Source organism: Ostreiculturibacter nitratireducens (assembly GCF_032670585.1).
GTDB classification, from domain to species: Bacteria; Pseudomonadota; Alphaproteobacteria; order Rhodobacterales; family Rhodobacteraceae; genus Ostreiculturibacter; species Ostreiculturibacter nitratireducens.
The window spans coordinates 844,797-899,073 of the sequence record NZ_JAVQHL010000002.1 but is presented as its reverse complement, the minus strand read 5'-3'; the positions used below and the strand labels follow the sequence as shown (position 1 = coordinate 899,073).

The following is a 54,277-nucleotide window of genomic DNA, read 5'->3' as shown; positions in this document are numbered from 1 at the left end:
ACCGGCAGCCGGAGAAGAAGGCCCAGCGCGATCAGCGCCAGCGCCACCAGAAGAACCGTCATGACCGCCCCGTGGAGCCGAAGCCCCCCTCGCCCCGGTCCGTATCCGAAAGCCCCTCGGCCACCTCGAACCGCGCCTGAACGACCGGCGCGACGATCATCTGCGCGATGCGGTCGCCGTGCCCGATCTGGAAGGGCTCGTGCCCGTAGTTGATGAGAAGCACGCCGAGAGGCCCCCGATAATCGCTGTCGATGGTGCCGGGCGTGTTCGGGAGGCTGATCCCGTGCTTCAGGGCGAGCCCGGAGCGCGGGCGGATCTGCACCTCGAAACCCGGCGGGATCTCGATCCGGATGCCGGTGGGGACGACCGCTCGCTCCATCGGCTCCAGCACGATCCCCTCTCCTCGCACGCCGGGCGGGAGGTTGGCGCGAACGTCCGCACCCGCCGCACCCGCTGTCGCGTAGGACGGCAGGGGCAGCGACCGGTCGGCCCAGTCTTCCCAGAGAATCTGGATCACCGGAACCATCTCGCGCCCCCTTTTGCCCCGCGGCAGGTCCTGCCGTCAGGCGCCCCCGAATGCCAGCCGTTCATGCCAAAGCCTCCGCGATTCGGGTCGCGATGCGTCGAGCCACCTCGTCCTTGGCCATGCGGGGCCATTCCTCGGCCCCCGATTCGGTGATCAGCGTGACCGCGTTTTCGGAGCCGCCCATGATCCCGGTCCCGGGCGAAACGTCGTTCGCCACGATCCAGTCGCAGCCCTTGCGCGCCCGTTTGGCCGTTGCATGGGCCACGACATCGTCCGTTTCGGCGGCGAAGCCGACCACGAGCCCGGGTCGCCGCTCCTTGATCGCGCTCACGGTGGCGAGGATGTCGGGGTTCTCCGCGAACTCGAGCGAGGGCGCCTTGCCGGAACCGTCCTTCTTGAGCTTCGAACCAGCGGCATTGGCTACGCGCCAGTCCGCCACCGCCGCCGCGAAAACCGCCGCGTCCGCCGGCAGGGCAGCCACGACCGCCGCAAGCATCTCCCGCGCCGTCTCGACCTTCACCACCGTCACGCCCTCTGGAGGCGGAACGCTTGCCGGCCCCGTGACGAATGTCACCCGGGCGCCCAGATCCCTCAGCGCCGTTGCAAGCGCGGTGCCCTGCGCGCCGGAAGACCGGTTGGCGATGTAGCGCACCGGGTCTATCGGCTCATGGGTCGGCCCCGAGGTCACGAGGACGTGCCGGCCCGTGAGAGGCCCTTCGCCCAGTGCCGCCTCGACCGCGGCCACGATCTCGAGCGGCTCCGCCATCCGACCGAAGCCGAACTCTCCGCAGGCCATCTCGCCCTCGTTCGGCCCCACGGTCAGGACCCCGTCGCCAAGGAGCACCGACTGGTTCCGCCGCGTCGCGGGATGTTCCCACATCCGCACGTTCATCGCCGGCGCGATCAGCACCCGCTTGTCGGTCGCCATGAGAAGGGTGGAGGCGAGGTCGTCGGCGTGCCCCCCAGCCATCTTCGCCATCATGTCCGCCGTGCAGGGCGCAACGACGACGAGGTCGGCCGCGCGGCTCAACTCGATATGGCCCATCTCGGCCTCGTCGGTGAGGTCGAAGAGATGGCGAAACACCTTCTCGCCCGCCAGGGCCCCCACCGTCAGCGGCGTCACGAATTCCTCGCCCGCCCGCGTCAGGACCGGCGTGACCGAGGCGCCGCGCTCCTTCAGCCGCCGGATCAGGTCCAGCGCCTTGTAGGCCGCGATCCCGCCGCCGATGATCAACAATATGCGCTTGCCCGCCAGCATGGCCCCTCCGGCTCCTTCATGGAAGGATTAGGGTCCGGAAGGGCGCGTGGCAAGGCGCCTGACCCCGGCGGGCGGCGCCACGCCCGACCAGCGGGGTCCCTGGACTGATGCAAATCAATGCGCCTGACGGCCAGGCCCGGCATTGTCGATCCCGGAGGATTGCATGAACCTCAAGAAGAAACGCCGCGAACTCCAGGGCCTCGTCGGAGCCATCGGCCTCGTCGCCGGGCTCGGCGGGTATGTCGGCGGGCTCTCCTCCGGCAGGATCGCGACCTTCGCGATGCTCGCGGTCTGGATCGTTGGCTCGACCCTCGTGATCGTCCTCACCGACCCGCCCGAAAGGCGCTAGAGCAGCGCCTCGGCCAGCAGGTCGAAGACGAGCCGCACGCGCCGGCTCGTCGCCAGTTCCCGGTGCGACACGAGCCACATGGGCACGACGATCGGCCTGAGCGCCGCCAGCACCTGGCGCACCGAAGGCTCCGCTTCGCCGATCTCTTCGGGCATCACCCCGATCCCGAGCCCACCCTTCACCATCTCCCACTGCACGAGATGGTTTTCCGACAGGATGGGGAAGTTCTCCGGCCCCAGTTCAAGCCCGAGCCCGTTTAGCGCGCGGATCAGCGCATCCGTCGTGTCGAAGCCGATGAACTCGGCGCGCGACAGATCCTCCGGGCCTTTCGGTTCCCCGAGCCGCTCGAGATAGGCATCGGACGCGTAGAGCCGCGCCTTCACATCGCGCAGCTTCCGCGCGATGAGCCCCGGCTGCGTCGGCCGGAAGCTTCGGACGGCGATGTCCGCCTCGCGCCGCCTCAGATCCTGTGTCGCGTTCGAGGCGATGACCTCCACCACGATCCCAGGGGCCTGCGCCCGCAGCTTCGCGACGATCCCGGGAAGAAGGAAAGCCGCCACGGCCTCGCTCGCGGCAACCGTGACAATCCCCTCGACGGACCGCGACTGCCCCGACGCAGCGAGGGAAATGCGCCCGGCCGCTTCCCCCATCGCGCGGGCATGCTCCAGAAGCTCGACGCCCCCGGGCGTGAGTTCGAGCCCGCGGCCCGCGCGTTCGAAAAGAGCGACGCCCAGTTCCTCCTCCAGCGCCGCGACCTGACGCCCGAGCGTTGGCTGGGTCATGCCGAGCGCGCGCGCCGCCGCCGACAGCGAGCCCTCCTCCGCCGTAACGAGGAAAGCCCGCGCCCGGTTCCAGTCGAAAGTCACCGCCCGCCAATCCATGCATTAATGCATATCAGAAGAACAGATTAAGGCAATTCTATTGCTAACTCGCATGGATCATTCTCTCGGGCGAACCAAGGAAAGGGACATGGCCATGACTGACACGCGCCCCACACCCAACCTCGCCCGCGTCGCCGGCGCTCTCTACCTCGTCATTATCGTCGCGGGTGTCTGGAGCGAAGGCTTCGCCCGCGCCTCCCTCGTCGTTCCCGGCGACGCATCCGCGACGGCGGCGAACATCCGCGCTGCAACGGGCCTGTTCCAGGCGAGCTTCGCCGCGGATGTCCTGATGACGGTCAGCGACGCGGCCCTGGCCATCCTTCTGTTCCTGATCTTCCGCCCGGTCAGCGAGACCCTCGCGTTCCTCGCGGCGGCCTTCCGCCTGATCCAGACCGCGATCCTCGGCGCGAACCTGATGAACCAGCACGAGGCGCTATTGATCCTCGATGCGCCCACCTCCGCTTTCGCACCCGGACAGCAGGACGCCCTCGCGCTGCTCTCACTTCAAGCGCAGAGCCACGGCTACGACCTCGGCCTCGTCTTCTTCGGGATCAACTGCCTTGTGACCGGCGTTCTGATCTACCGCTCGGGCTTCCTTCCCCGCGCGATCGGCCTGGCCATCGGGGCCTCCGGCCCGGTCTACCTGACCGGCAGCGTGCTCACCTTCCTCGCGCCAGACGCCTCGGGGGCCTTCGCCCCGGCCTACGCGCTGCCTCTGCTCGCGGAAAGCGCCTTCTGCCTCTGGCTCCTGTTGCGTGCGCGGAACCTCGGACCCCGCGCGGCGTGACCGTTCGGCAAAACGCGCGTAACGTATGAGCAAGCCAGACGGCCGGACAGAAAGGGGACCAGCATGCTTGCGACGAACGTTCTCGAGACCATCGGCCACACGCCCTTGGTCCGGCTGAAATCTTTCGAACCCGAAGACGGGGCCGAGATCTGGATCAAGCTGGAGGGCGGAAACCCGACCGGATCATACAAGGACCGCATGGCCATCTCGGTCCTCGGCCGCGCCCTCGAACGCGGCGACGTTCGCCCCGGAGACCGCATCGTGGAATACACGGGCGGCAGCACCGGCACGGCGCTCGCCTTCGTCGCGTCCGTTCTGGGCCTGAAGTTCACCGCGGTCTTCTCGGACGCATTCTCCGACAGCAAGCGCAAGGCGATGGAGGCATTCGGGGCCGAGGTTCTGGTCGAGGGAAGCGACGGAGGGGCAATCACGCCCGAACTGATCCAGCGCATGAAGAAGCGCGCGCTTGCCCTCGCCGGAGAGCCGGGCAGCTATTACGCCGACCAGTTCGGATCGCCCGATGTCAGGCAGGGTTACGAGCCGATGGGGCAAGAGATAGCTGCCGACCTCGACGGCGGGATCGACGTCCTCGTTTCTGCTGTGGGAACGGGCGCCGCGCTTATGGGGATGGCCGATGCACTGCGGAAAGAGGGGCTCGAGCCGCATGTCATCGCGCTCGAGCCGTTGCAGTCGCCGCTGCTCACGACCGGCAAGGGCGGCCCGCACCGGGTGGAAGGCGTCGGTGTCGGGTTCGAGCCTCCATTCCTGGACCGAAGCCTGCTGCACGACATCAGGGCGATCGACCAGGATCTCGGCTTTGGCATGTGCCGGCGACTTGCGAGCGAGGTCGGCATCTTCTGCGGAGGATCGACCGGGCTCAACGTCGTCGCCGCGATCGAGCTGGCCCGGGAGGCCGGGAAAGGGAAGCGGGTTGTGACGATCGGCTGCGACAACGGGTCGAAATACCTCGGAGGCCACATCTATCGCTGATGGCCAAGCCGCCTCTCTGGGAACGGTGCGCCGCTTCCGTTTCTTCAGTGCAGAAGCGCCCTGACCTCGCGTGACCGCCCCTCCAGCTGCTTGCGCAACTTCTGGAAGGCAGCCGCTTCCAGCTGACGGACGCGTTCCTTCGAAAGCCCGAGTTCCTGCCCGAGCGACTCGAGCGTCCGCGTCTCCTCCCGAAGCTTCCTTTCAGTCACGATGAATCTTTCGCGGTCCGTCAGCGCCTCCATCGCCTCGACGAGCCAGCCGCGAAGGGTCTCCGTATCGTGCTCCGCCTCGACCTTCTCGGCCGCCTGCTCGCCCTCGTCCTCGAGCGCCTCGATCCATTCGCGACCCTCATCCTCTGCCGACTGCGTCGCGTTCAGGGAGTAGTCCGAGCCGGCAAGGCGCCCCTCCATCATCTCGACATCGGCAAGCGGAACGCCAACCTCGCGCGCGATCCTTTCACGCAACTGGTGCCCGTCGAGCGTCTCGCCCGCAGCGTCGGCCTCCCGTTCCAGCCGGGCCTGGACCCGACGAAGGTTGAAGAACAGCGCCTTCTGGGCGGAGGTGGACCCCGTCCGCACCATCGACCAGTTGCGCATCACGTAGTCCTGGATCGATGCCTTGATCCACCACACCGCGTAGGTGGAAAACCGCACACCCCGGTCGGGATCGAACTTGTCGGCGGCTTTCATCAGCCCGAGGCCGGCCTCTTGGATCAGGTCGTTCATCGGCGCGCCGTAGCGGCGAAACTTGGCCGCCATCGAGATCGCGAGCCGCATATAGGCGGTCACGAGACGGTGCAGCGCCGCTTCGTCTCGTCGGTCCCGCCAGGCGTAGGCAAGTTCAAGTTCGGTTTCCGCGTCCAGCAGTTCTGCGCGCATCGCCTGCCGGGGCAGGGTGTTTTCAGAAAATCCATCGAGTGCCATTCCAACCCCCCAGTTTCTCTGGCTCAGGACAAGGCTCTCTGCCCTTTCAGTATCTTCGATACGGCTGGCAATTGCACCCGGATCACGGAAAAGTTCATTTTCTTCCAAGGCTTCCGACCGCCGGACGCGCGGCATCATCGCTTTCGGTGATGTATCGCCGAACGAAACATCATGTGCGCAACAGTTGTTGCGCGGCTAAGTTTTCTTGCGAAACCTCAAGGAGTTGCGCCCATGTATGACCTCGCGATCGGCGACCGCACCTATTCCAGTTGGTCGCTGCGTGGCTGGCTTCTGTTCGTCAAGTTCGGGATCCCTGTGCGGGTGCGCACAGGAAGGCTTTATTCGCCTGACTTTTCGCGACTGATGGCAGAGTTCGCTCCGGCGCGGATGGTGCCGGCCATGCGTGTGCCCGAGGGTTACGTGGTGGCCGAGACGCTCGCCATCGCCGAGACGCTGGCGGAGCGTCACCCGGAGGCGGGGCTCTGGCCGGAAGACGCGGAGGCGCGGGCTTCGGCGCGGTGGCTTTGCTCCGAGATGCATGCGGGATTCACGAACCTTCGGAACGACTGCGCGATGAACCTGGCCAAAAGCTATTCGGAAAGTGCGCCCCGGCCGGAGGTCCTGGCCGATGTCGCTCGGATTGAGGCGCTGTGGACCCATGCCCGCGCGCGGCACGGGGCGGACGGCCCGTGGCTCTTCGGCCGGTACACGGCGGCGGACGCCTTCTTCGCCCCTGTGGCGGCCCGGATCGCGGGATACAACCTTCCCGTCGAAGCACAGGCGGCGGCCTATGTCTCCGCACATCTGGCCGATCCGGCCTTCCGGCGCTGGCGGGCCATGGGCTGGGCGGAGCATTTCGAGCAATCCTTCTACCGCAAACCCTACCCCGAGCGTCCCTGGCCCGGTCCTGAAGCGATGGCAGCGCGGGCGTGCGACGGCCCGTCCGTCAACGCGGAATGTCCCTATTCCGGCAAGCCCGTCACGCATTTTCTCGAGGCCGGTGGCCGGGTCTTTGGGTTCTGCAACGCCTTCTGCCGCGACAAGACGCTGGCCGACCCGGAGGCCTGGCCTCAGTTCATGGTAATTTACCGTTCCTAAACCATTGGCCCGTTACCCGTTAACCAAGGTGAACGGGAGACTTGGATGGTGGCGCGGGCCTATACCGTGGCCTTCGAAGGCGTTGAGGCGCGGATCGTCGAGGTGCAGTGCGCGGTGACGGCCGGACTCCCGGCCTTCACCATCGTGGGGCTGCCGGACAAGGCCGTCAGCGAAGCGAAGGAACGCGTGCGCTCTGCCCTGACGGCGATGGCGATCGCGCTGCCGTCGAAGCGGATCACGGTGAACCTGTCCCCGGCCGACCTGCCGAAAGAGGGGTCGCACTTCGATCTGCCGGTTGCGCTCGCCCTCCTCGCGGCGCTCGACATCGTGCCGCGCGAGGACGTGGAGGCAACCGTCGCATTGGGGGAGCTGTCGCTCGACGGTCGCCTTGTTCCGGTGATCGGTGCCCTTCCCGCCGCCATGGCGGCGGCGGAGGAGGAGCGTCAGCTTCTGTGTCCGGCAGCCTGCGGGGCAGAGGCGGCCTGGGTCGGCGCGACGCCGGTTTTCGCCGCGGCGACGCTCGCGGATGTGATCCGGCATTACACGGGCCAGTCGCCGCTCTCCCCGGCCCTGCCCGGAGAGGTGACACGTGACCCACAGTCGCGCGACCTGCGCGACGTCAAGGGCCAGGAACGCGCGAAGCGGGCGCTCGAGATCGCGGCCGCCGGCCGACACCATTTCCTGATGGTCGGCACACCGGGGTCCGGCAAGTCCATGCTCGCCGCCCGGATGCCGGGGATCCTGCCGCCCCTGTCGGCGGTCGAGGCGCTGGAAACCTCGATGATCCATTCACTCTCGGGACTTCTTGACGAAGGCGGCATCTCGCGCAGCCGGCCGTTCCGGGAACCTCACCACACCGCCTCGATGGCCGCGATCGTCGGGGGCGGGCGCGGCGCGAAGCCGGGGGAGATCAGCCTCGCCCACAACGGCGTACTGTTCATGGACGAATTCCCGGAATTCCCGCGCGCCGTGCTGGAGACGCTGCGCCAGCCGATCGAAACCGGAGAGGTCGTCGTTGCACGCGCCAACGCCCATGTGCGCTACCCTTGCCGGTTCCTGCTGGTGGCGGCGGCGAACCCCTGCAAATGCGGATACCTGACCGATCCCGCGAGGGCCTGCGCGCGGGTGCCCAACTGCGGGGAGGATTACCTCGGCCGCATCTCGGGCCCCTTGATGGACCGGTTCGACCTGCGGGTGGAGGTGCCGCCGGTCGCCTACACCGACCTCGATCTGCCCGAATCCGGCGATGCCTCGGCAACGGTCGCGGCGCGTGTCGCGGCGGCGCGCGCGGTACAGGCGGCCCGCTACCGCGACCACCCCACGGCGCGCGTCAACGCCGATGCCGAGGGCGCGGCGCTGGAGCAGATCGCGACGCCCGACCCCGAGGGCCGCGAACTCCTGATCCGGGTGGCGGAACGGTTCGGCCTGTCGGCGCGGGGGTATCACCGGGTGCTGCGGGTCGCGCGGACGATCGCTGACCTGGCCGGGTCGGAAAGTGTCCGGAAGCCCCACGTCGCGGAAGCGGTCAGCTATCGCCTCGTCACCGCGCGAGAGGCGTGAGACCGCGCAGGAACGCCGCGATCCGGTCGAGCGCCGGGGCGGCCTCGGGAATGTGGCCGTACAGGATCGGCCACACATGCGGCAAGGGAGGCCAGAGATCGACCGTCACGCGCGCGCCCTCCGCCTTCAGGCGCTCCGCCATCCGAAGCGTGTCGTCGCGGAGGATCTCGGACTCCGATGCCTGGAGGAAGACCGGGGGGCAGCCGGGGAACCGCGCGAACACGGGGGATATGCGCGGGTCCTCGGGCGCGAGAGAGCCGATGACCATATCGCGGATCTCCGCGACGCGCGCCGCCGGCAGTAGTGGGTCCTTGGCGGCGTTCGCCTGAAGGGAACGGCCGGACAGCGTGAGGTCGGTCCAGGGCGAAAACGCGAAGAGCCCGGCGGGCGGCGTGCCCTCCGCACAGAGCCGACCGAGGAGCGCGAGCGCAAGTCCTCCGCCCGCGCTGTCACCACCCAGCACGATGTCGCTCGGACGGTAGCCGATCGCGACCAGTCCCCGCCAGGCAGACAGGGCCGCGTCGAAAGCCGCCGGCGCGACGGCTTCCGGCACGAGCGGGTAATCGGGCGCGAAGACGCGCAACCCCGAGCGGCGGGATATCCTCGCGATCATTTCGCGATGGGTGCGCGGGCTTCCCGCGATGTAGGCGCCGCCGTGCAGATAGAGGATGACCCGGCGCGGCGCGACCCGACCGGAAGAAATCCAGAGCCCCGCGTTCGCTCCCGGCGGCGCGGGAAGGTAGAGCGCATTCGGCGCGGGGCGGAAGATGAATCGGGCAGCCAGTTCGAAGCTCGAACGCGCAAAGCCCGGATCCTGAATTCGGGCGAGGAGCGGCTTCGCCAACCTCCGAAGGGCAATGGTCGTTGCCGCCGCGCGCAGGCTCACCCCTCACCCGCCCGCTTGGCTTCGATCACTTCCCAGATCTTTCCGGCGGCATTGACGCCATCGAAGCGTTCGAGTTCCTGGATGCCCGTGGGCGAGGTCACGTTGATCTCGGTCAGCCAGTCGCCGATCACGTCGATGCCGACGAAGATCTGGCCCTTTTCCCGCAGCAGCGGGCCGATACGGGCGCAGATTTCTTGGTCACGGTCGGTGAGGCCGATCTTCTCGGGTCGCCCTCCGACGTGAAGGTTCGACCGCGTTTCCCCGATGGCCGGCACCCGGTTGATCGCGCCGACCGGCTCGCCGTTGACGAGGATGATGCGCTTGTCGCCCTTTTCGACCGCGGGAATGAATTTCTGCGCGATCAGCGGCTCACGGCTCATGCCGGTGAAGAGTTCGTGGAGAGAAGCGAGGTTGCGGTCCGAGGGATCGAGGCGGAACACGCCCGCGCCGCCGTTCCCGTAGAGAGGCTTCAGGATGATGTCGCCGTGAAGGGCCTTGAAGGCCCGGATCGTCAGGAGATCCCTCGCGATGAGCGTCGGCGGGGTCAGGTCGGGGAAATTCAGGACGAGAAGTTTCTCGGGGTAGTTCCGGACCCAGAACGGGTCGTTGACGACAAGCGTCTTCGGGTGGATGCGCTCCAGCAGGTGCGTCGTCGTGATGTAGCCCATGTCGAAGGGCGGGTCCTGCCGCAGCCAGACGACGTCCCACTCCGCGAGGTCGACCTCGGCTTCTTCGCCGAGCGTGAAGTGATTGCCGTACTCGCGGCGGACCGTCAGCGGCTTGCCACGAGCGAGCACCCGGCCCTCGCGGAAGAAAAGCTGGTCCGGCGTGTAGAAGAAGAGTTCGTGCCCCCGCGCCTGCGCCTCGAGCGCAATGCGGAAGGTGCTGTCGGCGTCGATGTTGATCGCGCCGATCGGGTCCATCTGGAAAGCGACTTTCAGGCCCATGCATGCCCCCTGTTTTCGCCTTGATGGCGCAGGGGCGCGGCGGATGCAATCGGCGCGGCGTTCAGAACTGGCCGAAGGCGTTCTCGACGATGTCGATCCTTCCGGCCGCATCGACCAGCGCCACGTCGAAGCGCACCTCGGTCGCCTGCCCGCGCGGCTCCCTCGCGATGAACTCGCTGGCGGTGGCGCAGATGCGTTCCATCTGCCTGCGCGAAAGCCGCTCGGCGGCCCCTGCGAAGGTGCGGCTCTTCTTCACCTCGACGAAGACTATCGAATCGCCATCCCTCACCACGATGTCGATTTCTCCGCCCGAGCCGCGCCAGCGTCGGGCCGCTATTGCGCACCCAATGCGTTCGTATCGCGCGGCGACCTGGTCTTCCGCGGCGAGGCCGGCGCGATAACCGACTTCGCCTGTCATTCCTCGGCCGAGAGCTTGAGAGCTGTCTGGTAGACCTCGCGCCTTGGCAGGCCCAGGGCTGCGGCCACTTCGGACGCGGCATCCTTCACCGACATCGATTTCAGCGCCTTCCTCAGAGCTTCCTCCACACTTTCGGCGTCGGCCTTCCGGCCGCGCGCCCGGTCCACGAGTACCACGATCTCGCCCTTGACCGCGCGGTCGGCGAAAGCCGCCGCGAGTTCGTCCAGCGTCGCGCGGGTGACCTCCTCGAATCGTTTCGTCAATTCGCGGCAGACGGCGGCCTGACGGTCGCCCCCCAGACTTGCCGCGAGATCCGTCAACAAACTGCTAACGCGTTTGGGGCTCTCGTAGAGAATGAGCGTCGCGGGAACCTCGCCGATTTCCGCCAGCCACCTTGCGCGGGCACCCGCCGCGGGGGGCGGGAAACCGGCGAAAAGGAAACGGTCGGAAGGAAGGCCTGACACGGTGAGGGCTGCCAGCGCGGCCGATGGGCCGGGGGCGGCGATGACCTTGTGTCCTTCCTCGATGGCGGCACGGCCCAGTTGATAGCCAGGGTCCGCGACAAGGGGCGTTCCCGCCTCCGACGCGTAGGCGAGCGACTTGCCCTCCGCCAGCAGCCGCAGGAGCCGTGGCCGCACCGCTTCGCCGTTGTGGTCGTGGTAGGCGATGAGAGGCCGGTCCCCGAGCGCGATCCCGTGGATGTCCATGAGGTGCCGCAGGCTTCGCGTGTCCTCGGCGGCAAGGACGTCCGCCGAGGCGAGGATGTCCAGCGCGCGAAGGGTGATGTCGCGTGCCGCGCCGATCGGCGTCGCCACGAAATAAAGGCCTGGGGCCAGGGCCGAAACGATGGGCTTCGCTTCGCCGATCGTGCTGTTCATGCGTGTCTGCCAAGTTTACTTACGACCGCGAAGCGCTTAGGGTCGCTGACGATTTGCCGCCGTGCGCCCGCCGCCCGTAGCCAGGGAAGAGGATACCCGGATGTTTGCCGTTTTGCAGTTCGCCCGCAACCCGCTGCCGAAGATTCTCGTACTGCTGTCCGCTGTCTGGCTCGCCGCCTGCGTGCCGGCGGGGAACAACGGCCCCGCGATCAACACGCGCGCTCCGGTTCCGGTCGCGCTTCTCCTGCCCGGCGGTTCGGGCAATTCCGGCGACGAGGTGATCGCCCGCGCGCTGCGGCAAGCGGCGGAGATGGCGATTTCGGATCTCGACGGGGTCCAGATCGACCTGCGCGTCTACAACACGGGTGCAAGCCCCGCCATGGCGGCGCAGACGGCCGTGAGGGCCGTCGACGAGGGCGCCAAGATCATCCTCGGCCCGGTCTTCGCCGAAGCCGCGAACGCCGTCGGCATCGCGGTCGCGAGCAGGAACGTCAACGTCCTGTCCTTCTCGAACAACGCCGACATCGCCGGGGGCAACGTCTTCGTTCTGGGACCGACGTTCGAGAATACGGCCAATCGGCTGGTTTCCTACGCGGCGCGGCAGGGAAAGCGAAACATCCTCGTCGTGCATGATGCCACCACGGCTGGCGAAGTCGGCCGCCGTGCGATCGAAACCGCGGTATCGCGTTCACCCGCGCGCCTTGCGGGCGCCGTTGCCTACCAGTTCTCGCAAGAAGGCGTGGTGTCGGCGGTTCCGAACATCGCCACGCAGGTCCGGAGCAGCGGCGCCGACGCCCTCTTCCTGACGGCCGACACGGCCGGTGCGCTGCCGCTCCTTGCGCAGATGCTTCCGGAGGCTGGGGTGAACCCCGACTCCGTGAAGTATATCGGCCTGACCCGCTGGGACATTCCGCCGGCCACGCTGTCGCTGCCGGGTGTGCAGGGCGGTTGGTTCGCGCTGCCCGATCCCGGGCTCAACGGCCAGTTCCAGACCCGGTTCCAGGCCACATATGGCGAGCCGCCGCACCCGATCGCCGGCCTCGCATATGACGGCATCGCGGCGATCGGCGCGCTGGTCAAGGCCGGGAAGCCGGACGCCCTGACACGGTCCGCGCTGACGCAAGGCTCCGGCTTCGTGGGCGTCAACGGCGTGTTCCGCCTCCTGCCCGACGGCACGAATGAGCGTGGCCTTGCCGTCGCGCAGATCCGCAACAACCAGGTGTTCGTGATTGACCCCGCCCCGAGAAACTTTGGCGGCGCCGGGTTCTGATCCCGCCGCGATGGACCTGCCGCTGACCGAAGGATTGGATGGCCGGCTTCGGGCAGCTCTCGAAGGGCTGTCCGATACCAAGGACGTCCGCGCCGCCGCCGTCCGCGTGCTGGCAGACCACCGCCGCGAGGGTCTGGCCCGTATCGAGGTCGCTTTCCTGAAGCACCCGCGAAGCGCCCGCGAAACCGTGGAGGCGATTGCCGCCCTGACGGACGAGGTCGTCACCGGCGCGTTCACCGTCGCCACGAGCGATCTCCACCCACTGCCGACGCCGACGGAGGCGGAACGACTCAGCGTTCTTGCCGTCGGCGGTTATGGTCGGGCGGAGATGGCGCCACAATCGGACGTGGACCTGCTGTTCCTCACGCCCTGGAAGATCACGCCCTGGGCCGAGAGCGTCATCGAATCGATGCTCTACATCCTGTGGGACCTGAAGCTGAAGGTCGGGCATTCGAGCCGGACCGTTGGCGACTGCCTCAGGCTCGGCCGAGAGGACATGACGATCCGCACCGCGCTTCTGGAACACCGCTTCGTCGCCGGGGACGCGGAGCTTGCGAGCGAGTTGCGCGGCCGCCTCCGTTCCGAGCTTTTCAAGGGCACCGGCCCGGAATTCATCGAAGCGAAGCTCTCGGAGCGGGCCGAACGGCACAAGCGCCAAGGCGGACAGCGCTACGTCCTCGAACCCAACGTCAAGGAGGGCAAGGGCGGCCTTCGGGACCTCCAGACGCTCTACTGGATCGCGAAATACATCCACGGCGTGAAGCGCGCCGCCGAACTCGTGGGCATCGGCGTCTTCACGCAGGAGGAACATCAGAGCTTCCACCAGGCAGAGGATTTCCTCTGGGCGGTGCGCTGCCATCTGCACCTGATCACCGGGCGCCCAATGGATCAGCTGACCTTCGACATGCAGGTCGAGGTGGCGGCGCGGATGGGCTACGTCGACAAGGGCGGTCGCCGCGCGGTCGAGCATTTCATGCAGGACTATTTCCGGCATGCGACGCACGTCGGGGAACTCACCCGCATCTTCCTGACCGCGCTCGAAGCGCGCCACCTGATGCGCGAGACGATGCTGCAGCGAATCCTGCGCCGCCGCTCCCGCGTCCGGCCAGGCTACCGGATCGAGCAGAACCGCCTGACGGTCGAGAATGGGGCGGAGTTCCTCACGGACAAGCTCAACATCCTGCGGATCTTCGAAGAGGGCCTGCGGACCGGCCTTCTCATCCACCCCGACGTGATGCGGCTCATCGCTGCGAACCTCGACGTCATCGACGACGACATGCGCGAGAACAGCGAGGCCGTGCGGATCTTCCTCGACCTGCTTCTGAAGCACGGGAACCCGGAACGCGCGCTGCGCCGGATGAACGAACTCGGGGTGCTTTCGGCATTCCTGCCGGAATTCGAGCCCGTCGTCGCGATGATGCAGTTCAACGTCTACCACCACTACACGGTGGACGAGCACATCATCCAATGCATCTCCGTCCTCGCCCAGATCGAGCGCGGCGAACTGGTGGAAGAACTACCCATCGCCAGTCGCATCCTGGAAGAGGGCGTGAACCGCAAGGTCATCTACGTCGCGCTTCTGCTGCACGACATCGGCAAGGGCCGACCGGAGGATCATTCCGTCCTGGGCTCGCAGATCGCGCGGCGGGTGGCGCCGCGCCTCGGGCTGACCGCCGAGGAATGCGAGACCGTCGAATGGCTGGTGCGTTACCACCTGCTGATGTCCGACATGGCCCAGAAACGGGACCTGTCCGACCCGCGGACGCTCAGGGACTTCGCCAAGGCGGTGAAGACGAAAAAGCGGCTCGACCTGCTGACCGTGCTCACGGTCTGCGACATCCGCGGCGTGGGTCCTGGGACATGGAACAACTGGAAGGCCATGCTGCTGCGCCGCCTCTACACGGAGACGGCAGAGGCGCTCGAGGCGGGGCTCGAAAGCATCAACCGGGAGAAGCGGGAGAACGAGGCGAAGCGGGCCTTCCGCGAGGCCATCGCGGACTGGGACCCGAAGGATCTCCGCCGCGAGACAGCGCGGCACTACGCGCCCTACTGGCAGGGTCTGTCGACCGAAACGCAGGTCGTCTTCGCCCATCTCCTGCGTGACCTTCCCGACGACGAGATCCGCATCGACATCAAGCCGGACCTCGACCGCGACGCGACGCGCGCCTGCTTCGCGCTGGCGGACCACCCGGGCATCTTCTCGCGCCTCGCCGGCGCCCTCGCGCTTGTCGGCGCGAACGTCGTGGACGCGCGCACCTATACCTCGAAGGACGGCTACGCCACCGCGGTGTTCTGGATCCAGGACGCCGACGGCCACCCCTACGAATCCGACCGGATCCCGAAGCTGCGCTCGATGATCGGCAAGACGCTGAAGGGCGAGGTAGTTGCCCGCGAGGCGCTCAAGGACCGAGACAAGATCAAGAAGCGGGAACGACAGTTCACCTTCCCTACATCGATCACCTTCGACAACGAGGGCTCGGAGATCTACACGATCATCGAGGTCGATACCCGTGACCGTCCGGCGCTGCTTTACGACCTCACCCGGACGCTCGCCAACAACAACATCTACATCGCCTCGGCCGTGATCGCGACCTTCGGGGCGCAGGTCGTGGACACGTTCTACGTCAAGGACATGTTCGGCCTGAAACTGCACGCGAAATCGCGGCAGGAGGCGCTGGAGAAGAAACTGCGCCAAGCGATCGCCGAAGGGGCAGAGAGGGCAAGGGCCTGAGATGCAGCCGATCCGTCTGATACGCGGGTTCCTCACCGTGGGGGCCTGGACGCTGGCGAGTCGGATCGCGGGTTTCATCCGCGACGTCCTCATCGCCGCCTACCTCGGCACGGGGCCGGTGGCGGAGGCGTTCCTCGTGGCCTTCTCGCTGCCGAACATGTTCCGCCGCTTCTTCGCCGAAGGGGCCTTCAACACCGCCTTCGTTCCGCTTTTCGCCAAGAAGCTCGAAGCCGAAGAGGATGCGAAGGGCTTCGCCGAGGATGCGTTTTCGGGGCTCGCCTCGACGGTGCTCGTCTTCTCGGTGGTCGCGATGGTGGCCATGCCCTGGCTCGTCCTCGCCATGGCTGCGGGCTTCGCCGGCGACGAAAGGCTGCCGCTCGCGGTCCTCTATGGCCGCATCTGCTTTCCCTACATCCTGTTCATCTCGCTGACGGCGCTTCTGTCAGGTCTCCTGAACGCCGGCGGGCGGTTCGTCGCGGCGGCGGGCGCGCCGGTGCTTCTCAACGCGATCTTCATCGCGGCGATGGTGCTGGCGCAGCATCTCGGCTGGGACATGGGGCTGACGCTCGCCTGGGCGACGCCGCTGACCGGGGCGGCACAACTCGCGCTGGTCTGGTTCGCGGCGGCGCGGATGGGCTTCGCTCTGCGCCTGAAGCGCCCCCGCATGACGCCCGAGCTCCGCCGGCTTCTGAAGATCGCAGGGCCGGCGGTTCTGGCCGGCGGCGTGGTGCAGATCAACCTTCTTGTCGGCCGGCAGGTCGGCAGCTTCTTCGAGGGCGCGATCGCCTGGCTGAACTACGCGGACCGCCTTTATCAGCTTCCGCTCGGCGTGGTCGGCATCGCCATCGGGATCGTGCTCCTGCCCGACATATCGCGGCGACTGAAGGCCAACGACATCGGCGGCAGCCGCCACGCCCTGAGCCGCGCGACCGAGTTCGCTCTGTTCCTGACGGTGCCCGCCGCCGTCGCGCTCGTTGTGATCCCGGTTCCGCTGATCACCGTCCTCTTCGAGCGCGGCGCGTTCGGGCCTTCGGACACCCTGCCCACCGCCCTTACGCTCGCCGTCTACGGACTTGGCCTACCGGCCTTCGTCTTGCAGAAAGTTCTGCAACCCCTCTATTTCGCGCGGGAGGACACGGCGACGCCATTCCGTTTCGCGGTGCATTCGATGGTCGTGAACGCGGTCATCGCCATCGGTCTCGCCCCCTTCATAGGCTTCATCGCCGCCGCATGGGGCACGACGCTCGCCGGATGGGCGATGGTCGCGCAGCTCTGGTGGGGAACGCGGCACATGGGGGAAGCCGCGCGAACGGACGCGAGGCTTCACGGGCGCCTGCCCCGAATCGCCGGGGCTTCCGCCATCATGGGTCTCAGCCTCTGGTGGCTCACCTCGGCCTTCTCGGAGCCTCTCGCCCGTTCGGGCGACCGGGTCTGGGCGCTCGCCCTGCTGATCGTCGCGGGCTTCGTGGTCTATTTCGCCGCCGCCTACGCGCTCGGCGCTTTCCGGCTGGGTGACTTCCGTGCGGGCTTCCGGCGTCAGCGCTGACGGAGCCTCGCCACCACCGCCGTCCAGCCTCCGGGGCTGACGACGAAGGACAGCGCGAAACCCGCCACGAACCCGGCGAGGTCGGCGACCCAGTCGAGCCCGCCGCCGAACAGGAGACCGAAGACAAGCTTGATGCCCATCAGGAAGCCGATCAGCGTGAACGCGCGATAACGGTTCGCGTGCTCCGCCCCGAGCCGCGCCCACAGGATGAAGGTGAAGGCGCCTATCAGGCCATAGACGGCCGGATAGGCTCCGAACAACGGCACCCGAAGGTCGGGGATCGCGGAATAGGCAAGCGCGCCGACGATGGCCGACGTGAAGAAGACCGCGACGACGGCCCAGGCGCGGAAGACCTCGCCCACGAATTTGCCCAGGGCGAGGACGAAGACGCTGGCGAATACGGCGTGGGTCGTGCTGCCGTGCACGAAGAGATACGTCACGAACCGCGTCACGTGCTCTGCCGGCCACGCGCCGGTTTCGAGCATGTATTTCAGGATCTCCGGCGAGAAGGCGAAGCGCTGGAGCGCATCGAGCCGCCAGCCGACGGCGCCCGGTCCACCGACGAACCCCGACGCTCCCGCGGCGACGACGACCTCGACGGCCACCACCGGAATGAGCAGCGCCCAGACGACGGGAGGTATCTCGTTGAGCGGGGAGTTGTCGAAACCATCGCGCATCGCGCCTGCCTCTCGGTTGACCTTCCTTGCCTGCTTGCGATACGCGAGCGAGGCAGAATTTTCCAGACGGAGCCTTCTATGCAAGCCGCCGAAGTCAAAGCGGATCAGAACGCCGCCTTTGCCCCCCGGATCTTTTCCGGGATCCAGCCCTCTGGCGGGCTGACGCTCGGCAACTATCTCGGCGCGCTGAAGCGCTTCGTCGAAAAGCAGAACGAGGGGATCGAGACGATCTACTGCATCGTCGACCTCCACGCGATCACCGTCTGGCAGGACCCCGAGAAGCTTCGCCACGCCACACGCGAGGCGGCGGCGGCCTTCATCGCCGCGGGGATCGACCCGGTGCGCTCGGTCCTGTTCAACCAGAGCCAGGTCAGCGCCCATGCCGAGCTTGGCTGGATCTTCAACTGCGTCGCCCGGCTCGGCTGGATGAACCGGATGACACAGTTCAAGGACAAGGCCGGCAAGAACAGCGAAAACGCTTCGCTGGGCCTTTACGCCTATCCCTCGCTGATGGCGGCGGACATCCTTCTTTACCACGCGACGATGGTGCCCGTGGGCGAGGACCAGAAGCAGCACGTCGAACTGACCCGCGACATCGCGGCCAAGTTCAACCACGATTACAAGGTCGACTTCTTCCCGGTGCCGGAACCCGTGATCGAGGGGGCCGCTACGCGCGTGATGTCGCTGCGCGACGGGACCAAAAAGATGTCGAAGTCCGACCCGTCGGACCAGAGCCGGATCAACCTCACCGACAGCGCCGACGCGATCGCGCAGAAGATCCGGAAGGCGCGCACCGATCCGGAGCCGCTGCCCGACAACATCGACGGCCTGAAGGACCGGCCCGAGGCGCGCAACCTCGTCAACATCTACGCGGCGCTTTCGGGCGAAACCGCCGAGGCGGTCATCGCGCAGTTCGCGGGCCAGGGCTTCGGGGCGTTCAAGCCGGCGCTCGCGGACCTCGCCGTGGCGAAGCTAGAACCGATCACGACGGAGATGACCCGGCTCATGGCGGACCCGGCAGAGATCGACCGCATCCTCGGCGACGGCGCGCGGCGGGCGGACGAGATCGCCCAGCCGATCCTCGCGCGGACGCTCGACATAATGGGCATGATCCGCTCGCGCTGAAATGTCCCGCGGCCCGACCCGCGGGACACAAGTCAGCGCACGGTCAGATGAGCCGGACCTGAGTGCCAATCTTCGCCAGTGCGAAGAGTTCGGCGATGTCTTCGTTGTAGAGCCCTATACAGCCATCGGAGGAACGTCGCCCGATCTTGCGGGTGTCGTGCGTGCCATGGACACGGTAGTACTGCCAGGACAGGTAGAGAGCATGGGTCCCAAGTGGGTTGCGGGGTCCAGGTTCGACGACCGCGGGCAGTGTCGGGTCGCGCTCCCTCATCGACGGCGTAGGGCGCCACGTCGGTCCTACGACCTTCCGCACAACTTCCGTAATGCCACGGCGTGTCAGTTCCTCGGATATCGGCACTGATGACGGCCAGAGCCGGTAGATGCTGCCATCTTCCGACCAGAAGTGAACGGCCCGCGAGACGGTGTCCGCAAGGATCGCGCCATTCCGAAGGGACGGGAAGTGATCCCGCCAGTCGAGCGTCCGAAAGCTAGAGATGTTCTGGCGCGCGCCGGCCTCTTCCTGCGCGCGGTCGCTCGCATGCATGATCGTCGGCGCCGAAAACGCCGCGATTCCGGCGGCGGCGCCCAGGATGGTGCGGCGCCGGTTGATTGTGGTCATTTCTCGTTTCCCCGTTGCACTTCGTGTTCGCTCCGAGAGAATCCTGGGCCCGAACTCACATTTCAAATCACGAATGTGTTTTCTTGCGCGTCAAACGGCCCGATTGTCGCAAATCGGAATCATAGCCGCCCTATCCTGACGCCGTTCCGGTGCGCAGTCCCGTTCCGGAACGCGCACAGGGGCCGCCCTTCTTCCCTTCCCCAAGCGCCGCGCCTGGCTGCCCTGCCGGCTCGGCACGGTCCCCTGTCACTCGGTGGAAATGCAGGCAAGCATGCCTCCGCCAGCCCCCGGTTCCGCAACCGGGGGTCTTTTTTTCGCAGGCCCTTCCTCATTTCCCGAACGAAGGCCCCGCTCGCGTTGCGCGCCAAGCAGGCTGGACCCGCTGCTTCGCGGGTGATTAACTCCGCCTCGCGCAAGCTTGGAGGACAGAATGGCCACCGGGACCAACATCCGCACCTATTATGACGGGCGCTGGCATGACGGCGACGTGCCGATCATGCGCGCGGCCGATCATGGAAGCTGGCTCGGCACGACGGTATTCGACGGGGGTCGCTACTTCGAAGGGATCGCCCCGGACCTCGACAAGCACCTCGCTCGCGTCAACCGCTCGGCCGAGGCGCTGATGATCACGCCGACCGTATCGGCCGAGGACATGATCGAAATCGTCTGGGAAGGATTGCGCCGTTACCCAAAGGGAACCGCCGTCTACATCCGCCCGATGTACTGGGCGCTCGATGGCGACGAGCTTGGCGTGGTGCCGAAGCTCGACGCGACCGGTTTTGCCCTTTGCCTGGAAGAGATCCCGATGGCGCCGCCCGAGGCGTCCACGACGCTCACGACGACACGCTTCCGTCGCCCGGTCCTGGAGAACGCGGTGACGAACGCCAAGGCAGGGTGCCTTTATCCGAACAACGCGCGGATGCTGAGCGAGGCGCGCTCGAAAGGTTACGGCAACGCGCTGGTGGCGGACGCGATGGGCAACGTGGCGGAAAGTGCTACGGCCAATGTCTTCATGGTGAAGGACGGGGAAATCTTCACCCCGATCCCGAACGGCACGTTCCTCGCCGGGATCACGCGCTCGCGTCACATCGAGAACCTCCGTGCGGACGGTGCCAGGGTGCACGAGACGGTCCTCACCTTCGACGACTTCCGCAGCGCGGATGAGGTCTTCCTTTCGGGGAACATGTCCAAGGTCACCCCGGTCAAGGAATTCGACGGCACGCACTACCAGGTTGGGCCGGTGACGAAGCGCGTGCGGGAGCTGTATTGGGACTGGGCCCATTCGAAAGCCTGACCTCCGCACTTGCCAGCCATGCGCCGCTCGGCCATGATCCGCGTCCAGAACCGGGGGATGAAATGCGCAAGTTTCTGGTCGTGCTCGACGAAAGCCGGGAGTGCCTCAACGCGATGCGATTTGCAGCGCTCAGGGCCTCTCATACGGGGGCCGGGGTGACGATCCTGTCGGTGATCCCGCCCGAGGAATTCCAGCACTGGATCGGGGTCGCGGACATCATGCGCGCGGAGGCGCGGGAGCGGATCGAAGCGCATTTCGAAGTCTTCGCGAAATGGATGCGCGACAAGCAGGGAATCGATCCGGAACTGGTGATCCGCGAAGGCGAACCGGTGACGGAGATCTTCGCCCAGGTCCGCGAGGATCCCGAGATCGGCGTGCTGGTTCTGGGCGCGGGGACCGAAAAATCGGGGCCAGGGCCGCTGGTCACGCAACTGTCGCGGAATTCCGGCAGCCTGCCCATTCCGATCACGATCGTGCCGGGAGAGATGTCGAAGGAACGGCTCGAGGAAATCACCTGAGCCCTTTCCCGGCGTGTTCGCGCCGTTCTGGCCGGGGTGAGGCAAAGATGGGCGCCAAAATCTAGAATCGTTCTAATTCTTGACTTGGACGACCTCGGGGCGCATATCGAGGGACATAACGGAGACGTGCCCATGTTCATTCAGACCGAATCCACGCCCAACCCCGCAACGCTCAAGTTCCTGCCCGGGCAGGAAGTGCTGGCGGCGGGCACGGCGGACTTCCCCAATGCCGATGCTGCGGCGAATTCGCCGCTGGCGCAGCGCATCTTCGCCGTATCGGGCGTGACGGGGGTCTTCTTCGGCACCGATTTTGTCACGGTGACCAAGGCTGAGAGCATTGCCTGGGAACACCTCAAACCGGCGATCCTCGGCGCGATCATGGAGCATTTCCAGTCCGGCCAGCCGGTCATGGAAGGAGAAGCCTCTGCGGCTTCGGGTCATGCCGCGCATGACGGCCCCGATGCCGAGATCGTGAAACAGATCAAGGAACTCCTGGACACGCGGGTGCGCCCCGCAGTGGCGCAGGACGGGGGCGACATCACCTTCCACGGCTTCGACCGCGGCATCGTCTACCTGCACATGCAGGGCGCCTGCGCTGGTTGCCCCTCTTCGACGCTGACGCTGAAGATGGGGATCGAGAACCTGCTGCGCCACTACATCCCCGAGGTCATCGAGGTTCGGCCCGTCGCGGCCTGACGGACACGCGACGGAATGCTTGCGACCGGGCCGCTGATCCTTGGCTTCGACACGTCGGCCGCGCATTGCGCGGCCGCTTTGCTGTCCGCTGACACCATCCTCGCCCGTCGCGACGAGGAGATGGGCAAGGGCCAGGCGGAGCGGCTTTTCCCGATGCTGGAAGAAGTGCTGGCCGAGGCCGGTGCCGCCTGGAGCGATCTCGACGCACTCGGCGTCGGAACGGGTCCGGGGAATTTCACGGGCGTTCGCATAGCGGTGGCCGCGGCACGTGGCCTCGCCCTGTCCCTGCGCATTCCGGCCGTGGGCGTGACGACGCTGGAGGCCGCGGCCTTCGGGCTCGCGCGTCCGGTGACGGCGGTGCTCGACGCGCGTCGGGGCGATGTCTATGCGCAAAGTTTCGAAGGTGGCGCGCCGCGGCTGATGGCGGCCGAAGCGCTCGCGGCTGAGCTGGCGCCGGGCGCCGTTCTGGTGGGGTCGGCGGCAGGGCCAATCGCCGCGCTCTGCGACGGGCTCATCATGCAACCGGCGGTGCCGATCGCGGAAGCTGTCGCGCGGGTCGCCTGCGAGAAATTTTCCGGGCCAGTGCTGCCCCGACCCGCGCCGCTCTACCTCCGCGCCGCAGACGCCGCGCTGCCGTCGGAGCCACCGCCGGTGATCCTGCCGTGAGCCCGGAAGACCTGGCCGCGCTCCATTCCCGCTGCTTCACGGCACCGCGCCCCTGGGGCGCCGGGGAATTCGCCTCTCTCCTCTCCCAGCCTTCCGTGTTTCTCCTGGAGGAGGGGCAAGGTTTCATCCTCGGGCGCGTCGTCGCGGGCGAGGCCGAACTCCTGACGCTGGCGGTCGCGCCCGAGGCGCGCCGGCGCGGGCTTGGACGTGCGCTTCTGTCGCGGTTCGACGAAACGGCACGAACGCGCGGCGCCGAAGACGCCTTCCTCGAGGTGGCGGAGAACAACGCGGCGGCCCGCGCTCTCTACGCCGCTGCGGGGTGGAAACCGGCAGGGCGGCGTCGCGGTTACGTGACAGGCCTGGACGGGCGATCGGTGGATGCGCTCGTCCTCGGGAAGCGGATCGCGCCGGTGCCGTCGGAAACCTGACCGTTTGCGTGGCTTCCGGCCGCGCGGACAAAGGTTCCGGTTTCCGCGCCGGAATCTCTGTCCTATGGTCGGACCGTGATCGTGCCGGCGTGCCTCGCCGGTCGATTCCACCGCGCGCTGGAGGGGTACGCCATGTCGAGGAGCGCTGAGGAACTGGTTGCCGCCATCCGCGAGCGTGCGGGGGCAGAGCCGGTGCGCCTGGGCCTGGTCCTCGGATCCGGGCTCGGTCATCTCGTCGACGCGGTCGAGGGCGTGGCAACAGACTATGCCGATCTCCCGGGGTTCCCGCATGCGGGCGTGTCCGGGCACAAGGCGAAGCTTGTGATCGGCCAGCTCGAGGGCGTCCGCGTCGCGGTCTTCGGAGGGCGAGAGCATTACTACGAGAACGGACGATCGGATGCGATGCGGCTGCCGCTCGAGGTGTTGAAAGCCTTGGGGGCCGAGGGACTGATCCTGACCAACGCGGCCGGGTCGCTCGATCCGGCAAATCCGCCGGGCGCGCTGATGATGCTGTCCGACCACATCGACTTCTCCGGCCGCAACCCGCTGATCGGGGAACCTTCGGAGGCGCGCTTCGTGCCGATGACGGAGGCACACGACCCGAAGATGCGCGCAGCGCTTCGATCGGCGGCCCTATCCGAGGGCGTGGATCTGGCAGAGGGTGTCTATGCCTGGTTCTCGGGCCCCTCCTTCGAAACGCCTGCCGAGATCCGCGCGGCGCGAATCCTCGGTGCGGATGCGGTCGGAATGTCGACGGTTCCGGAGGTTATTCTCGCCCGCTTCCTGGGACTTAACGTCGCAGCCATCTCGGTAATCACAAACATGGCGGCCGGGATGTCGGACGAAAAACTGAGCCACGAGCATACTAAAGCCATGGCGCCGCTGGGTGCCGGCAAGCTTGAACGCGTTCTCCGACGATATTTGCGTGATCTGGACTGATCCTCGCTGTCGATCTGGCACCAGGGGCTCTGTCCCCGCCATTTGACACAAGCCCCGTTTGGGGGGCATGACTTGCAACACTTCCTTCAGTTGGCGCCTGCTTTTCATGCAGATTTACCTGCCCATCGCCGAGGTTTCCGTGAATGCCTACCTGCTGTTCGGGCTGGGCGGCATCGTCGGCGTCCTGTCGGGCATGTTCGGCGTCGGCGGCGGCTTCCTCATCACGCCGCTTCTCTTCTTCATCGGCATCCCTCCACCCGTCGCCGTTGCGACCGGCGCGAACCAGGTCGTGGCGGCCTCGGTTTCCGGGGTGCTTGCGCATGTGAAGCGCAAGACCGTCGATTTCCGGATGGGCACGGTATTGCTCGTCGGGGGCCTCTTCGGCTCCGCGTTGGGCATCTGGGCCTTCAACGCCCTTAAGGCCCTCGGCCAGATCGACCTCGTGGTGCAGCTGTCCTACGTGCTGTTCCTCGGCCTGATCGGGCTTCTGATGCTGCAAGAGAGCATCCGCGCGCTCGGGCGCGCCCGTCGGTCAACGAAGCCGGTGAAACGGCACACGCACATCTGGGTGCACAACCTTCCGCTCAAGGTGAAGTTCCGCGCCTCAGGTCTCTACATCAGCGTGGTCCCGCCGCTTTTCGTCGGCATGTTCGTAGGTGTTCTCGCCGCGATCATGGGCGTCGGCGGCGGGTTCATCATGGTGCCGGCCATGATCTACCTGCTCGGCATGCCGACGAAGGTGGTCGTGGGCACGTCCCTGTTCCAGATCACCTTCGTGACCGCCTTCACGACGCTGATGCACGCGACGACGAACCGGTCGGTGGACCTCATGCTGGCGCTGCTCCTGATCCTTGGCGGCGTGCTGGGCGCCCAGCTCGGCACCCGGATCGGGGCGAGACTCAAGGCAGAGCAGCTCCGGATCCTCCTCGCGCTTCTCGTGCTCGCTGTCTGCGGCAAGCTCGCACTGGACCTGTTGCTGACGCCCGACGAACTCTATTCGCTGAGCGAGGGGCGCGCGTGATGTTGCGTATTCTCCTCGCCCTCCTCTGCCTCGCCCTGCCCGCCCGGGCAGAGGAGATCGTTGCGGGGCTGAGCCAGGACAGGATCGCGATCACGGCAAGCTTCGACGGCTCGGAGATACTCGTCTACGGCGCGGTCAAGCGGGACCGTCCGGTGCCACCGGGTGGCCCGCTTCAGGCCATCGTCACCGTCGAAGGACCCGCGCACCCGGTCACGGTCCGCCGCAAATCGCGCGTTGCGGGGATCTGGGTCAACACGGAGTCGGTCGATGTGGACCTTGCGCCGTCCTTCTACGCGGTCGCTTCGACGGGGCCGCTCAGGGACGTGCTGAGCCAGGTCGACGACCTGCGCTATTCGGTTTCCGTCCCCCGCGCGATCCGTTCCGTGGGCGCGCCGATGCAGATTCAGGACGCGCAGAGATTCAGCGAAGCGTTGATCCGTATCCGCACGGAAGAGGGGCGTTACTCCGACAAGCCGGGGAAGGTGGATCTGTCGGAGGACACGCTGCTGTTCACACGGTTCGAGCTGCCCGCGAACCTGATCGAGGGCGACTACAAGACGCGTATTTTCCTGACGCGGGATCGCGCGGTCGTCGACCTTTACGAGGCGGTGATCCACGTGCAGAAGGTCGGGCTCGAACGCTGGCTCTACATGCTTTCGCAGAACCAGCCGCTCGTTTACGGTCTTCTTTCGATCTTCCTGGCCGTCGCCGCCGGCTATGCGGCCTCGGCGGTCTTCCGGTTCCTCAGAAGCTGAGGCTTCAGCCCCGGCCAACGAAGGGCATCTTCGTCGCCATGATCGTCATGTTGAGGACGTTGGCCGAGAGGGGCAGCGAGGCCATGTTGAATACGCCGTCGGCGGCGTCCCCGACCTCCATCACCGGGTTCGGCTCCGCGCCAGCCGCGATCAGGCGGGCGTTGAGCGCATCCACCATCTCGGTCCGCGCATTGCCGATGTCGATCTGGCCGCAGGCGATGTCGAAGGGGCGGCCGTCCAGTGCGAGCGTCTTCGTGAGCCCCGTGATGGCGTGCTTCGTCGTCGTGTAGCAGACGGATCTCTCGCGTGGGGTATGGGCCGAGATCGAGCCGTTGTTGATGATCCGGCCGCCCTGCGGGTTCTGGCGCCGCATGCGTGAAAAGGCCGCGCGCGCAGCGATGAACATTCCCGTCAGGTTCACATCCAGGACCGATTTCCAGTCGGCGAGCGAAACCTCGTCGATCGTGACCTGCGGGCCGAAGCTGCCGGCGTTGTTGAAGAGCGCGTCGATCCGGCCGAATCTCTGCACCGCGGCGTCGAAGGCGGCTTCAATGGCCGTTTCGTCGGTGACATCGCAGGGCAGCGCCAGCGCATCGGAGCGGCCGGCGGCAAGCTCTTCGAGCTTTTCGGCGCGGCGGGCGATCAGCGCGACATTCCATCCGCCCCTCAGAAAGCGCAACGCGGTTGCGCGCCCGATGCCGGAACTCGCGCCGGTGATCACGATCGTCTTGGCCATGTCAGAACGCCTTGAAGGTCATTGTCGTAAGCGTTCGGCTGATGCCGGGGATGTCGAAAAGCTTCTCGGTCAGATAGTGGCCGATATCGACGTCGTCGGGCACGTAGATCTTCGCGATCAGGTCGTATTCCCCCGAGGTCGAATAGAGTTCGGACACTATCTCGCGGTCATAGATCGCGTCGGCGACCTCGTATGTCTTGCCGGGCTGGCAACGGAACTGGACGAAAACGCAGCGCATCTGGGCCTCCCTTTTGGGGCAGAGCCTAAGCCGTGCTTGCGGCTTCGGCCAGAGGGATGACGCCCGCCCGCGATCACTCCTCGGATTCCAGCGCAAGGGCGCTTGCGGCCTTTGGCAGGTCTTCGGTGGTCAGGGGCGCCTGCGGCAGGGCGAGGCGGTTGCGTGTGACCCAGAGGAGGCGCTTTTCGGCCCGCGTGATGGCGACGTAGGCAAGGCGTTTCCACAGGGGAATGCCGGCCTCGGTCCGGCCAGAACGGTAGGCGGCATAAAGGTCCGGGGCGAAGACCTGCACGTCCTCCCACTGCGAGCCCTGCGCCTTGTGGATCGTCACCGCCGCGCCGTGCAGGAAGGCCGCGCCCATGCGCGCCGCGTAGGGGATGAAGGGCTCCTCGGTGTCGGGAAGCTCGATCTTGATGATCGAAGCGGCGGAGAGGCGGGGGTCCTCCGCTCCGATGACGTGGAGGCGTGAGAAGCCGGGCTTCTTTCCGGGACCGAGGTAGATGACCTGCGCGCCCTTGATGAGGCCGCGCGCCTCGAGATCTATGCGCTTCTTGCGGTGTTTCAGGGGGAGTTCGATGCCATCGCAGATCAAGGGTTCCCCCGGCAGGAGCGCGTCCTCGGGCGCGCCGTAGGCTGCGCGGAAGGCCTGTATCAGCCGGATGCGGGTGGCGTTGCGCCAGACGAGCACCGGGGAGCGGGCCATGAGCCCGGCCTCCGCGCGCTCGGCCCAGACCACGCGGGGGTCGCGCCGCGCGGCGTCCTCCACCATGCGCTCGAACCCCTCGAAAGTCAGGCTCTCGTCGGCGAGCGCATGGGCAAGGTCGAGGATCGGATTATCCTCGGCCTGCCGGTGAATGCGATGGAGGATGAGCTTGCGCCCCTCCGACAGCTTGTCGAAGACCATGTGGCCGTGTTCACCCACCGGGGCGAGCTGGGCCGGATCGCCGAAAAGCACGAGGGTTGGGAAGATCTCCCGCAGGTCGTCGAACTGGCGCTCGTCGAGCATCGAGGATTCGTCCACGAACCCGATGTCGAGAGGTTCCTCGCGCCGTTTCCAGCCGAGGATGAAATCAGAGCCCCGGAGCCCGGCCGCCGCGAGCGCTCCGGGGATGGATTTCACTTGGTCGTAGAAGGCCTTGGCCCGGTCGAGAGCGACGTCGCTCAAATCCTCGACCACCGGGCGGTCGCCCTGCCCCGCCAGCCACTCCGCGATCTTCTCGTATTCGGGATCGTAGACCGGAGTGTAGAGGATCCGGTGGATCGTCGTGGCCGGCACACCGCGGGAACGGAGCACCGACGCGGCCTTGTTCGTCGGGGCCAGGACTGCGAGCGTTCGGCGGTCCTTCCGGCGCCGGCCTTCATAGTCGCCCGAGATGACGTCCACCCCGGCCTCGTCCAGCGCCTTGGTGAGCGCGGCGAGCAGCATCGTCTTGCCCGATCCCGCCTTGCCGACTACGGCCATGACCGCGGGCTTGCCGGAGGCTTCCGGGGTAAGTTCGCCCTCGTCGATATCCACGCCCGCGCCGCGCAGCATGTCCGCGAGGCGGTCCCAGGCTTCGGCCTGGTCTTCCGAGAACTGGAGCGCAGGAAGCGACATGCGCGCGACCCTAGCGGCGGCGCCCGGGGGATGCCAGACGGATCAGCCGGCGGCGAGGAAGGAAATCAGACGACGAGAAGCCCGCGCGTCAGCGCGCAGGCAACCGCATGGGTCGTGTTCGCCGCGCCGAGCTTTCGGCGCGCGCTTTCGATGTAGACGCGGAGGGTGTGTTCGGAGATGCCGAGGCTCTCGGCCGCATGTGCGCGGGAATGGCCCGTTGCCAGCAGCGTGAGGACGTCGACCTCGCGCGGAGAAAGCGCCGTCGCGGGCAGAGGGTCCGGACCGCTTTCGATCTCGAGCGCCTTCTGGCTGACGAAATGCGCCACGAGGATGACGTCATCAATGTGCTGGCGCGTGTAGCTTTCCCAGAGGGCGTCAGGCGAACGGTGGCTGAGCGTGAAAAGCGCGAACTTGCCGTTCGGGCCCCGGATCGGCACGGACAGGCCCTGATTGCCGATGCCCTCCTCCAGCGCCTCCGCCAGGAAGGCGCGGACCTTCCGCGCCGACCAGTCGAGATGCTTCCAGTCCACCGCGCTGAAGCGGCCGAAGCAACCCTGCACCACGGGGTCGATGCGCGCGTAGCGCTGTTCGACATACCGTTCCACCCACCGGGAGGGATAGGTCAGCGCAGCATATGGACGGTCAGAGGGCATGGCAGAGTAGTAGACGAGGTGATCGACCCCGAACCGGTCGCGAAGCGCGAGGATCGTCGCCTGCAAATCCTCAAGCGTTGTCGTGCGCTGCAATGCCTCGATGACGGGTTCGAGCCGTTTGCGCATGTGCCTCCGTCTGCCGCGCCGGCGGTTTTTCGGAAAGCTGCGCGATCTCTTCCGCGGCAAGCAGGCTTGCGTCATCCAGTCGCTCCGCCAGGTCTGGCAGACCATTGGCGGCGGCGAAGGACCTTAGGTCGTCCAGCACATCCAGAATCCAAGCGTAGGTCATTCGGGAACTCGCGTGAAGTGTGTTTTTTGTCGTTATACAATCAGAACGTGAACATCTTCCGCACGGTTCGGCAGAATTTCAATTCCCCGAAAATGGCGGGGGCAGGCCAGTCGAATGTCGGATTCCCGCTAGGTCAAAAAAAAGCCGCCCGTGCCGCGGAACTCTGTCCCGGGCACGGGCGGCGGATCGGTGTCTCAGCGGTTCGGACCGGCTTCCAGCGCGTCCTCGAAAGTCCGGAGACCGGTGCGCGGCGACTGGACGAGCACGGCCATGTTGCCGGGCTTGTGTTCGTTCCGGCGCATCTTCATGTGCGCCGCCGGAATCTCCGCCCAGGGGAAGACCTCGGACATGCAGGGGTCGAGCCGGCGTTCGAGCATCAGCTTGTTCGCGGCCGAAGCCTGCTTGAGGTTGGCGAAGTGCGAACCCTGCACGCGCTTCTGGTGCATCCAGAGGTAACGAGCGTCCATCGTCAGGTTGTAGCCCGTCGTGCCGGCGCAGATCACGACCATGCCGCCCCGCTTCACCACGAAGACCGAAACCGGGATGGTCGCCTCACCGGGGTGTTCGAAGACCATGTCGACGTTCACGCCCTTGCCGGTGATGTCCCAGATCGCCTTGCCGAACTTGCGGACCTCGGCGAACCATTCCTTGTATTCGGGCGTGTTCACCGTGGGCATCTGGCCCCAGCACTTGAAGTCCTTGCGGTTGATCACTCCCTTGGCGCCGAGGCTCATCACGAAGTCCCGCTTGTTCTCTTCCGAGATCACGCCGATGGCGTTCCCGCCGGCTGCATTGATGAGCTGGATCGCATAGGAACCCAGACCGCCCGACGCGCCCCAGACGAGGACATTGTCGCCGGGCTTCAGGATGTGCGGGCGGTGGCCGAAGAGCATCCGGTAGGCGGTGGCCAGCGTCAGCGTGTAGCAGGCCGATTCTTCCCAGGTGAGGTGCTTCGGCCGGGCCATGAGCTGCTGCGCCTGGACACGGGTAAACTGGGCGAAGGAGCCGTCAGGCGTCTCGTAGCCCCAGATCCGCTGAGACGGCGAGAACATCGGGTCGCCACCGTTGCACTCTTCGTCGTCGCCGTCGTCCTGATTGCAGTGGATCACGACCTCGTCGCCGACCTTCCAGCGCTTCACCTTGTCGCCGACCTTCCAGACGATTCCGGAGGCGTCGGAGCCCGCGATGTGATAGGGCGCGCCGTGGCCGTCGAAGGGCGAGATCGGCGTGCCGAGGGCCGCCCAGACGCCGTTGTAGTTCACGCCCGCGGCCATCACGAGGACCAGCACCTCGTGACTGTCGATCTCGGGCGTTTCGACGACCTCGACCTGCATCGCCTTGTCGGGTTCGCCATGACGCTCGCGGCGGATCGCCCAAGCATACATCTGCTTCGGCACATGGCCGAGGGGCGGCATCTCGCCCATTTCGTAGAGGTCTTTGACCGGCGCGTCATAGGCGACGATATCGGTGTTCACATCGAGAGCCATGGGTGCCTCCGTGCTGGCCTGATTATGCCGCGCCGCAGAATCGGAGCGGGGTTCCAGCTTGGGATAGAGATCATTGCGCAATATTGCAATAGCACCGCTCACCATTTGCGTAATTTTATGTCGCGCCGGATTTCGGCTTGGCGATTTTCGGGGCGTTCGATGCCGCAAGCGCATCTTGCAGCTGCAAAATCGACGCCGCGTAGAAGGCAAGCAGGGGTCCGTCCTCGGCCCGGGCGCGGATCTGGTCGCCTTCAGCCCTGAGGATGCCGCGCAGGCTGAGCGAGTGGATGCCGGCCTCGGCTGCTTTGCGCGCGTCACCATCGGGCAGATGCAGATGCGCGCCGGCCTTGGCGAGTTCATCGGCCAGCCTCTCGGCCCGTTCGATCAGTTCGCTTCGGGGAAGGACGGATTCGCCTCCGAACGCCGCGGCGACAAGGGGCACGGGCAGGACCGTCACGACCCGCGTGACGCGGGACATAAGTTCGCGGGCAAGTTCCGTGGCCGCGTCTCGGTGCGGTTGGTCCAGGAATTCACGGAGCGATAGCGGCGTGCCGAAACTGACGGCCGCAAAGCCGAAGCGTTCGTAGCGGCCGAAAAGCTTGCGCAAGATGTTTCGGCCAACGAATGCGAGGATTGTCGCGACCCTCGCGCGGAACCGGCGAATACCCAGCGCCGCAGCCTGGATCAGGACGCGATCTTCGAGCACGCGGTCATAGGACAGCGCGACCGGGACGAAGACCACGTCGCGCCGCCCTTCGCGGTAGCCGCCCAGGATGTAGGAGATGAGGCCGAGTTTCGGCCTCCCCACCCTTCCATCGAGGCTGAGCCCGCCTTCGGGAAAGATGGCCTGCGTGACGCCTTCCTCGGTCGCCATGCTGACGTAATGTGCCAGAACGCGGCGATAGAGCGGATTGCCTGACCTGCGGCGGATGAAGTAGGCGCCCATCGCGCGGATCAGCCCGGAAAGCGGCCAGATCCGCGCCCATTCCCCGACCGCGTATGAAAGCGCGGACCGCTCGGCCACGAGGTGAGTGACCAATACGTAATCCATGTTGGAACGATGGTTCATCACGAAGACCACGGTCGCGTCGCGATCGATCTTCGCGATCCCCTCGGCATCGTAGTGACCGATGCGGACCTTGTAGAGCATGCGGGCGAAGCTCTTCGCCGCGCGGGTTGCGAAGCCGAAGTAGACCGTGGCGGAGAAGGCGGGGACGATTTCCTTCGCGTAACGGCGGGCCCGGGCGAAGACGACGCTTTCGGGTTCGCCCTTCTCCGCCGCCTCTGCGACGACCGCCTCCATCACCTCCGGGTCGTGGACGAGACGCACGATCATGTCGGGCCGCCGCATCAGCTTGAAAGGACGTATCGGCTGGTCGAGACGCGCGTTCAGCCGCTCTACAAGGCGTTCCATGCGGCGGCGGAAGAACCAGCGGACCGGCGGCACGAATACGTGCGTGAGCGCCGCGACTGCCGCGAAGGCGAGGATCAGGAGGAGGAGCCAGAGAGGCAGCGTGACGGGCTGTGTCATGAGGCGCGAACGTGGCAGCAATTGCAGCAAGGGTAAATCCCGTAATGCCGCGACGCAGCAATTTTGCCGTGGACACATTCTTCCTCCTGTGGCACGTGTTGGGCAACAAAGTTGCGCAGACGATTCAGGAGACCCGGCGATGACGGAAGTTCAGAAGGACAAGCCCTGGCTCTTTCGGACCTATGCCGGACATTCGACGGCGAAAGCCTCCAACGCGCTCTACCGGTCGAACCTGGATAAGGGGCAGACTGGGCTGTCCGTCGCCTTCGATCTCCCGACTCAGACCGGCTACGACAGCGACGACCCGCGCGCGAAGGGCGAGGTCGGCAAGGTCGGCGTGCCGGTCTGCCACCTCGGGGACATGCGCGCGCTGTTCGAGGGGATCCCGCTCGAGCGGATGAACACCTCGATGACGATCAACGCGACCGCGCCCTGGCTGCTGGCGCTCTACATCGCGGTGGCGGAGGAACAGGGCGCGGCCGTGTCCGCGCTTCAGGGCACGGTTCAGAACGACATCATAAAGGAATACCTGAGCCGGGGGACCTACATCTGCCCGCCGAAGCCGAGCCTCAGGATGATCACCGACGTCGCGGCCTTCACGGCGGAGCATCTGCCCAAGTGGAATCCGATGAACGTCTGCTCCTACCACCTGCAGGAGGCCGGCGCGACGCCCGAACAGGAGCTTGCCTTCGCGCTGGCGACGGCGGTGGCGGTTCTCGACGACCTCAAGGGCCGGGTCGATCCGGCCGCCTTCCCGGCGATGGCCGGACGGATTTCCTTCTTCGTGAACGCCGGCATCCGGTTCGTTACCGAGATGTGCAAGATGCGCGCCTTCACCGAGCTCTGGGACGAGATCTGCCGGGAACGCTACGGGATCGAGGAGGAGAAGTTCCGCCGCTTCCGCTACGGTGTGCAGGTGAACTCGCTTGGCCTCACCGAGCAGCAGCCAGAGAACAACGTCTACCGGATCCTCCTGGAAATGCTCGCCGTGACGCTGTCGAAGAACGCCCGCGCGCGGGCGGTGCAGCTGCCGGCGTGGAACGAGGCCCTTGGCCTGCCGCGGCCATGGGACCAGCAGTGGTCGCTCAGGATGCAGCAGATCATGGCCTACGAGACGGACCTCCTGGAATACGGCGACCTCTTCGACGGGAACCCGGTCGTTGCCGCCAAGGTCGAGGCCCTGAAGACCGGCGCGCGGGAGGAGCTTGCGACGCTCGACGGAATGGGCGGCGCGATCGCGGCCATCGACTACATGAAGGCGCGGCTCGTCGAGGCCAACGCGGAGCGCATCGCGCGGATCGAGCGGGGAGAGACGGTCGTTGTCGGCGTGAACCGCTGGGAAAAGGGCGAGGCGTCGCCCCTGATCGCGGGCGACGGCGGCATCATGGTCGTGGACCCGGGCGTCGAGGCCGATCAGGTCGCGCGACTTCAGGAGTGGAAAAGCTCCCGCGACGCGGAAGCGGTGGCTGCCGCTCTGGCCGCTCTCAGGGCGGCGGCGACGGCGGGCGAGAACATCATGCCCGCGTCCCTCGCGGCGGCGAAGGCAGGCGTGACGACGGGCGAATGGGCGGGCGTGATGCGTACGGTCCACGGCGAATACCGCGGCCCCACGGGTGTCGCGCGGGCACCCTCGAACCGGACCGAAGGGCTTGAGGAGATTCGCGAAGCCGTTGACGCGGTTTCCCGCAAGCTCGGGCGGCGGCTGTCCTTCCTGATGGGCAAGCCGGGGCTCGACGGGCATTCCAACGGCGCGGAACAGATCGCCGCGCGGGCACGGGACTGCGGGATGGAGATCAACTATGAGGGCATCCGCCTGACGCCTGCGGAGATCGTGGCGGCGGCGGCCGAGAAGCGGCCTCACGTCGTCGGTCTGTCGATCCTGTCGGGATCGCACCTGCCCCTCATCGCGGACGTTCTGGAGGCGATGCGGTCCGAGGGGATCGGGGACATCCCGGTCGTGGTCGGAGGGATCATCCCCGAGGAGGATGCCGCGCGGCTGAGGAAGATGGGCGTGGCGCGCGTCTACACGCCCAAGGACTTCGAGCTGAACCGCATCATGGCCGACATCGTGGTGCTCGCCGAGCCGAAGGCAGCGGCGGCTTGATGTGTTTTCGTCAGAACTGAGGGAATCCCATCGGGAATCTGATGCCCCGCCGGCGCGGATTTGAGCCAGATCAAATCCGCTCCAAGGGCCGCCTCTATGGTCTCCCCGGAAGGCTGAACCGGGAAAGGACCAGGGCCATGTTCGAGCGTTTCAAGCAGCACCTTCGCGCACTTCACGAGGTGGACGCGCTGTCGCAGAGGGACCTCGACGAGATCGGGATGAGCAAGGGCGACCTTCGCGCGGTGCTGACGACCGGTCCGGAGGTGCTTGCACGGATGGAGAAGATGGCGGCGCTGCACGGCCTTTCGCACCGTGCCCTGACCGAAAACCGGTCGGACTACGTGGGTTTCGTCGCGGAGTGCCGCCACTGCGGGGCGGTTCGGACCTGCGAGAAGGCATTGGCCAACGCCTCCGTGACTGCGGCAGAGACGGCGTTCTGCCCGAACGCCGCCGCTTATGATGCCATGGCCGCCGGACAAACCGCCTGACGACTGCGCCTCAGGGAAGGGGCGGCAGCCCGGTCACGACGCCGGGGCGGGTGACTGCGGGGTCGTATGCCTTCCGGCCGAAGACCTCCTGGACCATGGGAACGAAGAACTCCAGCGGCTCGGATTGGTAATCGGGGTCGAAGGAGGACTGGTCCCACCGTTCGCAGAATTCCGCGCAGGAATCGAAACAGGGGTGGTCGCGGAACCGGTCGCGCGCGTTCCGGTCCCAACCGTAGTGATGGCCGTAGTAGAGCATCTGGAAGATGCCGTGATGCTCGACGACCCAGGCCACCTCTTCACGCACGAAAGGCCGGATGATTTCTGCGGACATCCGGTCGTGGTTCTGCGGTGCCAGCCCGTCGCCGATGTCGTGCAGGAGCGCCCCCACGACCCAGTCGACGTCGGCGCCCTCACGATGCGCGCGGGTCGCCGCCTGAAGCCCATGATCGAGCCGCGTGATCCGGTAGCCTTCCAGCGTCGTCTCTCCCTGCCGGCGCAATTCGTCGAGCACGCGCTCCGGCGTCATCGCGTGGAAAGGCTTTTCAAGCTCGGCCAGAAGCTCGTAGTCCTCCTTCGTGCCGTCCTTCATCTGCGTGAAGCCGACTTTCCGGTCGTCGTGCATGGTCCCCTCCCCCGTTGCGGGCCTGTTTCCCGGAAATAGAAGCACGGGAGTCGGACGCGCGAATAGCGCGAATGCGCCATCTTTGTCGCGCGTTTCAGACCAATGCGACATGGCGCCTTTTTCCGGCGGGTCCCAGCCTTCGCAAGGACGCCGGCGCGGTCACTTTCGCATTTGCGGTGGCACGCGAAATCGGCTCGACTGCCTGCGCGCAAAATGGAGACGCACATGCACCGCCTCACTCCCCGTCCCTGGGTCCCCGAACATTGCGAGACGCTCGTCCAACGCTTCGCGGCAAAGACCGAAGCGGCGGCGGATCACGCGGTCGATGCGCGGATCGAGGCCCTGATCGCACGGAACCTCGAGATTCACGACAGCGAGTGCTTCAACCTCAACCCCGCGGCAAACGTGATGAACCCGAGGGCGGAGGCGGCGCTGTCACGTGGCCTCGGCACGCGCCCCTCGCTCGGTTATCCCGGCGACAAGTACGAGATGGGGCTCGAGGCGATCGAGGAGATCGAGGTGATAGCGGCTGAGCTTGCCGCGGAGATCTTCGAGGCGGATTTCGCAGAGGTGCGGGTGGGATCAGGGGCGCTGGCCAACCTTTACGGGTTCATGGCACTGGCGAAGCCGGGCGATGCCGTCATTGCCCCGCCTGCTGCGGTCGGGGGCCATGTGACCCATCACAAGGCCGGGTGCGCGGGGCTCTACGGACTTGTCACGCACCCGGCCCCGGTCGATGCGGACGGATATTCGGTGGATCTCGACGCGCTCAGTGCCCTCGCGCGGAAGGTCCGGCCGAAGGTCATCACCATCGGGGGCAGCCTCAACCTCTTCCAGCATCCGGTGCGGGAGGTTCGCGCGATCGCGGACGAGGTGGGGGCCGCGGTTCTCTTCGATGCGGCGCATCAATGCGGGATGATCGCGGGGGGCCAGTGGTCCAATCCCCTGGCGGAAGGTGCGCATCTGATGACGATGTCGACCTACAAGAGCCTCGGCGGGCCGGCAGGCGGCCTCATCGTGACGAATGACGCAGGGATCGCGGAGCGGCTTGACCATATCGCCTTTCCGGGGATGACGGCGAATTTCGACGCGGGGCGGGTCGCGGCACTTGCGATCACTCTCCTCGACTGGCGCTCGTTCGGGCGGGCCTACGCGGCGAAGATGGTCTCGGTCGCGAAGTTCCTGGCCGAGGCCCTGGCGGAGGAGGGGCTGCCGGTCTTCGCCGCAGCGCGCGGCTGCACCTCTTCGCACCAGTTCGCGCTGGAGGCCGCGGCGTTCGGCGGCGGCCAGACGGCATCCAAGGCGCTGAGGCAAGCAGGATTCCTCGCCTGCGGGATCGGGCTGCCATTGCCCGAAGTCGCAGGCGATCTGAACGGACTCCGGCTCGGCACGCCGGAAATCGTCCGGCGGGGCGTCGGCGAGGAGCACGCGCCCGAGCTTGCACGGCTCATCGCGGATGCGCTCAGAAGCAACGACCCGGCCACTCTGGCGCCCCGGGTGGCGGACCTGCGGCGCCGGTTCGCGGGGCTGCATTTCGTCCGCGAGTCTTGACCTCTGCCCCCTCGTGCGGTTCGCTCTGGCCCAACCGACGGGAGGGCATGATGAAGAAACGGCAACTCGGGGCGAACGGGCCCATCGTCTCGGCGATCGGGCTCGGGTGCATGAGCTTCGCCGGCTTCTTCGGAGAGACCAACGAAGCGGAAAGCCACCGTTGCCTCGACGCGGCCGTCGACCACGGGATCGATTTCCTCGACACGTCGAACATCTATGGGGACGGCAGGTCAGAGCAGGTCATCGGGAAGTGGCTCGCTAGCCGCAAGGCAGACGTGAAGATCGCCACGAAGGTCGGAATCGTGCGCGGCCCGGCTCGGGCCTTCGACAACTCGGAAGACTACATCCGGTCAGAGCTCGAGGGCTCTCTGAAGCGACTCGGCGTGGATCATGTCGCGCTATATTACATCCACCGGCGTGAGCAGGAGCGGCCTGTCGAGGAAGTGGTGGGAACGCTCACGCGGCTGATCGAGGAGGGCAAGATCGGAGGTTACGGCCTTTCCGAGGTCTCGCCGGCGACGCTGCGCCGCGCACAGGAGGTGCATCCGTGCGTGGCGGTCCAGAACGAATACTCGCTCTGGAGCCGCCAGCCGGAACTCGGCCTTATCAGGACCTGCGCCGAACTCGGTGTCACCTTCGTGCCCTTCTCTCCGCTCGCCCGCGGCGTCTTCGGCGAGGGCTACCCGGACCCGGCGAAGATGTCGGAGAAGGACTTCCGCCGGAACATTCCCCGCTTTTCGGCTGACAACTATCCGCGCAACCGCGCGATCGTCGACGGCTTCAAGAAATTCGCCCGCTCGCGGGGTTGGACAGTGTCGGGGGCGGCTCTGGCCTGGGTCCTCACGCGCGGCGAGCACCTGATACCGATTCCCGGGACACGCAGCGCGGAGCACCTCGCGGAATGGGCCGACGCGGACGAGATCACGTTTTCGGACGATGACCTCGCGGAGATCGACCGGCTTCTGCCGCCCGGATTCGCGCATGGCGACAGGTATTCCGACGCACAGATCGTTGGCGTCGAGCGTTACTGCTGAGGGCTTCTGCCGAATGGGTCGGAGCCAGGCTAACGGCCGTGGCTCCGGTCGTATCCGTTCCGGGCCGGCGGGCGCCAGCCTGTGAGCGCGCCATCAGCCGGCTTCAGGACCTCGACGCGGAGAGGATGGCACCTGGCCACGTCGCTCGAATGCTCGGCGGAGCAGTCGCCGCCCGGACAGGCGGAAAGCGCGCCCAGAAGGTCGATCTCGGCCAGGAACTCTATGTAGTCGCCGGGGCGAACGGGCGAGGCCTTCATGAAATACTGCCCCGTATCCCGCGTGAAACCCGTGCACATGAACACGTTCAGCACATCGTGAACGTGAGGCTCGGCCTCGGCAAGCGGCAGCCCCGCCTCCCTGCTCAGCGCGCGGGTCAGGTTCGAATGGCAGCAATGGTGATACAGCCCGCCATGCGACAGAAGGTTGTGCGTATAGGGATCGCAGCGGGTGCCGATGACGTCGTGCACGGAGCCGCCGAAGCTGTCGAAACCATACCAGTCGAGCGTGTCCCGCGTGATCGTGGCCATCGGTCTCAGGTGCGGGAAAGAGGACCACATCCGATCGCCGGTCGATAGGTGCGTGCCGTGCAGCGCGCGGGTCTTGCCCGAGTAGAAGCGTTCCGAAAGGTCGGCCGCGTTCCAGAGATTGAGGTCGCCGACCTGCGGACCCGCGACCGAATGGATGCGGAAGAAGTGGCCTGCAGGGACGCGGAAGCATCGAGCGTCACGCGGGGGAACGAGGACTTCCGACACGGGCGTGAGGGTTTCGCGCGCGGCGCGGTATAGCGTCATGTCCGGCTCCGGCAGCGTGTCGACCGGGTAGCAGATGACCGGCCGGACGCCGCGCCGGTCATCTGCGTCGGTGGGAACGGGCGTTTCCGGGTGCGCGGTCTTCATCGGTCCATGGACTCCGAACTGGATTTGACCGGCATCAAGGCGTCTTGATGCGGGAGTTGCAAGCCTTGGGTTCCTAGGAAAAGTGGATTCAGGGGCGGCCGATGCTTTCCAGAAGAGGCGTGCTGTTGGGCGGTCTTGGGCTCGTGGCCGTCACGACGGGTGGCGGGATCGCCGTTGGCTACCGCCGGAGCATGCACGAGGCGGCCGCCCGCATTTCACCGGACCGAAGCCTTCTGATCGAGACGCGGCACGGCCCCTTGGAATACGCCGAGGCTGGTTCAGGCCCGCCGGTCCTGTTCCTGCACGGAACCGGCGGCGGTTTCGACCAGGGGCTCGACATGGGCTCGCCTCTCGTGGAGCGCGGCTACCGGATCATCGCGCCCTCCCGCTTCGGCTACCTTCGGTCGAGCTTTCCGGAGGACCCTGGCCCCGAGACGCAGGCGGATGCGCTGGCGGATTTGCTGGATCACCTCGGCATCGACCGGGTGGCGGTGTCGGGCGGGTCCGCCGGGGCGATTCCTGCCATCGGATTCGCGATCCGTTATCCGGCACGCACCGCGGCACTCCTGCCGATCGTGCCGGCCGTCTACGCGCCTGGCCGGCCGGCGGTCGAGCCTTGGGGCCCGGTGCAGCGATGGCTCGCGGAGGCAGCGCTGAAATCGGACTTCGTCTTCTGGGCCGCGATCACGGCGGCACCTGACACGATGACCGGCGCGCTCCTGGCGACCGATCCGGCGCTGATCCACGCGGCGGGGCCTGCGGAGGAAGCCCGGGTGCGGCAGGTTCTCGAGGGGATCCTTCCGATCAGCGCACGTGCCAAGGGGCTTCTGAACGACGCGGCGGCGACAGGGCGGCCGATGGATTTCGATTACGAGAGCGTCCATGCGCCGACGCTCGTGATCTCGCTGGAGGATGACCGCTTCCTCACGGCAGAGAGCGCACGGCACATCGCCGGCCGCATTCCGGACGCCCGGCTCATCGTCTATCCCGACGGGGGCCATGTCTGGGTCGGGCGGGAAGCCGAGTTGTTCGACGCGGTCGACAGCTTCCTGCGCGAGACCGGTTACGCCTGAAGAAAAGCCCCGACCTTGCGGGCCGGGGCTGAGGGGTTCGGATCAGGCGGCCTGTTTCACCTCGGCCTTCCGCTTCGGGCGCCGCCGACGCGGGCGGCTCTTGGCGTCAGCCTTGCCCTTGGCGCCAGGCTTGCCCTTTGCGGCGGGGGTGGCAAGCGGAGCGGGTGTCCAGGGCTCTCCGCCAATCACGGGAACCTGGATCTTCATCACCTTCTCGATCGCGCGAAGCTCGTCCATCTCGGCGGGGGCACAGAAAGCGATGGCCTTGCCATCGGCCCCGGCCCGCGCGGTGCGGCCGATGCGGTGGACGTAGTTCTCCGGCACGTTCGGCAGGTCGTAGTTGTAGACGTGGCGCACCGCCGGGATGTCCAGGCCGCGGGCGGCGACGTCGGTCGCGACAAGAACACGGATCTCGCCCGACTTGAACGCCGCGAGCGCACGGTCGCGCTGACCCTGGCTCTTGTTGCCGTGGATCGAGGCGGCGGCGAAACCCCAGCTGGCGAGGAGCTTCATCAGCTTCTCCGCCCCGTGCTTCGTGCGCCCGAAGACGAGCGCGAGTTCATCGCGGTGCTTGTCGAGGTAGGATTCGAGAAGCTTCGCCTTGTCGCCCTGCGTGACGAAATGCACGGCCTGGTCGATCTTGTCGGCAGCCTTCCCCGGAGGCGTGACCTCGACCCGGATCGGGTCGTTCAGGTAGCTTGCCGCCACCTCGGCCATGAGTTTGGGCATGGTCGCGGAGAAGAGAAGCGTCTGCCGCTGGCGCGGGAGGTAGCGGACGATCCGGCGCAGCGCGTGGATGAAGCCCATGTCCAGCATCTGGTCGGCCTCGTCGAGGACGAGGAACCGCGTGCCGGTGATATCGACCGCATCGCGTTCCAGAAGGTCCATGAGGCGCCCCGGTGTCGCCACCAGGATGTCCGTCCCGCGCGAGAGCCGCTCCGCCTGGACGTTGAGCGAGGCCCCGCCCACGACGACAGTCGTGCGGGTCGGCGTGCCCTGCGTGAGGGACTTGAGCGTCGCCTCGATCTGCTTCGCGAGTTCGCGGGTCGGCGCGAGCACGAGCGCGCGCGCGGTCTTCGGCGCGGGTTTTCCCCGTTCGCGGGAAAGGTGCTGGACGAGCGGCAGGCCGAAGGCCGCGGTCTTGCCGGTGCCGGTCTGGGCGAGGCCCATCACGTCGCGGCCGTCGAGGACGTGCGGGATGGCCTGCGCCTGGATCGGCGTCGGCGCGGTCAGGCCGAGTTCCGAAAGCCGCGCGAGGAGGCGGTCGGAGAGGCCAAGGGATTTGAACGTTGTCATATTCTTCTTTCGGTCGGGCCCCTGAGGGCACGGTAACAAGGGTCGCCCGCACGCCTTCCGAGGGAAGGCGGGACGGTTGCGCATGAGTGCGGCAGAGCTCGCCCGCGGACCGGATTGCCCACGATGCCGACCTGCCGGCGGACCCCCTGCGTGATTGTGGGAACCTGGTTGCGGGCCGTGACGCCCTTTCCCGGCCTTCGGCGCGCCTGGCGCCGGCCCCGCTCACGCGGCGGGGGGCCTTGGGATGGTGGCTACATCGGCGCTCCGGTGCGGAAAGTCAATGGCGGAGAGTTTTTCTCGGGCGGGATGCCCGGCGTGACTTCGGTTTCGGACGCATCATCGAGCGCGTCCGACGGCAACCGGATTCACGCCATCGCGGCGCAAGACGATCGGCCCGCAGAGCCGCGGGACGATCAGGCCCGCTCCAGCACCTCGACGGCCAGGACCGTCGGCAGATGGCGCGCAATCTCCTGCCAGCTGTCGCCTTCGTCCACGCTCGCAAAGACCGAGCCGGAGTTCGTGCCGAAATAGACCCCCGCAGGGTCGCGGGTGTCGCCCGCCATCGCCTGCCGGAGCACGGTGAAGAAGCAGTTCTGCTGCGGCAGGCCCTCGCGCATCGCCTGCCAGTTTGCCCCGCCGTCACGCGTGCGCCAGACCGCGGCGGCGGCACCCGGCGGGAAACGGCCCTGGGTATCGCCGTTCAATGGCAGGGTCCAGACAGTGCCGGGATCGCGCGGGTGGACGCGGATCGGAAAGCCGAAAGTCGAGGGCAGGCCCTCGGTGATATCATCCCAGCTGCGCCCGCCGTCAGAACTGCGGAACACACCGTGGTGATTCTGCTGGTAGAGAACGTCGCCTGCCCCCGGCGCGCGCATCATGTTGTGCACGCAGTGTCCGGTCTCGCCGTCCTTCGGCGCGGCGGGATGGTCATGGTGGGCATGAGCCTCGGCGTTCGAAAGGCGGTTGCGCCGTTCCCATGTCGCGCCGCCATTCTCGGTGGCGAAGACGCCCGCCGCCGAGATTCCGACCCACATCTTCGCCGGATCATCGGCGTCGGCCACGATGGAGTGCAGAACGAGCCCCGCCGCGCCCGGGTTCCAGTTGGCGGCGGAAGGGTGATCGGTGAGGCCGTGGACCTTTTCCCAGCTTTCACCGCCATCCCGGCTCGCAAGGAGCGCCGCAGGTTTGGTGCCCGCGTAGAGCGTGCCTTGCGAGAACCCGAGTGACCAGACCTGGCTGAAGTCCTTGCCGAAGGGTGCCGCGGTGGCCTTCCAGCCGATCATCTCGGCGAAGTCCGGGTCGTTCGCGGCCCAGTCGTCGATCTGCCCCGTCGTGAGCTTGGCGAGCGTCCAGCTCCGGCCACCGTCATGGGATCGCCAGACGCCCGCACCCTGCCAGTCGCCGCCACCGCCGGCCCAGATTGTGCCGGACGCGGGGTCGCCCACGGCGTGGTTGATCGGCCAGCCGTTGCAGTGGGGGCCGGATACGGTCCAGCCCGAACGGGTGGTGTCGCCATCTATCAGGAACAGGCCCTTGGTGGTGCCTACGAGGAGGGTGACGTCGCTGGGCATGGCCGCAGCCTTTCGGAAAGATCTCCTCGATCAGGCTAGCACGGAGCACGAAGGCCGACTAGCCGTGCGGCGCGGTCATACCGCTGTGTCCTCCCGGCCAATGTCCTGCAGATCGTACCATCGCCGCAGCGCCTTGAAGCTGCCGTCGAATCCTTCGGCCTTGAGTTCCTCGTACAGAACCGAGCAGGACATGATCCCGCCGTCGTCCAGCGCGTTGGCCATCGCGGCGCGCTCGCAGTCGAGGTAGGCACGCTTCATCGCCTCGATTGCCGGTTCCGGACTTTGGCTCTCGGCGGCCGCGGGAAATGCCGCCGCGAGCAACAAAGCGGCGGACAGAGGGGCTGACGCAGCGGCGCGGGGGTTTCTTGAAGGGAACATCGCGGCCTCCCGGATTGCGGGCCCGGCAGGGGGCAGGGCCTCCATTCCGGAATCCTAGACGGGAGGAGGCGACCGCCGCCTGAGGCGGCTGTCCCGGTCAGTGCCGAAATCCGGTCGAAAGAGCCTGTTGCCAATGGGACATTCGTCCGGGGTCAGGTCTTGGCCGGCGGCTTTCCGTGGCGGGCATCGCGAATCGCAACGATTGCCTGCGCCCGCGTCCTTACCCCCAGTTTGCCGAAGATGCTCCAGACGTGGTTGCGCACGGTCTTCTCGCTGATGCCAAGCCTTTCGCCGATTTCGCGATTGTCGAGGCCCCTCGCCAGGTGATCGAGGACCTCACGCTCCCGCGGGCTCAGTTCGCTCATACGAGCGTCGTTGGCTTCCCGCGTCGGAAGGAATTCGCGCACCGCATCGACGAGGGTGGACCAGGCAGGCTCGTCCTCGCGCATGAAGTGGTTGGCGGTGTCGAGTTCCAGGAACCGCGCACCCTGGATCTGCCGGGCGAGCAGCCGGCCTTCCTCGATCGGCACCACGGAATCGCGGCGGGCATGGGCGACCAGGGTCGGACAGCCGATGACCCGCAATGCCGTCTGGACATCGATGTCGAACATGATCTCGGTCAGTGCTGCGGCCTCTCGCGGGGTCGCGGCCCTGCGCTGCAACTCGCACCAGGACTGCAGGTGATCCGCCGCGCCGTCCGGCTGGAACTGCTGAGCGAAGGCCATGGAGAACGCGTGATCCTCGCTGCCCCAGCCCACTCTGATCATGTCCAGCATGACGCGCGCCTTTTCCGGTTCGATCGGCGCATCGCGGCGTTTGTTGCGCCCCCGCGCGTAAGCACCGCACAGGACCAGCCGGCTGACGCGGCTCGGGTAGCGGGCGGCGTATTCGATCGCCACGGCGCCACCCTGGCACGTGCCAACCAGCGAAAAATGATCGAGTTCGAGGTGACTGGCGAGCGCCTCCAGATCGCGGACCCACGCGCCGAACGAGAGATCCGCAACCTGGCGGTCGGACATGCCGCAGCCCCGCGGATCGTAGCGGACAAGCCTGTAGCCGGCCGACAGTGCCGTCAGCCAGGGTTTCCATGCCACGCTACGCCGCTGGAAGCCCAGATGGGTCAGCCAACTCGGCAGAAGCACGACTGGAGGCCCGCTCCCTGAAAGGCTGTAGGCGATGCGGGTGCCGTCGAAGCTTTCGCAGAACCGCACCTCGTGGTCGTGCACGGTGAAGCACCTCCGGGGCGATGGCTCCCCGTCACTCTACCCCGGTCAGCGCCGAAATTCCAAGTCGGCCGCGACCGGGGCGGGCTCAGACCACCCGCTCGACCATCATCTTCTTGATCTCCGCGATGGCTTTCGCGGGGTTCAGCCCCTTCGGGCAGGTCTTGGCGCAGTTCATGATCGTGTGGCAGCGGTAGAGCTTGAACGGGTCCTCGAGCTGGTCGAGCCGTTCGCCCGTCGCCTCGTCGCGGCTATCGATGATCCAGCGGTAGGCATGCAGGAGAGCGGCCGGGCCGAGGTAACGGTCGCCGTTCCACCAGTAGCTCGGGCAGGACGTCGAACAGGAGGCACACATCACGCACTCGTAGAGGCCGTCGAGTTTCTTGCGGTCCTCGATCGACTGGCGCCATTCCTTCGCGGGACGGTTCGTCTTCGTTTCCAGCCACGGCATGATCGAGGCGTGCTGGGCGTAGAAATGGGTCAGGTCGGGGATCAGGTCCTTGATCACCGGCATATGCGGCAGGGGATAGATCTTCACGTCGCCGGTGATCTCGTCGAGGCCGTAGATGCACGCCAGCGTGTTGATCCCGTCGATGTTCATTGCGCAGGAGCCGCAGATCCCCTCGCGGCACGACCGGCGGAAAGTCAGCGTCGGGTCGACCTCGTTCTTGATCTTGATGAGGGCGTCGAGAACCATCGGCCCGCACTTGTCAATGTCGAGGAAATATGTGTCCACGCGCGGGTTTTCGCCCGTGTCAGGATCCCAGCGGTAGATCTGGAACTTGCGGACATTGGTCGCGCCCTCGGGCTTGGGCCAGGTCTTGCCGACCCGGATCTTGGAGTTCTTGGGGAGCGTGAACTGGACCATCTTTCATCCCTTCCAATCTTCGCGGGCATAGAGCGGGCGCCTGGGGAACTGGCCCGACTTCTCGAAAACGCAGGCGTCGTAGACCTCTGCCGGATCGCGGCCCTGCAGGTAGTCGGAGGTGATCTCCACCTCCAATCCGTAGGCGGGACCTTCGGTTGTCGCGCCGAAATAGGCCTCCCCGCGGGGCCTGAGCGCGAGGCGGGCGCGCTCGAAACAGACCTGCTCGGCGCGCTCGATGGACATCGGCGCGCAGGCGCCCAGCCCAAGAACGAGTGGTAGTGGCAGGAGAGCGGCGAAAAGGCGCATCAGGGGTCACCGCGCAACGAGGAACGGATCGTCGAGCCGCTGGCGAGGAAGCGAAGCGCGCGTTCCTGCTGTTCGCGGGTCAGCGTGTTCCACAACTCGGCATCGCCGGGCATCAACGCGTATTGCGTGGGCAACGGCAACCCGCCGAGGTTCTTGCCGGGTGCCGGCTTCACGACCGCTGGCGTCGGCGCGGCGGTGACGATCCTCCCCGAACCGGGGCTCATCCGCGCTTCCACGCAGGCTGTCACAAACGCCTCGCCGCGAATCGTGCCGCCCTCGGCGGCCCGGATCACCGGCAGGCCGTTCGGGCCGATTGCGCTGCGATCGTAAGTATAGCGCCCGGGCGCGCCGGTTTCGGCAATGCAGCCCGTGACGGCGCGGTCGAAAGGGTCCGGGGCTCTGGTTTCCGCGCAACCGGCAAGAAGGAGCACGGCAAACGCCGCGCCTGCGGCCAGTCGGCGGCCCGTTCCTTGCGCGCAAAGGGTCATCGAATTCTGCATTCTCTCCTCCATCAGCCAGCGGGTAGTGCCTTTGTCCGGCGGGTTGCAGGCAGGTCCACGTGGCGCCGCGCGGATTCAATCGGCGGCGCCGCGTGTGCCATGGCTCAGTAAACCCTCGCCTTCGGCGCGATCTTCTTGAGGTCGATCCCTCCCTCTTCGGGTTTTGTCAGCGGGTCGAGATGCACCGGCCGGTAGTCGAGCTTGACCTTCGCGTCCTCGACCCAGGCGAGCGTGTGCTTGCGCCAGTTCTTGTCGTCGCGGTCGGGGTAGTCCTCGTGCGCATGGGCGCCGCGGCTTTCCTTGCGCGCCTCGGCCGAGACGATGGTCGCGAGCGCGTTCGGCATGAGGTTCGCCAGCTCCAGCGTCTCCATCAGGTCGGAGTTCCAGATCAGCGAACGGTCGGTGACCTTCAGATCGCCCATCTTTCCGGCGACGGCGGTCATCTTCTCGACCCCTTCGGCCAGCGTCTTGTCGGTGCGGAAGACGGCGGCGTCCGCCTGCATCGTCTTCTGCATTTCAAGCCGGAGTTCCGCCGTCGGCACGCTGCCATTGGCATGGCGCATCTCATCGAACCGGGCGAGCGCGGCCTCGACCGCGGCCTTGTTCACCGGCTCGTTCCGTTCCTTCGGGTCCACGATCTCGCCCGCGCGGATCGCGGCGGCGCGGCCGAAGACCACGAGGTCGATGAGTGAGTTGGAGCCGAGGCGGTTCGCCCCGTGGACCGAGGCGCAGCCCGCCTCGCCCACTGCCATCAGGCCCGGCGCGACGCGGTCGGGGTTCTTGGCGTCGGCGTTCAGCACTTCGCCCCAGTAGTTCGTCGGGATGCCGCCCATGTTGTAGTGGACCGTCGGCAGGACCGGGATCGGTTCCTTCGTGACGTCCACGCCGGCGAAGATCTTCGCCGATTCGGAGATGCCCGGAAGGCGTTCGGCCAGCGTTTCCGGCGGCAAATGGTTCAAGTGCAGGTGGATGTGGTCCTTGTGCTCGCCCACGCCCCTGCCCTCGCGGATTTCCATGGTCATGCAGCGGCTGACCACGTCGCGCGAGGCGAGGTCCTTGTAGGTCGGCGCGTAGCGTTCCATGAAGCGCTCGCCCTCGGAGTTCGTCAGGTAGCCACCCTCACCGCGCGCGCCCTCTGTGATGAGGCAGCCAGAGCCGTAGATGCCCGTCGGGTGGAACTGCACGAATTCCATGTCCTGCAGCGGAAGCCCCGCGCGGGCGACCATGCCGCCGCCGTCGCCGGTGCAGGTATGCGCCGAGGTCGCGGAGAAGTAGGCGCGGCCGTAGCCGCCGGTCGCCAGAACCGTCATCTTCGCGTTGAAGACGTGGATCGTGCCGTCGTCGAGTTTCCAGGCCACGACGCCCTGGCAACGGCCGTCCTCGGACATCAGGAGGTCGATCGCGAAATACTCGATGAAGAACTCTGCCTGCTGCTTCAACGACTGGCCGTAGAGCGTGTGCAGGATCGCGTGGCCGGTGCGGTCGGCCGCGGCGCAGGTGCGCTGCACCGGCGGGCCCTCGCCGAATTCGGTCGTGTGGCCGCCAAACGGGCGCTGGTAGATCTTGCCTTCCTCGGTGCGGGAGAAGGGAACGCCGTAGTGCTCCAGCTCGTAGACCGCCTTCGGCGCCTCGCGCGCGAGGTATTCCATCGCGTCGGTGTCTCCGAGCCAGTCGGAGCCCTTCACCGTGTCGTACATGTGCCACTGCCAGTGGTCCGGGCCCATGTTCGACAGCGATGCCGCGATGCCGCCCTGCGCAGCGACGGTGTGCGAGCGGGTCGGGAAGACCTTGGTCACGCAGGCGGTGCGGAGCCCCTGTTCGGCCATGCCGAGCGTCGCGCGCAGGCCCGAGCCCCCGGCGCCCACAACCACCACGTCGTATTCATGCGTCTCGTAAGGATAAGCAGCCATGTTGTGTCCTTGCCTCAGAGCGCGAGCTTGATGAGCGCGAAGAGCCCGGTGGCCATCGCGGCGTAGCTCAGGCAGATCGTGCCGATGATCAGGGCCTTGCGGGTCAGACCCTCGGCGTAGTCCTCGATCATGATCTGCGCGCCGTTCTTGAAATGCGTGAGCCCCACGACGAGCGTGAGCGCCGTCACGATCGCGGGGAAGGGCCGGGCGAAATGGGCCGTCACCTCTTCGTAGGTGCCGCCGAGCGCCGCGCCGAAGGTGAAGATGAAGATCGGGACGAGCACGGCGAGCGCGACGGCCGAAACCTGCATGTTCCAGAAATGCTCGGTTCCCGTCTTGGCGGAACCGAGGCCGGCGGCGCGCTTGCGGTCGGTGAGATAACGCATCTTCCCCTCCCTCAGAGAATGACGACGGTGACAACGGTCAGGACGACCGACCCGATGATGCAGGCCCAGCCGAGCTTTTCCGCCGTCGGGATGTCGAGGCCGCGCCCGCTGTCGTAGTAAAGGTGACGGAGACCGGCGAGCATGTGATACCAGACGGCCCAGATCGAGCCGAGGAAGACGAGCTTGCCGAACCAGGACCGCACCACCGCATCCGCGACGGCGAAGTATTCCGCGCTGGTCGCGGCCGCGAGCAGCCACCATACGATCAGGAGCGCGGCGACGATCAGCGCGTTCCCGGTGATCCTTGTCAGGATCGAGGTGAGCATCGGCACCTGCCAGCGGTAGATCTGAAGATGCGGGGAAAGCGGCCGGTTGCCCCGGTTCACGTCAGCCATGAGCGGTTCCCTCTGTTTCGCCCCCGTGCGCGCAGCATGGGCGGCACGGCTGCTGGAATACATCGGTACTCTGAATAACGCCTTTTTTTCGCAAGTCACGCGCCCAATACCCGAAAAAGGCCCGTTTGGGCTCGCCGCGACGCAGAAAATTCAATTCGTGATCACGAATTTTGCAGGCGTGATCACATGTTGGCGCTATCGACGATCAGCGTGGAATCAGCGCCCAGTAGTCGAGGTCGAGCAGGACCTCGGGCAGATACTTCCCGTCCTCGCCCCTAAGGGCGAATGGCTCCCCGCCTTTCGTCGCCACGAGCCGCAGCCGGAGCGCGCCGACGCCCGGCGCGGAGGTTTCGGCCTTGTCCAGAACCTCCGTCCACGCCTTGACCGTATCGCCCGCGAAACAGGGGTTGGCGTGCGCGCCGCCGTTCAGCGCGACGATCATCTGCGCGTTGGCCAGCCCGTTGAAGCTGAGCGCGCGGGCCATCGAAATGACGTGGCCGCCGTAGATGAGGCGCTTGCCGTCCTCTCGGAAGGTGGCGTCGAAATGAACCTTGGCGGTGTTCTGCCAGAGGCGCGTGGCAAGCATGTGCTCGGCCTCTTCGATCGTCACGCCATCGACGTGGTCGATCGTTTCGCCGACCTGGTAGTCGCCCCAGCGGTGCGGCTCGCCCGCGAGCCCGAAGTCGTAGTTGGAAAAATCGAGCCCCTCGGGGACGACGAGCCCGTCGGGCGCGACCGAGGCGGCAAGCTTCGGAATGACCGGATCCGGCGCGGGGGAGGAAGTGTCGCCCTTCCGGACCATGACCCAGCGGACGTATTCCAGAACAGTCTCGCCGTGCTGGTTGATGCCCCGCGTGCCGACCCAGACGACGCCGGACTTGCCGTTCGAATTTTCCTTGAGCCCGATCACGGTGCTTTCGGCCCGGAGCGTATCGCCGGTATAGACCGGCTTCAGCCAGCGCCCTTCGGCATATCCGAGGTTCGCTACCGCGTTCAGCGAGATGTCGGGGACTGTCTTGCCGAAGACGACGTGGAAGGCCGCGAGATCGTCGATCGGCGCGGCCGGAAGACCACAGGCCCGGGCGAATTCATCCGAGGAATGGAGTGCGTGCCGCGCCGGATAGAGCGCATGGTAGAGCGCGCGTTCTCCGCCGGAGACGGTACGTGGCACGGCGTGGGCGATGACTTCGCCCATGCGGTAGTCCTCGAAGAAACGTCCGGGATTCGTCTTCATCATTGCTCGCCCAGCTTGATATCGGGGGTGTAGGTGCCCGGCACCTGCTTCACGACGGCCTGGCCGCAACGCATGACGCCCCTTGCCCCGTCGTAGGCATACGTGGCGCCACCGTGGAGTTCCCAGCCCTTGTTCAGGGCGGCCGTGACCTTGTGACAGAAGGCGGACGTGTCGTCGTCCGAAAGGAAGCGGTAGAGTTTCATCCGTAGGTCCCGAGGAAGGGGTTGTAGCCGAGCCAGATGTGGATGCCGGCGATGATCCCGTAGAGGACGACCGTGCCCACGAGGTTCATGGCGTCGCCTTTCAGGCCGCGCCCGTCCGTGGGCGGCGTCCAGCTTCCGGCGCGGTTGATTGCCACAATCTCGAAGATCGCCCAGAGACCGAGACCGCCGAAGAGGATGATCGAGGCGACGTCGCCATTCACCAGAAGATGCGCGACCGCCCACAGCAGCATGCCGGTCAGCATGGGGTGGCGCATGCGCGGGTAGAGTGTGCCTTTAGTGCCGCCGACGCCGAAGAGGAAGATCGAGATCAGCATCAGCGTGTTGTTGAGGTGGCCCATGCCCGGAAGCGGCGTGTAGACCGGCACGAGTTCGGCCGCGCGGTAGCCGATGACCATGAGAACGATACCGGCAAGTGAGCCCAGCGCGACGACGCCCTTGCCTGCGTCGCCCATCGCTGCCCGGGGTCCGGGCAGGATGCGCTTGAAGAGGTGAAGGAGCGAATAGAGAAGGACGCCAAGGATCAGGAGCGTCATGGAGAATCCCCTCAGGTGGCCGCCATCGCGGCAATCGCTTCGGCGCGCGCCAGAAGTTGCCGCGCCGTCACGATATGCAGATTCTCGACGATTTTCCCATCCACCACGGCAACGCCCTTGCCCTCGCGCTCCGCCGCCTCGAATGCCTCGATCTGGCGGCGGGCGAGAGTCACCTCGTCTTCGGAGGGGGCGAATGCCGCGTTGGCGATGGCAACCTGCGCGGGGTGGATCAGGGTCTTGCCGTCGAAACCCATGTCGCGGCCCTGCGCGCATTCCGCCGCGAGCCCCTCGTCATCCTTGAAGGCGTTGTAGACACCATCGACGATGACGAGTGCGTGGGCGCGTGCGGCGAGCAGGCACAGGCCGAGGCCCGCCTGCATCGGCAGGCGATCCGAGCGAAAACGGGAGCCGAGTTCCTTGGCGAGGTCGTTCGTGCCCATCACCATGCCCTCAAGCCGGGGATGCGCCGCGATTTCGCCCGCGTTCAGCATTGCGAGCGGCGTTTCCATCATCGCCCATAGCGGGCGGTGGGGGACGGTCGCGGCGACCTCTTCGACGTCATCGGCGCGGGAAACCTTGGGGATCAGGATCGCGTCCACCGGCGCCTCGGCGAAGGCGGCGGCGTCGGCCCGGCCCCATTCGGTGTCGAAGCCGTTTATCCGCACGATCTTCGCGCGCGGGCCGTAATCGGCCTCGGCCAGCTTGCGGGACAGGATCATGCGGGCATTGGTCTTCTCCTCGGGCGACACCGCGTCCTCCAGATCGAAGATGATCGCGTCGACCGGCAGCGTGAGAGCCTTTTCCAGCGCCCGTTCGTTCGAACCGGGAATGTAGAGGACCGAACGGAAGGGCCGGTGATGCGCATCGGGACGGCGGTCCATGATTCTCTCCTCGCAATTTTCTTTCGCCAAGGACCACATTCGCGGCACTTTCGGCAAGCCCCGATTTGCCGCAGCGCAGAAATCGCGCCGCTGCGAAGGGGCCTTCGGACGCGGAATTAACCACATTTTTCAGCTTCCCGCTGAGTCTTTGCCCCAGGCGCCAGCAAGACAACAGCACCGTAGCGCGTAAGGCCGACACGGTTCGTCGGGCCGTAGATTCAGACAAAGGCGGTGAACGATGCACCAGAAGCTCTTCGCTCTTTCCCTCGGTTTCGCCGGGCTGATCCTTGCGGCGCACAATGCCTATGGTGAGACGACTTCCCGGTGCAGCGACCACGCCAGCGTGGTCGGGCATCTGGCCGGCACCTACGGCGAAACGCGTCGCGGCATCGGTCTTTCGGCGGACAACACGGTGGTGGAGGTCTTTGCCTCCACCGAGACCGGCACCTGGACCATCACCTTCACGACGGCCACGGGGCACACCTGCCTCATGGCTTCGGGCGAAGGGTTCGAGCCGGTCGCCGAGGAACCGCCAGCCATTGGCGACCCCGCCTAGGCGCTATCCCGTCGCAGCGTCCCAAAGGAGCTTCACCGAAACGGCGAAAAGGGCCCAGGTGACGAGGCGGAAGAACAGTACCGGCGGCAGGACGCGGACAAGCCGGACGCCCGCGAAGACAGCGAGCGATGCAGGTATCATCAGTGTGGCGGCGACTTTCAGGTTGGACGTGTTCAGCTGTCCGAGCGCCCAGTAGGGAATGAGTTTCACTGCGTTCACATAGGCGAAGAGCACGGTCGAGGTGCCCGCGAAGACCGCTTTTTCGAGGCGGAGCGGTAGCACGTAGACTTGGTACGGGGGCCCGCCCGCGTGGCTCACGAAGCTCGTGAAGCCGGTGATCGTGCCCCAGAATAATCCTGGAGCGATCTCCGCCCGACGCGGGGCCCCGGGTCCGCCCCGCCGCAGCAACAGGTTCAGCGAAAAGGCGAGGCCGATGGTCCCGACAAGCCCCGTGACCGCGCGTTCCGGCACGAGGCTGGCCGTCGCCCAGCCTACCGCGATGCCTATGGTCGCGGCCGGAGCAAGGATCAGGAGGACACGAGAATCGAATTCCTTGCGGTAGGCGTACAGGCCGAAGACGTCCGAAACGATGTAGACCGGCAGAAGCAGTCCCGCGGCCGTCACCGGCGGGATGAACAGCGACAGGACCGGCACGGCGAGTATGCCGACGACGGGTAGCCCGCCCTTTGACATGCCCACCAGCACCGCCGCGATGCCGGCGGCGACCCAGTAGCCGATCGTGGTCTCTTCCAAAGCGAATCACCCCTATGCGATGGGCCGCCCGGCGGCATACAACGGCACACCGGCGCCCGAGCGCTAGCGCAAACAGGAGGTCACGGGAAGGCCGAAAGCCCTCGCTGCGACGCAGCAGGCTTGCGCGGCGGGGCCGGAAGGCTTACGCATCGCGGCGGATTTCAACCGGACCCGGAGAACCATTTCATGGCCAGACCCAAGATCGCTCTCATCGGCGCGGGGCAGATCGGCGGCACGCTCGCTCATCTCGCCGCGATCAAGGAACTCGGTGACGTGACCCTCTTCGACATCGCCGAAGGCACGCCGCAGGGCAAGGCACTCGACATCGCTGAATCCGGCCCGTCCGAGGGCTTCGACGCGGTCATGAAGGGCACCAACGACTACGCGGACATCGCCGGCGCCGACGTCTGCATCGTGACCGCGGGCGTTCCGCGCAAACCCGGCATGAGCCGCGACGACCTCCTGGGCATCAACCTGAAGGTCATGAAATCCGTCGGTGAGGGCATCAAGGCCCACGCCCCGAACGCCTTCGTGATCTGCATCACCAACCCGCTCGACGCGATGGTCTGGGCGCTGCGCGAATTCTCCGGTCTGCCGCACAACAAGGTCGTGGGCATGGCGGGCGTTCTCGATTCGGCCCGCTTCCGCCACTTCCTCTCGCTCGAGTTCAACGTCTCGATGCGCGACGTCACGGCCTTCGTCCTGGGCGGCCATGGCGACACGATGGTTCCGCTGTCCCGCTACTCGACGGTCGCCGGCATTCCGCTTCCCGACCTCGTGCAGATGGGCTGGACCACGCAGGACCGGCTCGACGCGATCATCCAGCGCACCCGCGACGGCGGCGCGGAGATCGTCGGGCTGCTGAAGACCGGTTCGGCCTTCTACGCGCCCGCGACCGCGGCGATCGAGATGGCGGAAGCCTACCTCAAGGACCAGAAGCGCCTCCTGCCCTGCGCTGCCTACGTGGACGGCGCCTTCGGGCTGAAGGGCCTTTACGTCGGCGTTCCGACGATCCTCGGCGCGGGCGGTGTCGAACGTGTCGTGGACATCAAGCTCGACAAGGACGAGCAGGCGATGTTCGAAAAGTCGGTCGACGCGGTGAAGGGTCTTGTCGAGGCCTGCAAGGCGATCGACGCCACGCTCGCCTGACGTTACGGAAATCCCACCCCGGGTTGAAT

At 66.5% G+C, this 54,277-nt stretch carries 59 protein-coding genes (1 of these 59 running past the window's edge); 24 read left to right on the top strand and 35 right to left on the bottom strand.

The window, feature by feature from the left end:
• The 3 genes from ABCN56_RS11730 to coaBC form a co-directional block, all read right to left on the bottom strand.
• A protein-coding gene (locus tag ABCN56_RS11730) for a HesA/MoeB/ThiF family protein (RefSeq protein ID WP_343080977.1) crosses the window boundary here: on the bottom strand, positions 1–62 show its start. 970 nt of this gene lie to the left of the window's left edge; the window shows 62 of its 1,032 coding nt (coding positions 1–62); the start codon lies at positions 60–62; its stop codon lies beyond the left edge, outside the window.
• Positions 59–526 (bottom strand): dUTP diphosphatase, encoded by a 468-nt coding sequence (gene dut / locus ABCN56_RS11725; RefSeq protein ID WP_343080976.1) that lies wholly within the window; start codon positions 524–526, stop codon positions 59–61. The genes ABCN56_RS11730 and dut overlap by 4 nt, the downstream gene beginning before the upstream one ends.
• A 61-nt stretch (positions 527–587) precedes the next feature.
• Positions 588–1,784, bottom strand: a complete 1,197-nt coding sequence (coaBC, locus tag ABCN56_RS11720) for a bifunctional phosphopantothenoylcysteine decarboxylase/phosphopantothenate--cysteine ligase CoaBC (protein ID WP_343080975.1) — start codon at positions 1,782–1,784, stop codon at positions 588–590.
• A 163-nt stretch (positions 1,785–1,947) separates the two neighbouring features.
• Between coaBC and ABCN56_RS11715 the strand changes: the two genes are divergently transcribed.
• Positions 1,948–2,133, top strand: coding sequence for a hypothetical protein (locus ABCN56_RS11715; protein ID WP_343080974.1), 186 nt, complete (start codon positions 1,948–1,950; stop codon positions 2,131–2,133).
• On the opposite strand, the gene ABCN56_RS11710 is transcribed toward ABCN56_RS11715, so the two are convergent.
• Entirely contained in the window at positions 2,130–3,014 is an 885-nt protein-coding gene (locus ABCN56_RS11710) for a LysR family transcriptional regulator (RefSeq protein ID WP_343080973.1), read from the bottom strand. The two genes, ABCN56_RS11715 and ABCN56_RS11710, sit on opposite strands and share 4 nt — an antisense overlap.
• Positions 3,015–3,102: 88 nt before the next feature.
• Here ABCN56_RS11710 and ABCN56_RS11705 point away from each other — a divergent pair, with 88 nt between their 5' ends.
• Complete coding sequence (locus ABCN56_RS11705; protein WP_343080972.1) at positions 3,103–3,801, top strand: DUF4386 domain-containing protein; 699 nt, start codon at positions 3,103–3,105, stop codon at positions 3,799–3,801.
• 63 nt (positions 3,802–3,864) lie between these two features.
• Positions 3,865–4,791: a PLP-dependent cysteine synthase family protein gene (locus tag ABCN56_RS11700; protein WP_343080971.1), complete on the top strand. Its 927-nt coding sequence runs from the start codon at positions 3,865–3,867 to the stop codon at positions 4,789–4,791.
• A 44-nt stretch (positions 4,792–4,835) separates the two neighbouring features.
• On the opposite strand, the gene ABCN56_RS11695 is transcribed toward ABCN56_RS11700, so the two are convergent.
• On the bottom strand, positions 4,836–5,714 hold the full coding sequence (locus tag ABCN56_RS11695; RefSeq protein WP_343080970.1) for an RNA polymerase factor sigma-32: 879 nt from the start codon (positions 5,712–5,714) through the stop codon (positions 4,836–4,838).
• Between the two features lie 231 nt (positions 5,715–5,945).
• Between ABCN56_RS11695 and ABCN56_RS11690 the strand changes: the two genes are divergently transcribed.
• Positions 5,946–6,812 (top strand): glutathione S-transferase, encoded by an 867-nt coding sequence (locus tag ABCN56_RS11690; RefSeq protein ID WP_343080969.1) that lies wholly within the window; start codon positions 5,946–5,948, stop codon positions 6,810–6,812.
• 45 nt (positions 6,813–6,857) lie between these two features.
• Positions 6,858–8,372, top strand: coding sequence for a YifB family Mg chelatase-like AAA ATPase (locus ABCN56_RS11685; protein ID WP_343080968.1), 1,515 nt, complete (start codon positions 6,858–6,860; stop codon positions 8,370–8,372).
• Here the strand turns inward: ABCN56_RS11685 and ABCN56_RS11680 are convergent.
• The 4 genes from ABCN56_RS11680 to rsmI form a co-directional block, all read right to left on the bottom strand.
• On the bottom strand, positions 8,353–9,216 hold the full coding sequence (locus ABCN56_RS11680) for an alpha/beta hydrolase fold domain-containing protein (RefSeq protein ID WP_343080967.1): 864 nt from the start codon (positions 9,214–9,216) through the stop codon (positions 8,353–8,355). The two genes, ABCN56_RS11685 and ABCN56_RS11680, sit on opposite strands and share 20 nt — an antisense overlap.
• A gap of 38 nt (positions 9,217–9,254) precedes the next feature.
• The gene (gene gshB / locus ABCN56_RS11675) at positions 9,255–10,205 is read right to left on the bottom strand and encodes a glutathione synthase (protein WP_343080966.1); all 951 of its coding nucleotides are present in this window, start codon (positions 10,203–10,205) and stop codon (positions 9,255–9,257) included.
• Positions 10,206–10,266: 61 nt separating this feature from the next.
• A complete protein-coding gene (locus tag ABCN56_RS11670; RefSeq protein ID WP_343080965.1) occupies positions 10,267–10,623 on the bottom strand; it encodes a YraN family protein in 357 nt (118 codons plus the stop codon).
• The gene (rsmI, locus tag ABCN56_RS11665) at positions 10,620–11,501 is read right to left on the bottom strand and encodes a 16S rRNA (cytidine(1402)-2'-O)-methyltransferase (protein ID WP_343080964.1); all 882 of its coding nucleotides are present in this window, start codon (positions 11,499–11,501) and stop codon (positions 10,620–10,622) included. Before rsmI ends, ABCN56_RS11670 begins: the two co-directional genes overlap by 4 nt.
• 100 nt (positions 11,502–11,601) lie before the next feature.
• Between rsmI and ABCN56_RS11660 the strand changes: the two genes are divergently transcribed.
• The 3 genes from ABCN56_RS11660 to murJ are packed head-to-tail and all read left to right on the top strand — an operon-like array spanning position 11,602 to position 17,048.
• On the top strand, positions 11,602–12,771 hold the full coding sequence (locus tag ABCN56_RS11660; protein WP_343080963.1) for a penicillin-binding protein activator: 1,170 nt from the start codon (positions 11,602–11,604) through the stop codon (positions 12,769–12,771).
• A 10-nt stretch (positions 12,772–12,781) separates the two neighbouring features.
• Entirely contained in the window at positions 12,782–15,502 is a 2,721-nt protein-coding gene (locus tag ABCN56_RS11655; protein ID WP_343080962.1) for a [protein-PII] uridylyltransferase, read from the top strand.
• Between the two features lies 1 nt (position 15,503).
• Positions 15,504–17,048: a murein biosynthesis integral membrane protein MurJ gene (murJ, locus tag ABCN56_RS11650; protein WP_343080961.1), complete on the top strand. Its 1,545-nt coding sequence runs from the start codon at positions 15,504–15,506 to the stop codon at positions 17,046–17,048.
• Here the strand turns inward: murJ and ABCN56_RS11645 are convergent.
• Entirely contained in the window at positions 17,039–17,725 is a 687-nt protein-coding gene (locus ABCN56_RS11645; protein WP_343080960.1) for a rhomboid family intramembrane serine protease, read from the bottom strand. The genes murJ and ABCN56_RS11645 overlap by 10 nt on opposite strands.
• A gap of 78 nt (positions 17,726–17,803) precedes the next feature.
• On the opposite strand from ABCN56_RS11645, the gene trpS reads away from it, so the two are divergent.
• Positions 17,804–18,850, top strand: coding sequence for a tryptophan--tRNA ligase (gene trpS, locus ABCN56_RS11640; protein ID WP_343080959.1), 1,047 nt, complete (start codon positions 17,804–17,806; stop codon positions 18,848–18,850).
• Between the two features lie 43 nt (positions 18,851–18,893).
• On the opposite strand, the gene ABCN56_RS11635 is transcribed toward trpS, so the two are convergent.
• Positions 18,894–19,469: a L,D-transpeptidase gene (locus ABCN56_RS11635; protein WP_343080958.1), complete on the bottom strand. Its 576-nt coding sequence runs from the start codon at positions 19,467–19,469 to the stop codon at positions 18,894–18,896.
• A gap of 430 nt (positions 19,470–19,899) precedes the next feature.
• Here ABCN56_RS11635 and ABCN56_RS11630 point away from each other — a divergent pair, with 430 nt between their 5' ends.
• The 8 genes from ABCN56_RS11630 (at position 19,900) to ABCN56_RS11595 (ending at position 25,786) form a co-directional block, all read left to right on the top strand.
• The gene (locus ABCN56_RS11630; RefSeq protein WP_343080957.1) at positions 19,900–20,763 is read left to right on the top strand and encodes a branched-chain amino acid aminotransferase; all 864 of its coding nucleotides are present in this window, start codon (positions 19,900–19,902) and stop codon (positions 20,761–20,763) included.
• Between the two features lie 62 nt (positions 20,764–20,825).
• Positions 20,826–21,281, top strand: coding sequence for a universal stress protein (locus tag ABCN56_RS11625; RefSeq protein WP_343080956.1), 456 nt, complete (start codon positions 20,826–20,828; stop codon positions 21,279–21,281).
• A gap of 132 nt (positions 21,282–21,413) precedes the next feature.
• Positions 21,414–21,977, top strand: a complete 564-nt coding sequence (locus ABCN56_RS11620) for a NifU family protein (protein ID WP_343080955.1) — start codon at positions 21,414–21,416, stop codon at positions 21,975–21,977.
• A 15-nt stretch (positions 21,978–21,992) separates the two neighbouring features.
• Entirely contained in the window at positions 21,993–22,643 is a 651-nt protein-coding gene (gene tsaB / locus ABCN56_RS11615; protein ID WP_343080954.1) for a tRNA (adenosine(37)-N6)-threonylcarbamoyltransferase complex dimerization subunit type 1 TsaB, read from the top strand.
• Entirely contained in the window at positions 22,640–23,071 is a 432-nt protein-coding gene (locus ABCN56_RS11610) for a GNAT family N-acetyltransferase (RefSeq protein WP_343080953.1), read from the top strand. Before tsaB ends, ABCN56_RS11610 begins: the two co-directional genes overlap by 4 nt.
• 132 nt (positions 23,072–23,203) lie before the next feature.
• Complete coding sequence (locus tag ABCN56_RS11605; protein WP_343080952.1) at positions 23,204–24,010, top strand: purine-nucleoside phosphorylase; 807 nt, start codon at positions 23,204–23,206, stop codon at positions 24,008–24,010.
• Positions 24,011–24,116: 106 nt separating this feature from the next.
• Entirely contained in the window at positions 24,117–25,031 is a 915-nt protein-coding gene (locus ABCN56_RS11600) for a sulfite exporter TauE/SafE family protein (protein WP_343080951.1), read from the top strand.
• Complete coding sequence (locus tag ABCN56_RS11595) at positions 25,031–25,786, top strand: TIGR02186 family protein (protein ID WP_343080950.1); 756 nt, start codon at positions 25,031–25,033, stop codon at positions 25,784–25,786. Before ABCN56_RS11600 ends, ABCN56_RS11595 begins: the two co-directional genes overlap by 1 nt.
• A 4-nt stretch (positions 25,787–25,790) precedes the next feature.
• Here the strand turns inward: ABCN56_RS11595 and ABCN56_RS11590 are convergent, their stop codons facing one another.
• The 7 genes from ABCN56_RS11590 to ABCN56_RS11560 form a co-directional block, all read right to left on the bottom strand.
• The gene (locus tag ABCN56_RS11590) at positions 25,791–26,522 is read right to left on the bottom strand and encodes an SDR family oxidoreductase (RefSeq protein ID WP_343080949.1); all 732 of its coding nucleotides are present in this window, start codon (positions 26,520–26,522) and stop codon (positions 25,791–25,793) included.
• A gap of 1 nt (position 26,523) precedes the next feature.
• Complete coding sequence (locus ABCN56_RS11585; protein WP_343080948.1) at positions 26,524–26,760, bottom strand: Lrp/AsnC ligand binding domain-containing protein; 237 nt, start codon at positions 26,758–26,760, stop codon at positions 26,524–26,526.
• 73 nt (positions 26,761–26,833) lie between these two features.
• Entirely contained in the window at positions 26,834–28,357 is a 1,524-nt protein-coding gene (locus ABCN56_RS11580; protein WP_343080947.1) for an ATP-dependent DNA helicase, read from the bottom strand.
• A gap of 65 nt (positions 28,358–28,422) precedes the next feature.
• A complete protein-coding gene (locus ABCN56_RS11575; protein ID WP_343080946.1) occupies positions 28,423–29,136 on the bottom strand; it encodes a helix-turn-helix transcriptional regulator in 714 nt (237 codons plus the stop codon).
• On the bottom strand, positions 29,081–29,299 hold the full coding sequence (locus tag ABCN56_RS11570; RefSeq protein WP_343080945.1) for a hypothetical protein: 219 nt from the start codon (positions 29,297–29,299) through the stop codon (positions 29,081–29,083). The genes ABCN56_RS11575 and ABCN56_RS11570 overlap by 56 nt, the downstream gene beginning before the upstream one ends.
• Before the next feature lie 194 nt (positions 29,300–29,493).
• On the bottom strand, positions 29,494–30,786 hold the full coding sequence (gene ccrA / locus ABCN56_RS11565; protein ID WP_343080944.1) for a crotonyl-CoA carboxylase/reductase: 1,293 nt from the start codon (positions 30,784–30,786) through the stop codon (positions 29,494–29,496).
• Positions 30,787–30,901: 115 nt separating this feature from the next.
• Positions 30,902–32,317 carry a 1-acyl-sn-glycerol-3-phosphate acyltransferase gene (locus ABCN56_RS11560; protein WP_343080943.1) on the bottom strand — a complete coding sequence of 472 codons (1,416 nt, stop codon included), beginning with the start codon at positions 32,315–32,317 and terminating at the stop codon, positions 30,902–30,904.
• 139 nt (positions 32,318–32,456) lie between these two features.
• Here ABCN56_RS11560 and ABCN56_RS11555 point away from each other — a divergent pair, with 139 nt between their 5' ends.
• Positions 32,457–34,421, top strand: coding sequence for a methylmalonyl-CoA mutase family protein (locus ABCN56_RS11555; RefSeq protein WP_343080942.1), 1,965 nt, complete (start codon positions 32,457–32,459; stop codon positions 34,419–34,421).
• A 137-nt stretch (positions 34,422–34,558) separates the two neighbouring features.
• Entirely contained in the window at positions 34,559–34,909 is a 351-nt protein-coding gene (locus tag ABCN56_RS11550; RefSeq protein ID WP_343080941.1) for a DUF6455 family protein, read from the top strand.
• A gap of 10 nt (positions 34,910–34,919) precedes the next feature.
• Here ABCN56_RS11550 and ABCN56_RS11545 read toward each other — a convergent pair whose 3' ends face one another.
• The gene (locus tag ABCN56_RS11545; RefSeq protein WP_425466107.1) at positions 34,920–35,498 is read right to left on the bottom strand and encodes an HD domain-containing protein; all 579 of its coding nucleotides are present in this window, start codon (positions 35,496–35,498) and stop codon (positions 34,920–34,922) included.
• Positions 35,499–35,756: 258 nt separating this feature from the next.
• Here ABCN56_RS11545 and ABCN56_RS11540 point away from each other — a divergent pair, with 258 nt between their 5' ends.
• Both ABCN56_RS11540 and ABCN56_RS11535 read left to right on the top strand, forming a co-directional pair.
• The gene (locus tag ABCN56_RS11540) at positions 35,757–37,082 is read left to right on the top strand and encodes a serine hydroxymethyltransferase (protein WP_343080939.1); all 1,326 of its coding nucleotides are present in this window, start codon (positions 35,757–35,759) and stop codon (positions 37,080–37,082) included.
• A 50-nt stretch (positions 37,083–37,132) separates the two neighbouring features.
• Positions 37,133–38,116: an aldo/keto reductase gene (locus tag ABCN56_RS11535; RefSeq protein WP_343080938.1), complete on the top strand. Its 984-nt coding sequence runs from the start codon at positions 37,133–37,135 to the stop codon at positions 38,114–38,116.
• Positions 38,117–38,145: 29 nt separating this feature from the next.
• On the opposite strand, the gene ABCN56_RS11530 is transcribed toward ABCN56_RS11535, so the two are convergent.
• Positions 38,146–39,012, bottom strand: a complete 867-nt coding sequence (locus tag ABCN56_RS11530) for an urea carboxylase-associated family protein (RefSeq protein ID WP_343080937.1) — start codon at positions 39,010–39,012, stop codon at positions 38,146–38,148.
• Between the two features lie 101 nt (positions 39,013–39,113).
• On the opposite strand from ABCN56_RS11530, the gene ABCN56_RS11525 reads away from it, so the two are divergent.
• Positions 39,114–40,085, top strand: coding sequence for an alpha/beta fold hydrolase (locus ABCN56_RS11525; RefSeq protein WP_343080936.1), 972 nt, complete (start codon positions 39,114–39,116; stop codon positions 40,083–40,085).
• A 42-nt stretch (positions 40,086–40,127) separates the two neighbouring features.
• On the opposite strand, the gene ABCN56_RS11520 is transcribed toward ABCN56_RS11525, so the two are convergent.
• The 14 genes from ABCN56_RS11520 to ABCN56_RS11455 form a co-directional block, all read right to left on the bottom strand.
• Positions 40,128–41,381, bottom strand: coding sequence for a DEAD/DEAH box helicase (locus ABCN56_RS11520; RefSeq protein WP_343080935.1), 1,254 nt, complete (start codon positions 41,379–41,381; stop codon positions 40,128–40,130).
• Positions 41,382–41,794: 413 nt separating this feature from the next.
• The gene (locus ABCN56_RS11515) at positions 41,795–42,952 is read right to left on the bottom strand and encodes a WD40/YVTN/BNR-like repeat-containing protein (protein ID WP_343080934.1); all 1,158 of its coding nucleotides are present in this window, start codon (positions 42,950–42,952) and stop codon (positions 41,795–41,797) included.
• A gap of 75 nt (positions 42,953–43,027) precedes the next feature.
• A complete protein-coding gene (locus ABCN56_RS11510; RefSeq protein WP_343080933.1) occupies positions 43,028–43,330 on the bottom strand; it encodes a hypothetical protein in 303 nt (100 codons plus the stop codon).
• A gap of 152 nt (positions 43,331–43,482) precedes the next feature.
• Positions 43,483–44,556: an alpha/beta fold hydrolase gene (locus ABCN56_RS11505; RefSeq protein WP_343080932.1), complete on the bottom strand. Its 1,074-nt coding sequence runs from the start codon at positions 44,554–44,556 to the stop codon at positions 43,483–43,485.
• 85 nt (positions 44,557–44,641) lie between these two features.
• Positions 44,642–45,421, bottom strand: coding sequence for a succinate dehydrogenase iron-sulfur subunit (locus ABCN56_RS11500; RefSeq protein ID WP_343080931.1), 780 nt, complete (start codon positions 45,419–45,421; stop codon positions 44,642–44,644).
• Between the two features lie 3 nt (positions 45,422–45,424).
• Positions 45,425–45,727 (bottom strand): hypothetical protein, encoded by a 303-nt coding sequence (locus ABCN56_RS11495; RefSeq protein WP_343080930.1) that lies wholly within the window; start codon positions 45,725–45,727, stop codon positions 45,425–45,427.
• Entirely contained in the window at positions 45,727–46,227 is a 501-nt protein-coding gene (locus ABCN56_RS11490; RefSeq protein ID WP_343080929.1) for a hypothetical protein, read from the bottom strand. Before ABCN56_RS11490 ends, ABCN56_RS11495 begins: the two co-directional genes overlap by 1 nt.
• A gap of 104 nt (positions 46,228–46,331) precedes the next feature.
• The gene (sdhA, locus tag ABCN56_RS11485; protein ID WP_343080928.1) at positions 46,332–48,137 is read right to left on the bottom strand and encodes a succinate dehydrogenase flavoprotein subunit; all 1,806 of its coding nucleotides are present in this window, start codon (positions 48,135–48,137) and stop codon (positions 46,332–46,334) included.
• Positions 48,138–48,151: 14 nt separating this feature from the next.
• Positions 48,152–48,523: a succinate dehydrogenase, hydrophobic membrane anchor protein gene (gene sdhD / locus ABCN56_RS11480; protein ID WP_343080927.1), complete on the bottom strand. Its 372-nt coding sequence runs from the start codon at positions 48,521–48,523 to the stop codon at positions 48,152–48,154.
• A gap of 11 nt (positions 48,524–48,534) precedes the next feature.
• Positions 48,535–48,918, bottom strand: coding sequence for a succinate dehydrogenase, cytochrome b556 subunit (gene sdhC, locus ABCN56_RS11475; RefSeq protein ID WP_343080926.1), 384 nt, complete (start codon positions 48,916–48,918; stop codon positions 48,535–48,537).
• A 205-nt stretch (positions 48,919–49,123) separates the two neighbouring features.
• Complete coding sequence (locus tag ABCN56_RS11470) at positions 49,124–50,152, bottom strand: MaoC family dehydratase (RefSeq protein WP_343080925.1); 1,029 nt, start codon at positions 50,150–50,152, stop codon at positions 49,124–49,126.
• A complete protein-coding gene (locus ABCN56_RS11465; RefSeq protein WP_343080924.1) occupies positions 50,152–50,355 on the bottom strand; it encodes a DUF1737 domain-containing protein in 204 nt (67 codons plus the stop codon). Before ABCN56_RS11465 ends, ABCN56_RS11470 begins: the two co-directional genes overlap by 1 nt.
• Complete coding sequence (locus ABCN56_RS11460) at positions 50,352–50,909, bottom strand: NnrU family protein (protein ID WP_343080923.1); 558 nt, start codon at positions 50,907–50,909, stop codon at positions 50,352–50,354. Before ABCN56_RS11460 ends, ABCN56_RS11465 begins: the two co-directional genes overlap by 4 nt.
• An 11-nt stretch (positions 50,910–50,920) precedes the next feature.
• Positions 50,921–51,790 (bottom strand): HpcH/HpaI aldolase/citrate lyase family protein, encoded by an 870-nt coding sequence (locus ABCN56_RS11455; protein WP_343080922.1) that lies wholly within the window; start codon positions 51,788–51,790, stop codon positions 50,921–50,923.
• A gap of 238 nt (positions 51,791–52,028) precedes the next feature.
• On the opposite strand from ABCN56_RS11455, the gene ABCN56_RS11450 reads away from it, so the two are divergent.
• Positions 52,029–52,346, top strand: a complete 318-nt coding sequence (locus ABCN56_RS11450; RefSeq protein WP_343080921.1) for a hypothetical protein — start codon at positions 52,029–52,031, stop codon at positions 52,344–52,346.
• Between the two features lie 3 nt (positions 52,347–52,349).
• Here ABCN56_RS11450 and ABCN56_RS11445 read toward each other — a convergent pair whose 3' ends face one another.
• Entirely contained in the window at positions 52,350–53,099 is a 750-nt protein-coding gene (locus ABCN56_RS11445) for a sulfite exporter TauE/SafE family protein (protein ID WP_343080920.1), read from the bottom strand.
• A gap of 186 nt (positions 53,100–53,285) precedes the next feature.
• Here ABCN56_RS11445 and mdh point away from each other — a divergent pair, with 186 nt between their 5' ends.
• Complete coding sequence (gene mdh / locus ABCN56_RS11440; RefSeq protein WP_343080919.1) at positions 53,286–54,248, top strand: malate dehydrogenase; 963 nt, start codon at positions 53,286–53,288, stop codon at positions 54,246–54,248.
• Positions 54,249–54,277: the final 29 nt, after the last annotated feature.

Coding starts and splice junctions, on each gene's coding strand:
- dut (WP_343080976.1), bottom strand. CDS start 526: ATGGTTCCGGTGATCCAGATTCTCTGGGAAGACTGGGCCGACCGGTCG.
- coaBC (WP_343080975.1), bottom strand. CDS start 1,784: ATGCTGGCGGGCAAGCGCATATTGTTGATCATCGGCGGCGGGATCGCG.
- ABCN56_RS11715 (WP_343080974.1), top strand. CDS start 1,948: ATGAACCTCAAGAAGAAACGCCGCGAACTCCAGGGCCTCGTCGGAGCC.
- ABCN56_RS11710 (WP_343080973.1), bottom strand. CDS start 3,014: ATGGATTGGCGGGCGGTGACTTTCGACTGGAACCGGGCGCGGGCTTTC.
- ABCN56_RS11705 (WP_343080972.1), top strand. CDS start 3,103: ATGGCCATGACTGACACGCGCCCCACACCCAACCTCGCCCGCGTCGCC.
- ABCN56_RS11700 (WP_343080971.1), top strand. CDS start 3,865: ATGCTTGCGACGAACGTTCTCGAGACCATCGGCCACACGCCCTTGGTC.
- ABCN56_RS11695 (WP_343080970.1), bottom strand. CDS start 5,714: ATGGCACTCGATGGATTTTCTGAAAACACCCTGCCCCGGCAGGCGATG.
- ABCN56_RS11690 (WP_343080969.1), top strand. CDS start 5,946: ATGTATGACCTCGCGATCGGCGACCGCACCTATTCCAGTTGGTCGCTG.
- ABCN56_RS11685 (WP_343080968.1), top strand. CDS start 6,858: ATGGTGGCGCGGGCCTATACCGTGGCCTTCGAAGGCGTTGAGGCGCGG.
- gshB (WP_343080966.1), bottom strand. CDS start 10,205: ATGGGCCTGAAAGTCGCTTTCCAGATGGACCCGATCGGCGCGATCAAC.
- ABCN56_RS11670 (WP_343080965.1), bottom strand. CDS start 10,623: ATGACAGGCGAAGTCGGTTATCGCGCCGGCCTCGCCGCGGAAGACCAG.
- rsmI (WP_343080964.1), bottom strand. CDS start 11,501: ATGAACAGCACGATCGGCGAAGCGAAGCCCATCGTTTCGGCCCTGGCC.
- ABCN56_RS11660 (WP_343080963.1), top strand. CDS start 11,602: ATGTTTGCCGTTTTGCAGTTCGCCCGCAACCCGCTGCCGAAGATTCTC.
- ABCN56_RS11655 (WP_343080962.1), top strand. CDS start 12,782: ATGGACCTGCCGCTGACCGAAGGATTGGATGGCCGGCTTCGGGCAGCT.
- murJ (WP_343080961.1), top strand. CDS start 15,504: ATGCAGCCGATCCGTCTGATACGCGGGTTCCTCACCGTGGGGGCCTGG.
- ABCN56_RS11645 (WP_343080960.1), bottom strand. CDS start 17,725: ATGCGCGATGGTTTCGACAACTCCCCGCTCAACGAGATACCTCCCGTC.
- trpS (WP_343080959.1), top strand. CDS start 17,804: ATGCAAGCCGCCGAAGTCAAAGCGGATCAGAACGCCGCCTTTGCCCCC.
- ABCN56_RS11635 (WP_343080958.1), bottom strand. CDS start 19,469: ATGACCACAATCAACCGGCGCCGCACCATCCTGGGCGCCGCCGCCGGA.
- ABCN56_RS11630 (WP_343080957.1), top strand. CDS start 19,900: ATGGCCACCGGGACCAACATCCGCACCTATTATGACGGGCGCTGGCAT.
- ABCN56_RS11625 (WP_343080956.1), top strand. CDS start 20,826: ATGCGCAAGTTTCTGGTCGTGCTCGACGAAAGCCGGGAGTGCCTCAAC.
- ABCN56_RS11620 (WP_343080955.1), top strand. CDS start 21,414: ATGTTCATTCAGACCGAATCCACGCCCAACCCCGCAACGCTCAAGTTC.
- tsaB (WP_343080954.1), top strand. CDS start 21,993: ATGCTTGCGACCGGGCCGCTGATCCTTGGCTTCGACACGTCGGCCGCG.
- ABCN56_RS11605 (WP_343080952.1), top strand. CDS start 23,204: ATGTCGAGGAGCGCTGAGGAACTGGTTGCCGCCATCCGCGAGCGTGCG.
- ABCN56_RS11600 (WP_343080951.1), top strand. CDS start 24,117: ATGCAGATTTACCTGCCCATCGCCGAGGTTTCCGTGAATGCCTACCTG.
- ABCN56_RS11595 (WP_343080950.1), top strand. CDS start 25,031: ATGTTGCGTATTCTCCTCGCCCTCCTCTGCCTCGCCCTGCCCGCCCGG.
- ABCN56_RS11590 (WP_343080949.1), bottom strand. CDS start 26,522: ATGGCCAAGACGATCGTGATCACCGGCGCGAGTTCCGGCATCGGGCGC.
- ABCN56_RS11585 (WP_343080948.1), bottom strand. CDS start 26,760: ATGCGCTGCGTTTTCGTCCAGTTCCGTTGCCAGCCCGGCAAGACATAC.
- ABCN56_RS11580 (WP_343080947.1), bottom strand. CDS start 28,357: ATGTCGCTTCCTGCGCTCCAGTTCTCGGAAGACCAGGCCGAAGCCTGG.
- ABCN56_RS11575 (WP_343080946.1), bottom strand. CDS start 29,136: ATGCGCAAACGGCTCGAACCCGTCATCGAGGCATTGCAGCGCACGACA.
- ABCN56_RS11570 (WP_343080945.1), bottom strand. CDS start 29,299: ATGACCTACGCTTGGATTCTGGATGTGCTGGACGACCTAAGGTCCTTC.
- ccrA (WP_343080944.1), bottom strand. CDS start 30,786: ATGGCTCTCGATGTGAACACCGATATCGTCGCCTATGACGCGCCGGTC.
- ABCN56_RS11560 (WP_343080943.1), bottom strand. CDS start 32,317: ATGACACAGCCCGTCACGCTGCCTCTCTGGCTCCTCCTCCTGATCCTC.
- ABCN56_RS11555 (WP_343080942.1), top strand. CDS start 32,457: ATGACGGAAGTTCAGAAGGACAAGCCCTGGCTCTTTCGGACCTATGCC.
- ABCN56_RS11550 (WP_343080941.1), top strand. CDS start 34,559: ATGTTCGAGCGTTTCAAGCAGCACCTTCGCGCACTTCACGAGGTGGAC.
- ABCN56_RS11545 (WP_425466107.1), bottom strand. CDS start 35,498: ATGAAGGACGGCACGAAGGAGGACTACGAGCTTCTGGCCGAGCTTGAA.
- ABCN56_RS11540 (WP_343080939.1), top strand. CDS start 35,757: ATGCACCGCCTCACTCCCCGTCCCTGGGTCCCCGAACATTGCGAGACG.
- ABCN56_RS11535 (WP_343080938.1), top strand. CDS start 37,133: ATGAAGAAACGGCAACTCGGGGCGAACGGGCCCATCGTCTCGGCGATC.
- ABCN56_RS11530 (WP_343080937.1), bottom strand. CDS start 39,012: ATGAAGACCGCGCACCCGGAAACGCCCGTTCCCACCGACGCAGATGAC.
- ABCN56_RS11525 (WP_343080936.1), top strand. CDS start 39,114: ATGCTTTCCAGAAGAGGCGTGCTGTTGGGCGGTCTTGGGCTCGTGGCC.
- ABCN56_RS11520 (WP_343080935.1), bottom strand. CDS start 41,381: ATGACAACGTTCAAATCCCTTGGCCTCTCCGACCGCCTCCTCGCGCGG.
- ABCN56_RS11515 (WP_343080934.1), bottom strand. CDS start 42,952: ATGCCCAGCGACGTCACCCTCCTCGTAGGCACCACCAAGGGCCTGTTC.
- ABCN56_RS11510 (WP_343080933.1), bottom strand. CDS start 43,330: ATGTTCCCTTCAAGAAACCCCCGCGCCGCTGCGTCAGCCCCTCTGTCC.
- ABCN56_RS11500 (WP_343080931.1), bottom strand. CDS start 45,421: ATGGTCCAGTTCACGCTCCCCAAGAACTCCAAGATCCGGGTCGGCAAG.
- ABCN56_RS11495 (WP_343080930.1), bottom strand. CDS start 45,727: ATGCGCCTTTTCGCCGCTCTCCTGCCACTACCACTCGTTCTTGGGCTG.
- ABCN56_RS11490 (WP_343080929.1), bottom strand. CDS start 46,227: ATGCAGAATTCGATGACCCTTTGCGCGCAAGGAACGGGCCGCCGACTG.
- sdhA (WP_343080928.1), bottom strand. CDS start 48,137: ATGGCTGCTTATCCTTACGAGACGCATGAATACGACGTGGTGGTTGTG.
- sdhD (WP_343080927.1), bottom strand. CDS start 48,523: ATGCGTTATCTCACCGACCGCAAGCGCGCCGCCGGCCTCGGTTCCGCC.
- sdhC (WP_343080926.1), bottom strand. CDS start 48,918: ATGGCTGACGTGAACCGGGGCAACCGGCCGCTTTCCCCGCATCTTCAG.
- ABCN56_RS11470 (WP_343080925.1), bottom strand. CDS start 50,152: ATGAAGACGAATCCCGGACGTTTCTTCGAGGACTACCGCATGGGCGAA.
- ABCN56_RS11465 (WP_343080924.1), bottom strand. CDS start 50,355: ATGAAACTCTACCGCTTCCTTTCGGACGACGACACGTCCGCCTTCTGT.
- ABCN56_RS11460 (WP_343080923.1), bottom strand. CDS start 50,909: ATGACGCTCCTGATCCTTGGCGTCCTTCTCTATTCGCTCCTTCACCTC.
- ABCN56_RS11455 (WP_343080922.1), bottom strand. CDS start 51,790: ATGGACCGCCGTCCCGATGCGCATCACCGGCCCTTCCGTTCGGTCCTC.
- ABCN56_RS11450 (WP_343080921.1), top strand. CDS start 52,029: ATGCACCAGAAGCTCTTCGCTCTTTCCCTCGGTTTCGCCGGGCTGATC.
- mdh (WP_343080919.1), top strand. CDS start 53,286: ATGGCCAGACCCAAGATCGCTCTCATCGGCGCGGGGCAGATCGGCGGC.